This window comes from Bradyrhizobium sp. F1.4.3 (assembly GCF_040548375.1).
Lineage (GTDB): Bacteria > Pseudomonadota > Alphaproteobacteria > Rhizobiales > Xanthobacteraceae > Bradyrhizobium.
Map to the genome: position 1 here is coordinate 897614 of NZ_JBEPRN010000001.1, position 55655 is coordinate 953268.

Annotated in this window: 54 protein-coding genes and 1 pseudogene (2 of these 55 running past the window's edge); 16 read left to right on the forward strand and 39 right to left on the reverse strand. The window is 64.1% G+C overall.

All coding sequences use genetic code 11. The features are described from left to right. Positions 1-91, reverse strand: partial view of a TetR/AcrR family transcriptional regulator gene (locus tag ABIB73_RS04420; protein ID WP_354221786.1) — the start only. The gene continues 512 nt to the left of window position 1, outside the view; 91 of the gene's 603 nt are visible here — the first part of the coding sequence; its start codon is at positions 89-91; the stop codon falls past the left edge of the window. Between the two features lie 201 nt (positions 92-292). On the opposite strand from ABIB73_RS04420, the gene ABIB73_RS04425 reads away from it, so the two are divergent. Beyond that, a complete protein-coding gene (locus ABIB73_RS04425; protein WP_354221788.1) occupies positions 293-1537 on the forward strand; it encodes an efflux RND transporter periplasmic adaptor subunit in 1245 nt (414 codons plus the stop codon). A gap of 146 nt (positions 1538-1683) precedes the next feature. Continuing rightward, entirely contained in the window at positions 1684-4872 is a 3189-nt protein-coding gene (locus ABIB73_RS04430; RefSeq protein WP_354221790.1) for an efflux RND transporter permease subunit, read from the forward strand. Positions 4873-4946: 74 nt separating this feature from the next. Here the strand turns inward: ABIB73_RS04430 and ABIB73_RS04435 are convergent, their stop codons facing one another. Both ABIB73_RS04435 and ABIB73_RS04440 read right to left on the reverse strand, forming a co-directional pair. Continuing rightward, positions 4947-5675, reverse strand: coding sequence for a sulfite exporter TauE/SafE family protein (locus tag ABIB73_RS04435; RefSeq protein WP_354221792.1), 729 nt, complete (start codon positions 5673-5675; stop codon positions 4947-4949). A gap of 14 nt (positions 5676-5689) precedes the next feature. Continuing rightward, entirely contained in the window at positions 5690-5923 is a 234-nt protein-coding gene (locus ABIB73_RS04440; protein ID WP_354221794.1) for a hypothetical protein, read from the reverse strand. A gap of 58 nt (positions 5924-5981) precedes the next feature. Between ABIB73_RS04440 and ABIB73_RS04445 the strand changes: the two genes are divergently transcribed. After that, positions 5982-6107, forward strand: coding sequence for a hypothetical protein (locus ABIB73_RS04445; RefSeq protein WP_354221796.1), 126 nt, complete (start codon positions 5982-5984; stop codon positions 6105-6107). A gap of 230 nt (positions 6108-6337) precedes the next feature. On the opposite strand, the gene ABIB73_RS04450 is transcribed toward ABIB73_RS04445, so the two are convergent. The 8 genes from ABIB73_RS04450 to ABIB73_RS04485 form a co-directional block, all read right to left on the reverse strand. Continuing rightward, complete coding sequence (locus ABIB73_RS04450) at positions 6338-7456, reverse strand: helix-turn-helix transcriptional regulator (protein ID WP_354221798.1); 1119 nt, start codon at positions 7454-7456, stop codon at positions 6338-6340. A 215-nt stretch (positions 7457-7671) separates the two neighbouring features. After that, the gene (locus ABIB73_RS04455) at positions 7672-8169 is read right to left on the reverse strand and encodes a hypothetical protein (protein WP_354221800.1); all 498 of its coding nucleotides are present in this window, start codon (positions 8167-8169) and stop codon (positions 7672-7674) included. 103 nt (positions 8170-8272) lie between these two features. Next, positions 8273-8719 carry a MaoC family dehydratase gene (locus ABIB73_RS04460; protein ID WP_354221802.1) on the reverse strand — a complete coding sequence of 149 codons (447 nt, stop codon included), beginning with the start codon at positions 8717-8719 and terminating at the stop codon, positions 8273-8275. Positions 8720-9114: 395 nt separating this feature from the next. Beyond that, positions 9115-9537, reverse strand: coding sequence for a hypothetical protein (locus tag ABIB73_RS04465; protein WP_354221804.1), 423 nt, complete (start codon positions 9535-9537; stop codon positions 9115-9117). A 12-nt stretch (positions 9538-9549) separates the two neighbouring features. Beyond that, a complete protein-coding gene (locus tag ABIB73_RS04470; protein WP_354221806.1) occupies positions 9550-9771 on the reverse strand; it encodes a hypothetical protein in 222 nt (73 codons plus the stop codon). A gap of 112 nt (positions 9772-9883) precedes the next feature. Further along, on the reverse strand, positions 9884-10717 hold the full coding sequence (locus ABIB73_RS04475) for a lytic murein transglycosylase (protein WP_354221808.1): 834 nt from the start codon (positions 10715-10717) through the stop codon (positions 9884-9886). 121 nt (positions 10718-10838) lie between these two features. Then, on the reverse strand, positions 10839-11642 hold the full coding sequence (locus tag ABIB73_RS04480; protein ID WP_354222559.1) for a shikimate dehydrogenase family protein: 804 nt from the start codon (positions 11640-11642) through the stop codon (positions 10839-10841). A 5-nt stretch (positions 11643-11647) separates the two neighbouring features. After that, entirely contained in the window at positions 11648-13507 is a 1860-nt protein-coding gene (locus tag ABIB73_RS04485) for a flavin-containing monooxygenase (protein ID WP_354221810.1), read from the reverse strand. 173 nt (positions 13508-13680) lie between these two features. On the opposite strand from ABIB73_RS04485, the gene ABIB73_RS04490 reads away from it, so the two are divergent. The 3 genes and pseudogenes from ABIB73_RS04490 to ABIB73_RS04500 form a co-directional block, all read left to right on the forward strand. Then, positions 13681-15306, forward strand: a complete 1626-nt coding sequence (locus ABIB73_RS04490) for a long-chain fatty acid--CoA ligase (RefSeq protein ID WP_354221812.1) — start codon at positions 13681-13683, stop codon at positions 15304-15306. A gap of 107 nt (positions 15307-15413) precedes the next feature. Then, complete coding sequence (locus ABIB73_RS04495; protein ID WP_354221814.1) at positions 15414-16532, forward strand: glycoside hydrolase family 172 protein; 1119 nt, start codon at positions 15414-15416, stop codon at positions 16530-16532. A gap of 220 nt (positions 16533-16752) precedes the next feature. Further along, positions 16753-16890: pseudogene (locus tag ABIB73_RS04500) on the forward strand (acyl-CoA dehydrogenase family protein); the annotation flags it as partial. A 177-nt stretch (positions 16891-17067) separates the two neighbouring features. On the opposite strand, the gene ABIB73_RS04505 reads toward ABIB73_RS04500, so the two are convergent. From ABIB73_RS04505 to ABIB73_RS04520, 4 genes are read right to left on the reverse strand one after another with little or no spacing between them, the layout of a single operon-like run. Then, positions 17068-17934: an efflux RND transporter periplasmic adaptor subunit gene (locus tag ABIB73_RS04505; RefSeq protein WP_354221816.1), complete on the reverse strand. Its 867-nt coding sequence runs from the start codon at positions 17932-17934 to the stop codon at positions 17068-17070. Beyond that, on the reverse strand, positions 17931-18137 hold the full coding sequence (locus ABIB73_RS04510) for a DUF1656 domain-containing protein (protein WP_354221818.1): 207 nt from the start codon (positions 18135-18137) through the stop codon (positions 17931-17933). Before ABIB73_RS04510 ends, ABIB73_RS04505 begins: the two co-directional genes overlap by 4 nt. Continuing rightward, on the reverse strand, positions 18134-20185 hold the full coding sequence (locus ABIB73_RS04515) for an FUSC family protein (RefSeq protein ID WP_354221820.1): 2052 nt from the start codon (positions 20183-20185) through the stop codon (positions 18134-18136). Before ABIB73_RS04515 ends, ABIB73_RS04510 begins: the two co-directional genes overlap by 4 nt. A 2-nt stretch (positions 20186-20187) precedes the next feature. Further along, the gene (locus ABIB73_RS04520) at positions 20188-20673 is read right to left on the reverse strand and encodes a MarR family winged helix-turn-helix transcriptional regulator (RefSeq protein WP_354222560.1); all 486 of its coding nucleotides are present in this window, start codon (positions 20671-20673) and stop codon (positions 20188-20190) included. 92 nt (positions 20674-20765) lie between these two features. Here ABIB73_RS04520 and ABIB73_RS04525 point away from each other — a divergent pair, with 92 nt between their 5' ends. After that, positions 20766-21992, forward strand: a complete 1227-nt coding sequence (locus tag ABIB73_RS04525) for an MFS transporter (protein ID WP_354221822.1) — start codon at positions 20766-20768, stop codon at positions 21990-21992. Between the two features lie 10 nt (positions 21993-22002). Here the strand turns inward: ABIB73_RS04525 and ABIB73_RS04530 are convergent, their stop codons facing one another. The 3 genes from ABIB73_RS04530 to ABIB73_RS04540 all read right to left on the reverse strand — a co-directional run bounded on the left by ABIB73_RS04530 (position 22003) and on the right by ABIB73_RS04540 (position 25011). After that, on the reverse strand, positions 22003-22908 hold the full coding sequence (locus ABIB73_RS04530; protein ID WP_354221824.1) for an amino acid ABC transporter substrate-binding protein: 906 nt from the start codon (positions 22906-22908) through the stop codon (positions 22003-22005). Between the two features lie 146 nt (positions 22909-23054). Continuing rightward, positions 23055-24500: an amidohydrolase family protein gene (locus ABIB73_RS04535; RefSeq protein WP_354221826.1), complete on the reverse strand. Its 1446-nt coding sequence runs from the start codon at positions 24498-24500 to the stop codon at positions 23055-23057. Between the two features lie 91 nt (positions 24501-24591). Further along, complete coding sequence (locus ABIB73_RS04540) at positions 24592-25011, reverse strand: nuclear transport factor 2-like protein (protein WP_354221828.1); 420 nt, start codon at positions 25009-25011, stop codon at positions 24592-24594. Between the two features lie 144 nt (positions 25012-25155). On the opposite strand from ABIB73_RS04540, the gene ABIB73_RS04545 reads away from it, so the two are divergent. The 3 genes from ABIB73_RS04545 to ABIB73_RS04555 all read left to right on the forward strand — a co-directional run bounded on the left by ABIB73_RS04545 (position 25156) and on the right by ABIB73_RS04555 (position 28122). Beyond that, positions 25156-26397, forward strand: a complete 1242-nt coding sequence (locus tag ABIB73_RS04545) for an amidohydrolase family protein (RefSeq protein WP_354221830.1) — start codon at positions 25156-25158, stop codon at positions 26395-26397. A gap of 44 nt (positions 26398-26441) precedes the next feature. Further along, positions 26442-27647, forward strand: coding sequence for an amidohydrolase family protein (locus tag ABIB73_RS04550; RefSeq protein ID WP_354221832.1), 1206 nt, complete (start codon positions 26442-26444; stop codon positions 27645-27647). A 157-nt stretch (positions 27648-27804) separates the two neighbouring features. Continuing rightward, positions 27805-28122, forward strand: a complete 318-nt coding sequence (locus ABIB73_RS04555; protein ID WP_354221834.1) for a hypothetical protein — start codon at positions 27805-27807, stop codon at positions 28120-28122. A gap of 14 nt (positions 28123-28136) precedes the next feature. Here the strand turns inward: ABIB73_RS04555 and ABIB73_RS04560 are convergent, their stop codons facing one another. The 8 genes from ABIB73_RS04560 to ABIB73_RS04595 all read right to left on the reverse strand — a co-directional run bounded on the left by ABIB73_RS04560 (position 28137) and on the right by ABIB73_RS04595 (position 35334). Beyond that, on the reverse strand, positions 28137-29054 hold the full coding sequence (locus ABIB73_RS04560; protein WP_354222561.1) for a DUF1932 domain-containing protein: 918 nt from the start codon (positions 29052-29054) through the stop codon (positions 28137-28139). Next, positions 29051-29920, reverse strand: a complete 870-nt coding sequence (locus ABIB73_RS04565; RefSeq protein ID WP_354221836.1) for a substrate-binding domain-containing protein — start codon at positions 29918-29920, stop codon at positions 29051-29053. Before ABIB73_RS04565 ends, ABIB73_RS04560 begins: the two co-directional genes overlap by 4 nt. Positions 29921-29947: 27 nt before the next feature. Next, complete coding sequence (locus ABIB73_RS04570; protein ID WP_354221838.1) at positions 29948-30631, reverse strand: 4-carboxy-4-hydroxy-2-oxoadipate aldolase/oxaloacetate decarboxylase; 684 nt, start codon at positions 30629-30631, stop codon at positions 29948-29950. Beyond that, positions 30628-31341, reverse strand: a complete 714-nt coding sequence (locus ABIB73_RS04575) for a PIG-L deacetylase family protein (RefSeq protein WP_354221840.1) — start codon at positions 31339-31341, stop codon at positions 30628-30630. The genes ABIB73_RS04570 and ABIB73_RS04575 overlap by 4 nt, the downstream gene beginning before the upstream one ends. Positions 31342-31408: 67 nt before the next feature. Then, a complete protein-coding gene (gene dctA / locus ABIB73_RS04580) occupies positions 31409-32710 on the reverse strand; it encodes a C4-dicarboxylate transporter DctA (protein ID WP_354221842.1) in 1302 nt (433 codons plus the stop codon). Beyond that, positions 32707-33591, reverse strand: coding sequence for an amidohydrolase family protein (locus tag ABIB73_RS04585; protein WP_354221844.1), 885 nt, complete (start codon positions 33589-33591; stop codon positions 32707-32709). Before ABIB73_RS04585 ends, dctA begins: the two co-directional genes overlap by 4 nt. Then, positions 33591-34550 carry an amidohydrolase family protein gene (locus tag ABIB73_RS04590; RefSeq protein WP_354221846.1) on the reverse strand — a complete coding sequence of 320 codons (960 nt, stop codon included), beginning with the start codon at positions 34548-34550 and terminating at the stop codon, positions 33591-33593. Before ABIB73_RS04590 ends, ABIB73_RS04585 begins: the two co-directional genes overlap by 1 nt. A gap of 73 nt (positions 34551-34623) precedes the next feature. Then, on the reverse strand, positions 34624-35334 hold the full coding sequence (locus ABIB73_RS04595) for a TetR/AcrR family transcriptional regulator (RefSeq protein ID WP_354221848.1): 711 nt from the start codon (positions 35332-35334) through the stop codon (positions 34624-34626). 115 nt (positions 35335-35449) lie between these two features. Between ABIB73_RS04595 and ABIB73_RS04600 the strand changes: the two genes are divergently transcribed. The 3 genes from ABIB73_RS04600 to ABIB73_RS04610 all read left to right on the forward strand — a co-directional run bounded on the left by ABIB73_RS04600 (position 35450) and on the right by ABIB73_RS04610 (position 38623). Continuing rightward, complete coding sequence (locus tag ABIB73_RS04600; RefSeq protein ID WP_354221850.1) at positions 35450-36427, forward strand: Bug family tripartite tricarboxylate transporter substrate binding protein; 978 nt, start codon at positions 35450-35452, stop codon at positions 36425-36427. A 13-nt stretch (positions 36428-36440) separates the two neighbouring features. Continuing rightward, the gene (locus tag ABIB73_RS04605) at positions 36441-37247 is read left to right on the forward strand and encodes an ABC transporter substrate-binding protein (RefSeq protein WP_354221852.1); all 807 of its coding nucleotides are present in this window, start codon (positions 36441-36443) and stop codon (positions 37245-37247) included. Positions 37248-37375: 128 nt separating this feature from the next. Beyond that, on the forward strand, positions 37376-38623 hold the full coding sequence (locus ABIB73_RS04610; RefSeq protein ID WP_354221854.1) for a DUF763 domain-containing protein: 1248 nt from the start codon (positions 37376-37378) through the stop codon (positions 38621-38623). Between the two features lie 21 nt (positions 38624-38644). Here the strand turns inward: ABIB73_RS04610 and ABIB73_RS04615 are convergent, their stop codons facing one another. The 4 genes from ABIB73_RS04615 to ABIB73_RS04630 all read right to left on the reverse strand — a co-directional run bounded on the left by ABIB73_RS04615 (position 38645) and on the right by ABIB73_RS04630 (position 41640). Beyond that, the gene (locus tag ABIB73_RS04615) at positions 38645-38875 is read right to left on the reverse strand and encodes a hypothetical protein (protein ID WP_354222562.1); all 231 of its coding nucleotides are present in this window, start codon (positions 38873-38875) and stop codon (positions 38645-38647) included. A 114-nt stretch (positions 38876-38989) separates the two neighbouring features. Then, complete coding sequence (locus ABIB73_RS04620; protein WP_354221856.1) at positions 38990-40255, reverse strand: cytochrome P450; 1266 nt, start codon at positions 40253-40255, stop codon at positions 38990-38992. A 103-nt stretch (positions 40256-40358) separates the two neighbouring features. Next, a complete protein-coding gene (locus ABIB73_RS04625; protein ID WP_354221858.1) occupies positions 40359-40685 on the reverse strand; it encodes a hypothetical protein in 327 nt (108 codons plus the stop codon). A 181-nt stretch (positions 40686-40866) separates the two neighbouring features. Beyond that, positions 40867-41640, reverse strand: coding sequence for a ferredoxin--NADP reductase (locus tag ABIB73_RS04630; RefSeq protein ID WP_354221860.1), 774 nt, complete (start codon positions 41638-41640; stop codon positions 40867-40869). A gap of 156 nt (positions 41641-41796) precedes the next feature. Between ABIB73_RS04630 and ABIB73_RS04635 the strand changes: the two genes are divergently transcribed. After that, positions 41797-42993, forward strand: a complete 1197-nt coding sequence (locus tag ABIB73_RS04635) for an amidohydrolase family protein (RefSeq protein WP_354221862.1) — start codon at positions 41797-41799, stop codon at positions 42991-42993. Between the two features lie 155 nt (positions 42994-43148). Here ABIB73_RS04635 and ABIB73_RS04640 read toward each other — a convergent pair whose 3' ends face one another. The 8 genes from ABIB73_RS04640 to ABIB73_RS04675 all read right to left on the reverse strand — a co-directional run bounded on the left by ABIB73_RS04640 (position 43149) and on the right by ABIB73_RS04675 (position 51315). Continuing rightward, positions 43149-43604: a MarR family winged helix-turn-helix transcriptional regulator gene (locus ABIB73_RS04640; protein WP_354221864.1), complete on the reverse strand. Its 456-nt coding sequence runs from the start codon at positions 43602-43604 to the stop codon at positions 43149-43151. Positions 43605-43618: 14 nt separating this feature from the next. Beyond that, complete coding sequence (locus ABIB73_RS04645; RefSeq protein WP_354221866.1) at positions 43619-44323, reverse strand: ABC transporter ATP-binding protein; 705 nt, start codon at positions 44321-44323, stop codon at positions 43619-43621. Further along, positions 44320-45111, reverse strand: a complete 792-nt coding sequence (locus tag ABIB73_RS04650) for an ABC transporter ATP-binding protein (protein ID WP_354221868.1) — start codon at positions 45109-45111, stop codon at positions 44320-44322. Before ABIB73_RS04650 ends, ABIB73_RS04645 begins: the two co-directional genes overlap by 4 nt. After that, positions 45108-47000 (reverse strand): ABC transporter permease, encoded by a 1893-nt coding sequence (locus ABIB73_RS04655; protein ID WP_354221870.1) that lies wholly within the window; start codon positions 46998-47000, stop codon positions 45108-45110. Before ABIB73_RS04655 ends, ABIB73_RS04650 begins: the two co-directional genes overlap by 4 nt. Before the next feature lie 67 nt (positions 47001-47067). After that, a complete protein-coding gene (locus tag ABIB73_RS04660; protein ID WP_354221872.1) occupies positions 47068-48270 on the reverse strand; it encodes an ABC transporter substrate-binding protein in 1203 nt (400 codons plus the stop codon). Between the two features lie 80 nt (positions 48271-48350). Further along, a complete protein-coding gene (locus ABIB73_RS04665) occupies positions 48351-48935 on the reverse strand; it encodes an amino acid synthesis family protein (RefSeq protein WP_354221874.1) in 585 nt (194 codons plus the stop codon). 26 nt (positions 48936-48961) lie between these two features. After that, complete coding sequence (locus tag ABIB73_RS04670) at positions 48962-49861, reverse strand: UPF0280 family protein (RefSeq protein ID WP_354221876.1); 900 nt, start codon at positions 49859-49861, stop codon at positions 48962-48964. Next, complete coding sequence (locus tag ABIB73_RS04675; protein WP_354221878.1) at positions 49858-51315, reverse strand: 6-hydroxynicotinate reductase; 1458 nt, start codon at positions 51313-51315, stop codon at positions 49858-49860. The genes ABIB73_RS04670 and ABIB73_RS04675 overlap by 4 nt, the downstream gene beginning before the upstream one ends. A gap of 246 nt (positions 51316-51561) precedes the next feature. Here ABIB73_RS04675 and ABIB73_RS04680 point away from each other — a divergent pair, with 246 nt between their 5' ends. Both ABIB73_RS04680 and ABIB73_RS04685 read left to right on the forward strand, forming a co-directional pair. Beyond that, positions 51562-52044, forward strand: a complete 483-nt coding sequence (locus ABIB73_RS04680; RefSeq protein ID WP_354221880.1) for a (2Fe-2S)-binding protein — start codon at positions 51562-51564, stop codon at positions 52042-52044. Then, on the forward strand, positions 52044-55574 hold the full coding sequence (locus tag ABIB73_RS04685; RefSeq protein ID WP_354221882.1) for a molybdopterin cofactor-binding domain-containing protein: 3531 nt from the start codon (positions 52044-52046) through the stop codon (positions 55572-55574). Before ABIB73_RS04680 ends, ABIB73_RS04685 begins: the two co-directional genes overlap by 1 nt. Here the strand turns inward: ABIB73_RS04685 and ABIB73_RS04690 are convergent. Continuing rightward, positions 55571-55655 carry the final stretch of a catechol 2,3-dioxygenase gene (locus tag ABIB73_RS04690; protein WP_354221883.1) on the reverse strand. The gene runs 884 nt beyond the window's last position, so 85 of the gene's 969 nt are visible here — the last part of the coding sequence; the start codon falls outside the window, past its right edge — the gene reads right to left on this strand; the stop codon is at positions 55571-55573. The two genes, ABIB73_RS04685 and ABIB73_RS04690, sit on opposite strands and share 4 nt — an antisense overlap.

Here is a 55655-nt window from a genome sequence, read left to right on the forward strand (position 1 = left end):
TGGCACCCTCATAGCCATGGCGCCAAAACACTTCCATCGCCTGATCCAACGCCACCTCGGCGTCGAATTCGCGGGGGCGTCCCATGCCCATGTGCCTGTTCTCCTCAGTATCGGCGTCGTTCCTCGATCCAACGCCTGATCCTATCTATTTGTTCTATCTTTCTTTTCTCTTCCGCCTTCCAATTCTTGCGGTAAGCAGCTACAATTTTCTTAGTGAATGGTACATAAGTATCTTGCGCTGCGATATCCAGCTCCACATCTGTAGTGAACACTACATTTCTGGAGCGCGCAAATGCCCCCGTCCGAAAATACCTCCCGTCCTGGCCGCTTCCGTCGTCTTCTTGGCGGCGTTGCCGTTGTGGGCGCCCTCGCCGCAGCCGGTTCGATCGCGACCGGCCACTACTTTCATGCAGCCCAGGCGACCGCAACGGCCGCCGCCGCCGAGCAAGCTGTCTCCGTCACCGTCGCGATGATCGAACCACGGCAGACCGTGCTGTGGGACGATTTCTCCGGTCGGCTCGAGGCGATCCAACGCGTCGAGCTTCGCCCGCGCGTTGCCGGTGCCATCCTGTCAACCAACTTCACCGAGGGCGCGCTGGTGAAGGCCGGCGATTTACTGTTCAAGATCGATCCGGCGCCTTACGCGGCCGAGGTCGACAAGGCCAACGCCCAACTCGAGGCGGCCAAGGCGCGCGTAGTCTTCACGCAGAGCGAGCTCGAGCGCGGCGCACAGCTCGTCGGCAATGCCGTGGTCACGCGGCGTGATTACGACCAGCGCGACAACGCCAATCGTGAAGCCATCGCCAACGTAAAGGCCGCCGAGGCGACACTCCAGACCGCAAGACTCAACCTCGACTACACCGAGGTCCGCGCGCCGGTCGACGGCCGCGTCGGCAAGATCGAGGTCACCGTCGGCAATCTCGTCGCCGCCGGCACCGCCTCGCCGGTGCTGACCTCGCTGGTCTCGGTCAATCCGATCTACGCGTCCTTCGATGCGGATGAAGAGGTTGTGCTGCGCGCGCTAAACTCGATCGCGGATGCCTCCGGCAAGCGCGGCAATCTCGACCAGATCCCGGTCGCGATGGCGACGTCTGGCGGCTTGTCGGCGAAGGGCCACATCCAGCTTATCGACAACCAGGTCAACGGCCAGAGCGGCACCATCCGTGTCCGCGCGGTGTTCGAGAACGAGGACGGGCGTCTCATCCCCGGCCAGTTCGCCCGCGTGCGCATGGGCCAGCCGAAGCAGCAGACGCTGGTGATGATCGACGAGCGCGCGATCGGCACCGACCAGGACAAGAAGTTCGTGATGGCGGTCGGCGACGACAGCCGTGCGGTCTACCGGTCGATCACGCTTGGAGGCTCCGTCGATGGCCTGCGCATCGTCACGGCGGGGCTGAAGCCCGGCGACCGCATCATCGTCAACGGCCTCCAGCGCGTGCGTCCGGGCGCCCTCCTCAAGACGGAGGTCGCCGAGATGGGCGCGCGTGGGCCGCAGCAGGCATCCAACCACAGCAACCAGGACGTCGTGCAACGCTAGTTACGTCGTTCCGGGGCGTGCCCAGCACGTCCCCGGAATTTCGAGACTTTTAGACTCCGAGGACATCACTTCCGGATTCCGGTTTCGCGGGCTTGGTCCGCGTTCCAGAGTGATAACGAAGCTGTCTCTCGCGCAGGGGCAAGGCCATGAATCTCTCAAAATTCTTCATCGACCGTCCGATTTTTGCCGGCGTGCTGTCGGTCCTGATCTTCCTCGCGGGCTTGATCTCGCTGTTCGCAATGCCGATCTCGGAATATCCGGACGTGGTGCCGCCATCGGTCGTGGTGCGCGCGACCTATCCCGGCGCCAATCCCAAGGTGATCGCGGAGACGGTGGCTACTCCGATCGAGGAGCAGATCAACGGCGTCGAGAACATGCTCTACATGTCGAGCCAGGCCACGACCGACGGCGCGATGACGCTGACGGTGACGTTCCGTCTCGGCACCGATCCCGACAAGGCGACGCAACTGGTGCAGAACCGCGTGCAGCAGGCCGAGCCGCGCCTGCCGGCGGTGGTGCGACAGCTCGGCATCATCACCAAGAAGTCGTCGCCAGACCTGACCATGGTCGTGCATCTGCTCTCGCCGAACAACCGCTACGACATGACGTATTTGCGCAACTACGCGGTGCTCAACGTCAAGGACCGGCTGGCGCGGATCGACGGCGTCGGTGACGTCCAACTCTACGGCGCCGGCGACTATTCGATGCGGGTCTGGGTCGATCCGCAAAAGGCTGCCGAGCATGGACTGACCGCGAATGACATCGTCAAGGCGATCCAGGCCCAGAACGTCGAGGCCGCAGCCGGAGTCGTCGGCTCCTCCCCGAACGTCAAGGGCATCGACCTGCAAATGTCCGTCAACGCCGAGGGCCGGCTCGCCAACGAGGAGCAGTTCGGCGACATCGTGGTCAAGACCGGCACGCGTGGCGAAGTGGTGCGGCTGCGCGACGTCGCGCGCATCGAGCTTGGCGCTTCCGAATACGGCCTGCGCTCGCTGCTCGACAACAAGCAGGCGGTGGCGATCCCGATCTTCCAGGCGCCGGGCTCCAACGCGCTGGAGATATCCGACCATGTCCGCGCCACCATGGCCGAGATCAAGAAGAACATGCCGGAGGGCGTGTCCTACCAGATCGTCTACGACCCCACCCAGTTCGTGCGCTCTTCGATCGAGGCTGTCATCCACACGCTGCTGGAAGCGATCGCGCTGGTGGTGCTGGTCGTGATCCTGTTCCTCCAGACCTGGCGTGCCTCGATCATTCCACTGCTGGCGGTGCCGGTGTCGATCGTCGGCACCTTTGCGGTGATGCACCTGTTCGGCTTCTCCATCAACGCACTCAGCCTGTTCGGGCTGGTGCTCGCGATCGGCATCGTCGTCGATGATGCCATCGTCGTGGTCGAGAACGTCGAACGCAACATCGAGGGCGGGCTGTCGCCCCGGGACGCCACCTACCAGGCGATGCGGGAAGTCTCCGGACCGATCATCGCGATTGCGATGGTGCTGATCGCGGTGTTCGTTCCGCTCGCCTTCATCTCCGGCCTCACCGGACAGTTCTACAAGCAGTTCGCCCTGACAATCGCGATCTCGACCGTGATCTCCGCCGTCAACTCGCTGACGCTGTCGCCGGCGCTGTCGGCACTGCTGCTCAAGGGGCATAATGACCCGAAGGACCGGCTGACGATCATCATGGAAAAAGGCCTCGGGTGGTTCTTCCGCGGTTTCAACAAAGCGTTCACGCGCTCGTCGGAGAACTATAGCGGCACTGTCACCAAAGTGATCTCCGGCAAGGCCGCGGTAATGGGCCTTTATGTAGTCCTAGTCGGCCTGACCGCCTTCCTGTTCCAGCAGGTGCCGAGCGGCTTCGTGCCGGGCCAGGACAAGCAATATCTGGTCGGCTTCGCTCGCCTGCCCGACGGCGCAAGCCTGGACCGCACCGAGGAGGTGATCCGCAAGATGAGCGACATCGCGCTCACTCAGCCCGGTGTCGAGAGCTCGGTCGCATTTCCGGGCCTGTCCATCGCTGGCTTCACCAACTCGTCCAATGCCGGCATCGTGTTCTCGACGCTGAAGCCGTTCGAGGAGCGCAAGGATCCGTCACTCAGCGGACCTGCGCTCGCAGCCGAGTTGAACAAGAAATATGCCGGGATCCAGGACGCCTTCATCGCCATGTTCCCGCCGCCGCCGGTCAATGGTCTCGGCACCATCGGCGGCTTCAAGCTCCAGATCGAGGACCGCGCCGGTCTTGGCTATGAGGCGCTGAATGAGGCGACGAAGGCGTTCATGGCGGCGATGCAGAAGGCCCCTGAAATCGCGGGCACGTTCTCGAGCTTTCAGGTCAACGTTCCCCAGCTCTTCGCCGACATCGACCGCACCAAGGCGCTCCAGTTGGGCGTGCCCGTGACGGAGGTGTTCAACACGCTCCAGATCTATCTCGGCTCCTACTACGTCAATGACTTCAACAAGTTTGGCCGCACTTATTCGGTCTATGTCCAGGCGGATGCGCCGTTCCGCGCCCATGCCGACGATATCAGGCAATTGAAGGTGCGATCGTCCTCGGGCGACATGGTGCCACTGTCGGCGCTGCTCACGATCCGCCAGAGCGCGGGTCCGGAGCGGGCGATCCGCTACAACGGCTTCCTGTCCTCCGATATCAATGCCGCCGCAGCGCCCGGCTTCTCCTCCGGCCAGGCGCAGGAAGCAGCGACGCGGATTGCCGCCGAGGTGCTGCCGCCCGGCTTTGCCTTCGAATGGACCGACCTGACCTATCAGGAGTTCATCGCCGGAAATTCCGGACTCTGGGTATTCCCGCTGGCGATCCTGCTGGTGTTCCTGGTGCTGGCCGCGCTCTATGAAAGCCTGACGCTGCCGCTCTCGATCATCATGATCGTGCCGATGGGCCTGCTGGCTGCGATGTTCGGCGTCTGGATCTCCAAGGGCGACAACAACGTCTTCACCCAGATCGGCTTGATCGTGCTGGTCGGCCTCTCCGCCAAGAACGCGATCCTGATCGTCGAATTCGCGCGCGAGCTCGAATTCACAGGACGCACGCCGATCCGGGCCGCGATCGAGGCGAGCCGGCTGCGTCTGCGGCCGATCCTGATGACGTCGATGGCCTTTATCATGGGTGTCTTGCCGCTGGTGCTCTCGACCGGCGCCGGCTCGGAGATGCGACGAGCCATGGGCGTCGCGGTGTTCTCCGGCATGATCGGCGTCACCGTGTTCGGCCTGTTCCTGACGCCAGTGTTCTATGTGCTACTGCGCACCGTCACCGGCATGAAGCCGCTGACGCATCACGGCAGCGACACCAGCGCGGCCCCGGTCCAGGGACTCGGCCATTAAAGCTGGAGCATGATCTTGTCGGAAAACCGCTTCACACTTTGCGCTAACGCGACCCTTTGGGTCCGGATCATGCTCTAGATCAGCGAAATGCCCGATAGCAACAGCAGAACGAGCACGGTCTTGCGAAAGACCGTCTCGTTCACCCGATGAAACGCCATCACGCCGAGTGCTGAGCCGGCGAATAGCGCAGGCAGGCTGACCGCCAGATCGACGAAGACTTTCGACGACAGATCCTGATGCCCGACCAGCAGGATGATCGCGAAGAGCTGCATCGCGGCGATGAACGGCTGTACCAGGCCGCGCTGCTCGCTCTTGGGCATGCCGCGCATGTCGCACCAGATCGTCGGAATCGCGCCGGGCATGGCGGTCAACCCGCCGACGAGCCCTCCCCCGAATCCGATCAGCGCAACCCAATGCCGGCCAACGGCCTCACCGGCCGTCACGAGCGTCGGCCGCAGCAACACATAGGCGGCATACAGCGCGACGACGGCGCCAAAGCCCCGCCTCAGCAGGTGCGTATCGGTGCTCTGCAACAGCGAGACCGCGATGGGAACGCCGATCAATCCGCCGACGATCAGGAGCAGGCTTCCACCCCAGCGGATGCTGCGCCGGAGTGCCCACAAATTTGTCGCCTGCACGCCGATGCTGCACGCCATCATCAGCGGCACGGCCTCCAGCGGCTGAAGCACGCGTAGCAGGATCGCGCCAGCCACGGCAGAGAATGCGAAACCCGAAAGCCCCGAGACAAAGGCTCCGGCGAACACGGCCAGGCTGAGCAACAGCAGCGTCGTGATGTCAGGCACAATCCGTCCTCCGCTCAATCATAGGGAATCTGCGATACGGGAGCGACGGCGCTTTCCGCGCAAATTGCCGGCTCGCGCGGAAACGAAATTTGCATCGCATGCACGTGCGACCGTTCCAGCATTGCGAGGCCAACCAGCTGAAGGGTGACGAGCGCGGCGGTGAGCGCGATTGCGACGATATTGACGTTACGCGCGTTCGAACGTGGGGGAACTGGCCGCGCGCTTGCGCGTATCAGATCGATGGGCATGTCCTGAAATATCCTCTTCATGGCAGACAGAAATGACTTCATTCAAAGGCGACGTTTCATGCTGTTCTTCCAGCAGATGGCGGTAGCGCCGCAATGCGCGCCGGGCCTCGATCGCACGCTGCTGATGCAGCGCTGCGACCATGCGATCAACGACGTCGTGGAACTTGTCAGCCAGAGCCCGTGACGTCGTTCGCATGATGACCTCCTCTCAACCCGTGCAAGAGATTCACGAGATTGACTTCCACTCGCTGTGAGTTGCTTCACACAGAGATCGAACGCAACGAACAGGAGATCGTGTGTCGTGTCCTAGGGGAGAACGCAGCAGACCGCGTCATCCGAACGAATGACTGGCGATAATTTTGATGATGAAATTGCGGGCGTGTCTCTGCCGCTTTTCGCCGCGACGACGATGCGTCAGTGAACGAGCGGGCTGGAAAACCCTGCTGCGAGCTTGACGAGGTCGGCCTGGCGGCTCGCGCCGGTCTTGGCGAACACGCGATGCAGATGCGTCTTCACGGTCGTCTCGGCGATGCCCAGAACGGCTGCGGTCTCGGGCACGCCGCCGACGTCGACGATCGACAGAAAGACGCGCAGCTCCGCGGGCGTCAGATCGAACGTCCGTGCGATCAAATCCCCGCTGGATTGACTGCCAAGCGCGACCTTGCGCACAAGCAGCGCGCCGACAACATCGAGCGCCCGCTCGCTGCCGTTTCGCACCACCGAGGCCAGCGGCAGGACATGCGCGACGTAGCGTTCGCCCTTGGACGAGACCAGCGGTATCGCCTGTCCTCGCGCGGCCAGCATCGCGATCTCGCCGCGGGCGGCAAAGGCATCGCGGAGCACCTGATTGGCCTCGGCGCTGCAGGTGACGAATTGACCGGCACCGGCGCGAACGATCTCGTCGGCCGCGAGCATCGCATGACCGGCGGCATTGGCGTGCACCACGTGGCAGGAGGCATCGAGCAGGAAGATGCCGTCGGCGAGATTGTTCAGAACGTCCGCCAGCGCTGTGGCCAACGACAGTTGTGAGGTAATGGCCCGGTTGACCATGAGCGCGCGGCTGGCGTGCGGCACGATCAGGGACAGGCGGTTCCTCATTCCGGCATCCACCATGCGCCGTCCCGTCAGCACCGTCATCATCACCGGGCAGCTCGAGCTCGATTTCTCGAGCACGACGTTGGCCGCGTCGCTGCACCCCTGTGGCAGCATCCATTCCTGATAGAAGCGCCCGCGCCGATATTCGTCGAAATTGACGAGATCGGGAATGCTCATGATCTGGCCGTATGGCGGCAGACTCGTCAGCGGATCGAACTTCGAATGTGTCTCGGAATAGAGCTGGATGTAGTGAGGGTCCGCCCCGCAATAATAGTGGGTGACGCCGAATTTGCTGATCGAGTCCTTGGAAAACAACCCGCAGGCCTGACCGCCTACGAAATCCCGGATGCCGACGACGACGTCGTTCCACAGCGATGGATCGAGCCCGGCATCGTAGATGGACTCGACCAATTCAGGCAGTTTCCGCGATCCGTGCATGGCTCTAAATGGCTTCGATGATCAATGCCCGAGAGCATAACACAACCGGAGCCCGGCGCCTCCTCCGATCGGATGAGGCGCCGGCCGGGCGGATCGGGCCCCGCCGGCAGGCATCGCGTCGGATCAACCGCCGCATCGTTGATCTCGCCGACCAGCGACCAGAACCTGTTCGCCTCGACGACGGTCATCGGCCGGACGATGCAGTCGTCGATACTTTATCTCCGGTTCTCCTCGCAGAACTTCAGCGCGGCGAGCGCTTCGCCGGCGCGCGGAATCTGCATCTCGATGCTGTCGTCGTCATCGTCCTCGAAATCGAGCGTGAGACGCTTGGCCTTCGACAGCCGTTCCATGATGGATTGATCATACTCGAAGATGCCGCGCACGGTGGTCTTGTCCATGACCTCCCACTTGGCCTTCTGCATGATGTCGGAATCATCGGTGCCGACGTTGGCTCGCAGGATCTCGCCGACCTTGTCCCACTCCCAGCCGTCATAGATCAGCACGATCACGATGGCCTTGTCGGAATAGGTGATCACGATGACGTAGTCGCGGTTCTCGTCGTCCTTGTCCTTGTAGCCGCGGCTCGCATTGCAGTGCGTGTCCTGGTTGCGCTTCTCGATGGTCCAGTCGCCGACCTTGGATTGTTGCGCGACCGCTGGCCCGGCGCTCAAGGTGCCTGCGAGCAGCGCAGCAACAAGGAAGCATCGTTTCATGTCAGCCTCCAGCCTTTTCCCCGGGCCAAGCTGACCACCTCTCCCGGCGAGCCGCAAGGGCTTCCGCCGACTCACCCAGCCAGTGGTGAGCGCGCGAACCGCCCTACCCGCGCCGCGGCACGATGGCGATCGGGGTGAAGGTGTAAACCTCCTCGCCGTTCTGGTTGAACATCGTCCATTTTACCAGTGCGATGCCCTGCGGCTTCGATTTCGAGGGCGTCAGGCTCATGACCTCGCCGAGCAGATGCAGGCGATCATTCGGCCGCACCGGGATCGTCCAGCGCAGGCCGTCGACGCCCGCCCCGATCAGCGGATGCGGCCCGAAGGGACGCGTCTGGATCGCGAGGTTCATCGCGATGGCGGCGGTGTGCCATCCCGACGCAGCCAGGCCCTTGAAAAGCGTCTTTTGGGCGGCCTCGTGGTCCATATGCATCGGCTGCGGATCGAACTCGGCCGCAAAACGCTTGATGTCGGCCTCGGTGACCTCGATCTCGGGGGACTTGAAGCGCATTCCGACGGTGAGATCGTCGAACCACTCGACCTGTGTCATTATTTTGCCTCGAAATGTGATGTGCCGCCCGCGCGATGCGTCCGGCCAAAAGGATCGACTGACAGCGGGATCTAGCGAGTCCGCCGGCCGCAAACCAGCCCCGGTTCCCGGCGAAACCCCTTTCTCAAATCCACGAAACACGCCTGAAACAAAGAGGCGACTATGCTGTTGTCAACATTAGACAGGGACGGCCACCATGCAATTGTTCCTCGACCTGAGCCGGGATTATTCCTGCTGCCAGCATCTCGTCGCCCAGCCGTTACAGGAGGACGGGCTATGATCGAACTGATCTCGGCGCTGCTCGCCCTTTGCGCCATCGGCGTCTTTGCGGCGCATGCGGTGGACGCCTATCGCACCACGCATTACTGACCGGCCACGCCGCCCGATACCGACAGCTAAAACGGCCGCCGGTAAAAATGCTCCGAATGCGTTGCCGGTGGAAACCGGTTGGCGAGCGTGAGCGCGCCCTTCTCGTCGGTCTCGAGCGCGATCTTCTGCGCCAGCATGACGTCGCCCGGCACGAGGAAGCCTGACGGGACGAAGCACCATCCCATCGTTGCAATCCCGGCATCGTCGATCTCGTGGACGTTGGCGGCGGTGCCGTAGTGAATGCGGTATCGCTTGCCGGTGTCGCAGCCGATGACGTCGAAATGCCGATGCTGCTCGAATTGTGCGCGCTGCTCCGCCGACAGCCATTCGGACAAAAGCCGACGGCCGCGAGCCTCGGGCGTGTTCTCGCCAAAGAAGCGCCGGTAGAGTTCGCGAAGCGCGTGCAGGCGCGCTCGCGCCGGCGCGCCGAGCCTGAATGCCGCGATCATGAGCAGTTCAGATCAACCGCCGACCAGGCGGGGATAGAACAGCGTTTCCTGCGCGGTCGGGTCGAACGATCTGATCCGGGTGACTTCGCCAGGCCCGGTTCGGAGCGCGGCGGTGAAGCCTATTCCGGTCAGCTCCCGAAAGCGTTGTTCGGCCCGCGCCAACGCTTCGGCATTCTCAGGATCAAACTCGTGGCGGGTATCGCCTGTCTGGTCCATCACGATCTGGGTAGCCATGTTGAGTCTCCTCATGCCCAGCCCTGAACTTCATCAAAGCAAACCTCGTGCCGTCAGTTCCTGATAGCAACAACTTTCTCGCGTGCGGTCCAGTCACGCCTTGCGGAGCGACTCAACGCGCTGCCGCCGCCCCGCCGCCCTGGTCGATTTGCCGTCCCATCAGCGCGATGGCCTTCTGGTAGACGCCCGCGGCATTCCAGGCCTCGATAGCGGCAAAATTCGGCTCGCCCGGCTGGTAACCGGCTCCCGCACGCCAGCCATGGGCTTTCAGGAAATTCGCGGTCGAGCTTAGTGCGTTGGCGGCAACCTCGAGATTGCCGGTGCCGTAAGCCAGGATATTCTCGGGCATGAACTGGGTCTGGCCGACCTCGCCATGCATGGAGCCGCGGGTTGCCCCCGACAACGTGCCGCGGTCGATCAGTTTCAGCGCCGCATAGAGCTGGTCGGTGAAGAATTCGGGACGGCGGCAGTCATAGGCGAGCGTCGCGATTGACGACAGCATGTTCTGATTGCCGCGCTGGCTGCCGAAGCCGGTCTCCATGCCCCAGATCGCAATCAGCGGCCCCGGCGGTACGCCGTAGCGCTGCTCGATCGAGGCGAACATCGCGGCCTGCGACTGCTTCAGCGACCGGCCGCGCGCGACGATGGTGGTAGCGCCGCGCTTGGCCAAGAACTGGTCGAGCGACAGCGAAAAACTGTGCTGGCTGCGATCGGCTCCAATGGTGGCGCTGGCGTAATTGGTCTGCATCAGCGCCGAGATCGCGGTCTGGCCGATGCCCTTGCCCTGCGCCTCCGCGCTGAACTCGCGCTTCCAGCCTTCGAAGCCGCCAGGCCCGTTGCCGCACTGCGCGGCCTCGGCCATGGATATCAGGGATATGGGCATCAGGGAAAACAGCAGCGCGGTCGCGCCGATCATCGCCGTCGCGGCGGTCCTGCCCTTGGTCATTCCACGTTCCTCTCCCTGGATGCGCGACCGGCTCGCGCGAACGCATGATCCTACGTCAGCCACGATCGCTCAAGCCCCGATGAGCGCTATCGATGCGGCTGACGCTCTTGACACGGCCAGATCACGCGCCATCCGTTCCGAGCAGGAAATCCACCATGATGCTCTGGTGCTGCTGGTACATGTCGGTGCCGGTCGCGGTGACGCAGCCGATCTTGCGGGCCTCGGCGATGAAAGGCGAGACTTCGGGCCTGGTGATCACGCAGCCGCAATAGGCCGACGGCGCAAGGCGCATGACATCGACTGGCAGCGAGTCGCCCTCCTCCATCCCGGCGGGCGTCGCATTGGCGACGAAATCGAAGCCCGAGGGGTCGACAGTCCCGGCCCGCGCACGCCCCTTGCCGAGCCGATTGAGCTGGCCGATCAGCACGTCGCGGCGCTCGGCCGCGCTATCGTGAATGGCGATCTCGGCAACGCCAGCCTCGACCAGCGCAAGCGCGATGGCGGATCCGGCCCCGCCGGCGCCCACGAGGAGCGCCCGCATGCCTCGGGGGTCGATTCCCCTCGCCCGCGCGGCGCCGACGAAGCCAAGGCCGTCCACCATGTCGCCGTGCCACGAGCCGTCGGCACGACGGCGCATCAGGTTCACCGTGCCGAGGAAGTGCGCGCGCTCAGTTCCGCTGGCACAGGCCTTGTAGCAGGCAAACTTGTGCGGGATGGTCACGACGATGCCGTCGAGGTTCCTCAGCCGGGTTGCCATCGAGAGGAAATCCGGCAGGTCGGCGGTCGAGACCTGCACGGGAACGAGGATTCCATCGTGGCCGCGCGCAGCAAAGGCCGCCGTCACGCCTGCGGGTGAGCGCACCTGCGCGATGGGATTGCCGACGATGACGTAAAGCCGCGTCGCGCCAGTGGGGGCCGGGACTATGGAGGTCACGCCGGAACCGGGGAGCCGTCCGTCGCCGCGGCCGCCCCATATGTCAACTCCAGCCCATCCAGACTGCCCTCCTTCCGCCATTTGGCGAGCTGCCGCAGGAACGCCACCGGCCCGCGCCAATATTGGCTATTGCGTGCCGCGATCGGATCGAACACGCCTTCATTATTGTAATAGCCGGGCGTGCATTCGGCGAGATAAGTCTGGCGGCCGAGCGCGGCCTTGACGACCTCATCGACCCAGGCGTTCTCGGCGGCGAGCGTTGGCTCTACTGTTCGCGCACCGCGCTTGCGCGCCTGATCGATCACATAGGCGATGTGCTGTGATTGCTCGTCGATGATGTGCGGGAAATTGGCACTCTGGCCGGCCTGCACCGTGACGATCAGGAAGCAGTTGGGGAAGCCGCGGCTGTAGAAGCCGTGCAGCGTCTTGACGCCATCGCACCAGCGCTCGGACAGGCTGATCCCGTCCCGGCCATAGACCTCAAAACCCATGCGGCGGGCATAGTCGGTGCCGACCTCAAAGCCGCTGGCATAGATCAGGCAGTCCAGCTCGTAGGATTTGCCGTCGACAACGACAGCGTTCTCGGTGATCTGCTCGACGCCCTTCCCCTTGGTGTCGACGAGATGCACGTTGGGACGATTGAAGGTGTCGAGATATTCGTCGTGAAAGCATGGCCGCTTGCAGAACGCCTTGTACCAAGGCTTGAGGGCAGCCGCGGCCGCTTCATCCTTCACAAGGGCGTCGACGCGGGCGCGGATCTCCTCCATCTTGCGGTAGTCGGCCTGCTCGATCACCTTCAGCGCCTTTTCCATCGAGGTCACCGGCTGCGGCTGGCGCCGCGGCGCCAGCAGGATCTCGCCGAGCAGGCCGGTCCAGCCGTCCTGCACCAGATCCTGTTCGAACGGTTCACCCGAGATCACGGCGGTGAAATTGTCCATGCGCTCGCGCTGCCAGCCGGGCTTCAGGCTCTCCGCCCAGGTTTGATCCGTCGGCCGGTCGTCGCGCACGCCGATCGCCGATGGCGTGCGCTGGAAGACGTAGAGCTCTTTGGCCGCGCGGCCGAGATGCGGCACGCATTGCACGGCCGTGGCGCCGGTGCCGATGATGCCGACGCGCTTGTCGCCAAGCCCCGTAAGGCCGCCATCGGCGCTGCCGCCAGTGTAAGCGTAGTCCCAGCGGCTGGTGTGAAAGCTGTGGCCTTTGAAACTTTCAATGCCGGCAATGCCGGGCAGTTTCGGCCGGCTGAGCGGACCGCCGGCCAGAATGATGAAGCGTGCGCGGATGTGATCGCCGCGATCGGTCTCGACCAGCCAGCGTCCGTCGCGCTCCTGCCAAATCATCCGCGAGATGACTGTCTGAAACAGCGCGCGCTCGTAGAGACCGAAGTGCCGTCCGATACGGCGAGAGTGCTCATAGATTTCCGGCGCCCGCGCATATTTGCGCACCGGCATGTAGCCGGTCTCCTCCAGCAACGGCAGATAGATGTAGCTCTCGGTATCGCACGCCGCGCCTGGATAGCGATTCCAGTACCAGGTGCCGCCGAAATCCGCGGCCTTTTCCACGATGCGGAAATCGGAGATGCCGGCCTCGCGCAGACGTGCGCCAGACAACAGACCGCCAAAGCCGCCGCCCACGATCAGCACTGCGGTCTCTTCGCTGACGGCCTCGCGCGTAAATCCGGGATCGGCCCAGGGATCGTCGAGATAGCGACCGAAATCGCCGGCTACTTCGACATACTGCGCCTTACCCTCGGCGCGCAGGCGAAGGTCGCGCTCGTCGCGATAGCGCGCACGCAAGGCCTGAATGTCGATCGTAGGGGCGCCGGCTGAACCGGTCTTGTGTCTTTCCGCTGACATCGATCTCCTCCACGGCGGATGGTGCTTCGCCGACAGCTCGCGCCAGTTAGCCCTGAAATAGTGACGCGCGCAATCGCGTCCGCTGCTTTTTGCGTGAACGTCGCGCGACGTTCCGCTACCTTGCGCGCAACCGCAAATGCGCCATGCAACGACACGGCTGTCCGGAGGAGACGATGCAGGGACTGATGATGGACATGCCGCTTCTGATCAGCGGCCTGATCCAGTACGCCGCCGACTATCACGGCGAAGCGGAGATCGTCGCACGCGAGATCGAGGGCGACATCCATCGTTACACCTATGCGGAGGCGCACCCGCGCATCAAGCGTATGGCGCTGGTGTTGCAGCGGCTCGGCATGAATCCCGGCGACCGCGTCGGTACGCTTGCCTGGAATACCCACCGCCATTTCGAGATGTTCTATGCCGCGCCCGGCATGGGCTATGTGCTGCACACCGTCAATCCGCGGCTGTTTCCCGAACAGCTCGTCTACATCATCAACCACGCCGAGGACCGGCTGCTTTTCGTCGACCGCGCCACGCTGCCGATCGTCGAAGCGATCTCGCCGCAATTGAAGACAATCGAGGCGTATGTCGTGATGTCATCGCGCGAGCGGATGCCGGAAACCAGGCTTCCGAACGTGCATTGCTATGAGGAGCTTCTTGAAAAGGAGAGCGAGGCAGGTTTCGCCTGGCCGCTGTTCGACGAAAAATCCGCCTCCACCATCTGCTACACGTCGGGCACAACGGGCAGTCCCAAGGGCGTGATCTATTCGCACCGCGCCGCGATTCTCCAGACCATGACTTGCTGCAATTTCGACTTCATCCCTGGACATCTCGAAGGCGTGCGCGAGGTGATGATGCCGATGGCGCCGCTGTTCCACGGCAATGGCTGGAACATGCCCTTCACCGCGCCCTATACCGGCTCCAAGCTGGTGCTGCCCGGCCGCAACTACGAACCCGACAAGCTCTACGAGCTGCTCGAGGGCGAGAAGGTGACGCTCGCGGCGGGCGTGCCGAGCTTCTGGCTGATCCTGCTCGACTGGCTCGGCCGTACCGGCAATACATTCTCGACGCTGCGCGCAACGCTGTCGTCGGGTTCAGCCCCACCGCGCGCGATGGTCGAGAAACTCAAGCGCGCGTACAACGTCGACTATATCCAGGCCTGGGGCATGACCGAGGCGTTGGGCTGCTCGATGCCGGGATTGAGGCCGGGCTCGGAGCATCTCAGCGACACCGAGAAATTCGATCGGCGCCAGGTCTCGGGCCGCGCCTGCTTCGGCACGTCCTTGCGCATCGTCGACGACGGCGGCAACGAGCTGCCGCACGACGGCACGAGCGTCGGCCATCTGCGTGCCCGTGGTCCCTGGGTCGCATCCGGCTACATGAAGCTCGACGAAGGCCTCGACCGCGACGGCTGGCTGATCACCGGTGACATGGCCGTGATCGATGCCCAGGGCCACGTTACGCTCACCGACCGCTCCAAGGACGTGATCAAGTCCGGAGGCGAATGGATCTCCTCGATCCAGCTCGAGGATATCGCGCTATCCCATCCGGACGTGCTGCAAGCCGCCGTTGTCGCCATCGCGCACGAGAAATGGCAGGAACGCCCCCTCCTCCTCGTCGTCCGCAAGAAGGGGGCGACCGTCGATGGCAAGACCCTGCTCGACCACATGCGCCCGAAGATCGCGAGCTGGTGGATGCCTGACGCCGTCGAGTTCCTCGATGAATTCCCGATGACCGGGACCGGCAAGGTGCTCAAATCAGCGCTGCGCGAGAAATTCAGGGACTATCGCGCCGGGTAAGCCGTCACACCATTGCGTGCGCGCCTTTCGGTGCACGATCATCTTCATCCTTTGGTAGATTCGGGGGCGATATATCGGGTCATCGCTAACCCCTTATCGAGGACATCATGGCGTTTTCCGGATTGGGCCTGCATCTCGGCAATCTGTCGCGCCTGTCGAACGCGCAGACGCGCTCGATCAGCCCCGAGAATTTCACCGGCGAAATGGGCAAGGGCGGCATGTCCGTCGACGGGCCCGCGGCACCTCAGGCCCGCGATCTCGGGCAAGGCTGGAAGGTTTCGCCCTATATCGTCATCGAGCCCGGCGCGACGTTCACCCTTGCCGACATCGCCGGGCAAGGCGCGATCCAGCAGATCTGGATGACGCTGGCGCGCGGGCGACTGCGCCATTCCATCCTGCGCGTCTACTGGGACGACCAGGAGCATCCGAGCGTCGAGTGCCCGGCCGGCGATTTCTTCGCCTGCGGATGGGAAGAGTTTGCGCAGGTATCGTCGCTCGCGGTCTGCGTCAATCCCGGGCGTGCGTTCAACTGCTACTGGGAGATGCCGTTCCGCAAGCGCGCGCGCTTCACGATGGAGAACCGCAGCGAGGAGGCGCTGACCGTCTATTACCAGATCAACTACACACTGACTGACGTGCCCGAGGACTGCGCCTATTTTCATGCACAATTCCGACGCACCAATCCGCTTCCTTACAAGGACGTCTACACCATCCTCGATGGCGTCACCGGGCGCGGCCAGTATGTCGGCACCTACATGGCCTGGGGTGTCAACAACAATGGCTGGTGGGGCGAAGGCGAGATCAAGTTCTTCGTCGACGGCGACGGCGAATTCCCGACGATCTGCGGCACCGGCACCGAGGATTATTTCTGCGGCGCCTACAATTTCGATCCCTACGTCGCGCATTCCGGCCGGGGCGCCGTGCAACAATCGCGCTATCAGGAATTCACCACGCCCTATGCCGGCCTGCCGCAGGTGATCCGTCCCGACGGCGTCTACAAGTCGCAGCAACGGTTCGGCATGTACCGCTGGCACATCCCGGATCCCGTCCGCTTTCAGAGCGACCTTCGCGTGACGATCCAGGCGCTGGGCTGGCGATCGGGCGTCAAGGAAGCAAAATATCTTCCGCTCCAGGACGACATCGCGTCGGTCGCCTTCTGGTACCAGACGCTCCCGGCGGCGCTGTTCCCCACACTTCCGGACGCCGACTATCTCGAAATCGACTGACCGGGAACACGCACGCCGCCGCCGTCCATCGATCGAGGAGACGAAAGATGCTCTACCCGATGTCGCCAAAAGTCGTCGAGCTCAAGCGCAAGCTCGAAAGTTTCATGGACCGGCACATCTATCCGAGGAGCGGTTCTATCGCGAGGCGGAGGACCTCGGGCCGTGGAAAGTCTATCCGTCGTCGAGGAGCTGAAGCCGCTCGCCCGCGCGGAAAGCCCATGGCGGCGGCACGTCGAATGATTTTGGCTTGACGCAGGCCTACTCCACCGCGCGCCTGCTGCGTCTCGCCGACGGACCGGACGAGGTCCACCGCAACCAGATCGCGCGGTTCGAGCTGAAGAAGTATTCGAACGCTTGAGGCAGGCGTTCAGCTCGCCAGACAACGCGGCGCCCTTCTTCCCTTCTCCCTTGTGGAAGAAGGTGCCTTGCCGAAAAGGCGGATGAGGGGTCTCTGTCCACGGAGACAGACCCCTCACCCGTGTGAGCGTATGTCCACCAGGGGAGGGCACAACAATGCGCAGCACAAGTTGCCCAATTAATTCAGAACTTCCACCGTCGCCGAGCGGCCGGCGACCAGCGCCGTACTGTCGGAAACTGGATCCAGCGCGATACGGACCGGCACGCGCTGGGCGAGGCGCACCCAGCTGAATGTCGGATTGACGTTCGCGAGCAGGCTGGCCCCCTCGGCGCGGTCGCGGTCCTCGATGCCGGCGGCGATGCTCTCGACATGACCGGTGAGCGTGCCCTTCTCACCCATCAGGCGGACCTGCACCTTGTCGCCGATGCGGATTCGCGCGAGTTTTGTTTCCTCGAAATAGCCTTCCACATGCAACGTGTCGCTATCGACCAGCGCCATCACACCCTTTCCGGCCGTGACGTAAGCGCCGGGGCGCAGGTCCATGTTGGTGATCACGCCATTCACGGAGGCGCGGATCTCGCTGCGGTCGAGATTGAGCTGAGCAACCGCACGGTCTGCAACCGCCTGGTCGAACGCCGCCTTGGCTTGCAGCTGGGTCGCGAGCACCTGCTCTTGCTTCTGCTGCGACACTGCGTCAGTCGTCAGCGCACTGTAGCGCTTCAAATCGGAATTGGCCTGATCGAGCGTTGCCTGGTGACCGGCGACCGAAGCATCGGCCTGCCGTAACGCCAGCGCAAAGCGCTCGCGATCGATCCTAAACAGAACGTCGCCGCGATGGACCTTCTGGTTGTCCTTGACCAGCACGTCCGTGACAAAGCCGGAGACGTCGGGCGCGACCTGAACCACGTCTGCACGGACGCGACCGTCGCGCGTCCATGGCGACTCCATGTAGTAGACCCAAAGCTCGCGACCGACGGCGAGCGCCGCGACAACGACAATGACGGTCAGCGCGAGGCGGCCAAACCAGGCGAAATTCCCCTTCATGAGAGATACTCCGAGAGATAGACGACGCCGCCCAACAGGCAGACGAAAATCGCGAAATCGAACAGCGCGCGGTGCCAGACCAGTCGATAGAGGTCGAAGCGCTGCATGAAGCGGCGGAGCAGCGCGCTCAACACATAGGCCACGATGATCCAGAGCAAGAGCGCCGGCACGAGCACGCCGTAGATGTCGATGACATATCTCATGCCGCAACACTCTCGCCTGCGCGCGGCCGGTAGGCCGGGGCGTCCGGGAACAGGCCCCGCCTGATACCGACGAGGCCGATCAGGGCGTCTTCACGCGCACTGTCGTTGGGGTCCTTCACAGCCCGGGCCAGCGCCCGATCGACGCTTGTCAGCAGCTCGGCCGGCATGCCACCGCCCGCATGGTTGCGGCAAGCCATAGCCAGCTGATCTAGCATGTCGTCGATGACAGAAATGGTCGATGCCGCGAGCCCATAGCGCGCGCGGCGAAGATCGATAATATTGATCCCGATGCGGAGCTGGACCAGGCTGTCGGCGTCGCGGCGATCGGTCTCCGAGAGGAAGGCGATGCGCTGCACCAGAAGCCCGAGACGATGCAGCATGAGGCCGGCAAACTCCGCGCGGTCGCGCTTGCCACGCCGCTCGGCGGCAACCGCGATCGTCTTCCAGCTCGACAGCACCAGGCGATTGGCGATCCACTCCGCGCCCACCCCGCGCGCGATCCGCGTCACGATCTCGGCGATGACAACGCCGACGAAGAAGGCAACGGCCGAATTGGCGTAGGACGCAAAATCCGCGATGTAGGTCGATTGCAGCGCGAGCAGCGTCGCGGTGTTGGCCGCGAGCGCCATGCCGGTGCCCGCCGTTGCCGGCCGCGCCATCAGGAAGCCATAGAGCAGGAAGGTCGGCGCCAGCGCGACGACCAGAACTTCGATATGGGAGATCGCAGGCACCAGCGCGAACAGATAGATCGCGACGACGACGATGGCGACCAGCGACCACAGGCCGAAGCTGCGGATGAAGCGCGCGGGCTCGTCCTGGGCGGCGAAGAATGAGCAGGCAACTGCGGCCATCATCGGCGCCGAGGCGCCGTCGGGCCAACCGGTCCCGATCCAGAACGCGCAACAGATCAGGATGGCCATGGCCGCGCCGGCCGCCGACCATAATGCGAGGCCGCGGTCCCTGTGGCGCACGGGCGCAGCGCCGGCCTCGGAATGAAAGGCCAGATCGAGGGTTGCGACGTCGCGGCTCTCGGCAATCGCCTCGGTCAGCGCGCGGCAGTCGCGCGAGAGGTCGACGAGCTCCCGCAGCCGCAACAACAGGCTGGTAGTGATGATCCGTTCCCAGGAGGCACTGTCATCGAGGACCGCTTGCCGCTCCGCGATCATGGCGCGAATCCGCTCGGCTGGCCGCCGCGCGCTAACGTCGCTCACGATCCATTGCGCCAGATCTTCCAGAAGGCGCTTCAGCTCGGGTTGTCGCCGCAACGCCTCCTCCCCCAACGCTGCCAGCCGATCCTCGAGTGAGGCGATCACCGGGAGCAGCATCAGCATGCGCAGCCGGATTACGCCGAGGCCGGTCACGGCATTGCGGTCCGTCAGGTGGTCATAGGCGAGATGGGCGGAGAGCGTGTCGATCTCGACAATGTCGGTCGCAAGCTTGAGGCGCTTGCCGCGGCGCGTCTCCTTGGTGGTCTCGCGCAGCAGCACGATCTGGCTGAGCCGGCGAGCGTCCAACAGCCAGCTGCCGACGCGGTTAGCCACCGCCGGCGCGACGCTGCGGGGAAACACGATGGTCGAGACCAGGCTGGCGCAGATGATGCCGAGCGAGATTTCTTCGAGCCTTGCAACCGCGGTGTCGAAGATGGCGCCGGGCTCGGACACAGAGGGAAAGCCGATCAGCGCGACCGTGTATCCAGCCAGCATGAAGACGTAGCTGCGCGGCGTGCCGTCGAGCAGCGAGAGATAGAGGCAGAGCCCGACCCAGAGCGCGATTGCAAGGCACAGGAGTTCCGGCGCATCGATCAGGTTCGGCAGCAGCGCCACCGTCATGGTCGCGCCGACCAGCGTGCCCATCACGCGGAAGAACGCTTTTGAGCTGGTCGCGCCGGCGAGCGGCTGCGAGGTGATGTAGACGGTCGCCATCGCCCAATAGGGCCGCGGCAGGTCCATGGCGAGCGCAATGACGAGCGCCAGCATCGACGCGGCAAACGTCTTCAAAGCAAAAATGAGGTCCGCGTGACGAACCAGGAAAGGCTCTTCCGCGCGCATGACTATTTCGCCTCTAAAATAGTCTTGGGAAATGTCTTGGCTTCAGGCAGGCGGCTGGCCCGCTGCTCGATGCGCTGGAGCGTCTCGAAGGTTATCGCAAGTTCTTCAGCTCCGATATCCTTCAACAGGCTCGCCCTCACCCGCCGCAGCACGCGGTTGGTCTCCTCGACCTTGGCTTCGCCCGCTTTCGTCAAATGTAGCGTTTTGGCACGCCGGTCAGTCGGATCCTCGCGGCGCTCCACCAGACCCTCGGCCTGGAGCAGGTCGATCAGCCGCACGAGCGAAGGACCTTCGATACCGAGCTCGTCGGCGAGCACACCCTGGCGCACGTTCTCGCCCTGGCGCGAGAGCACCAGGAGCGGAATGGCGGTCGCATAGGACAAGCCATGATCGGACAGCGCCTGGTCCGACTCGCGGCGCCAGATGCGGGCGAGGCGGGCGATCAGCCGGCCGATTTCGCCGTGGATATGAGCCTGCGAGGGAGCCATGCAATTTAGATAGGACACAAACTATTAGCCTGCAACTATATAGTCTGGCATATTCCGATCCATCACGAAAAAGCGAACAGGGACAACGCATTATGGGGCCGGGTTCCACGACCGAAGCACGGGAGGCGATGGCGGGCGACGGCGCGCTGACGCTCGTCCCGACCTTCGTCGTCGTGGCCGTGGACGCCACCGGAATGGGCATCATCCTGCCGCTCCTGCCGTTCTATTCGCAGCGGCTCGGCGCCACGCCGTTCCTGATCGGCGCGCTGATCTCGGTCTATGCCGTCTGCCAGCTCATCGCCGGCCCCGTCGTCGGCATCCTCTCGGATCGCTATGGCAGGCGAAAGGTTCTGGTCGTCAGCCAGATCGGAACTCTGATCGGGTTTGTTCTGCTGGCGATGGCAGGCAATCTGACGCTGGTGTTCCTGGCGCGCATCATCGACGGCCTGACATCAGGCAACATCTCGGTCGCTCATGCCTATGCTGCCGAGCACAGCGCACCGGCGACACGCAAGCAGGCGCTCGGCATGACCAGCGGCGCGATCGGAACCGGGCTTTTGCTCGGCCCTGCTCTCTCCAGCTTTCTCGTTCATTACGGCCAGACCGCGCCGGTATGGGCTGCAGCTGCGCTCTCTTTGGTGAGCATTCTCGCGACGATCGCGCTGCTCCCGCCGGATCACCCGGCGTCCGAGCCGCTCTACCAGCATCGTGTGCCCGAGCCGACGCTGACGCGCAGCCTGCTCGACATGCGCTACGCTTGGCGGCTGCTGGGACTGCTGATCGTGTTCTTCTTCGTCAACTCGATGTTCCTGTCGCAGATCGGCCTGTTCCTGTCGGCGCGATTTTCCTGGGACGGGCATCCCTTCGGCGCGCGCGAGCTCGGCTGGATGTTCGCCTACGCCGGCTTCATCAACATGGTGGTCCAGGGCCTCCTGATCACGCGCGCAAACCTGATCGCCTCCGATCGCAGCATCGTGATGGCGGCGTTCGCCTGCATGGGGCTCGGATTTGCCGGACTCGCGGCCGGCGACAATATCAGCCTGCTCGCGATTTATCTGACCTTGATCATCGTCGGCACCATGTTTGCCCGTAGCACGCTGACGGCAGAACTGTCGCGGAGTACCGCGATCAACCGCCAGGGCATGATCATGGGCCTCAACCAGTCGCTGATGTCGGGCGCGAATATCAGCGCCCCGCTCATCAGTGGCGCGCTGATCGGTCATCGGCTGTTCGTGGTCTGGGCTCTCGCCATGGCGGCGATGGCGGCGATCGGCGCGGCCCTGGCGGGCCAGTTGCTCGACACGCCGCGGGCGCGCTAGCGCTCTCGCCTCAATTCACGACATACACGTCCGGATCGAAGCTCGAGCTCGGCTTCTTGAAGGCGTTGCGCAAGGCGGGCGAGATCGGGACATTGTAGTTGAGGCCGTTCGGCGGCGTCGGCGATTCCAGCCACCTCTTGTAGAGCACTTCGATCTCCGGGCTCGCGTAAAGCTCTGCCGTGGCGCGATCGGCCAGCGCCTTGAACGGCGCATCCTCCCGCCGCAACATGATCCCGAAGGGCTCGGCCTTCGAAAACGTCTCCTCGCTGATCATGAACAGGGCCGGCTCCTTCGAGCGCGCGATCGCGACCGCGAGCTGCACATCGTCGAGCGCATAGGCCTGGGCGCGGTCGGTCTCGAGCAGCAGGAAGGCCTCGGCCTGGTCCTTGGCCGGCATCACATTGATGCCGAGATTGCGCTCGGTGTTGACCTTGGCGAGCTGCGTCAGGTTGACCGATCCCGCCACAGCCGTGACCGCCTTGCCCTTGAGATCGTCGATGGTGTTGATCTTTGCGGCCTTCTTGGCCGCAAAGCGCGTCGCGCTGAGGAAGTGTGTGTTGGTGAAGGCGACTTGCTTCTGGCGGTCGGCGTTGTTGGTGGTCGCCGAGCAATGCAGGTCGAGCGTGCCGTTGACCATCAGGGGGATGCGGTTCGACGATGTCACCGCGATATAGTCGACCGCGATGTCGGGCATGCCGAGCTGCTTCTTCACGGCGTCGACGATCTTGAGGCAGATATCCATGGCAAAGCCGACCGGCTTCTGGTTTCCGTCCAGATAGCTGAAGGGAACGGACGCCTCCTGATAGCCGAGCGTGATCTTCTTCGTCTCCTTGACCTTCTGGAGCGTGCCCGACAGGTCTTCGGCCGAGGCTACGCCCGCGAGACAGACGGCCAGGAGAACGGTGGGAAGACGCATCGGCTGCTCCTCAAGGGGGTCATCGACTTCTGTCGAGACGCGGTCGCGAAGGTGATAGCTTACACATCCGGCAGCCGCCAGACGAGGCTGCATCCACCAGCTATCGCGCTTTTATATACATTCCGGCCAAGGAAATGTCGGGCGCCCTACTCGCAGCAGAGCTGCGTCTCGAACCAACTTGCCAGCTGTTCCGACAACGGCTGCCACATCCGCTGGAGGTTTGCGAACTGACCGAGATTGGCCCGGTAACGGTACATGGTCCGCAGCTCGCGCTCGATCGCCGGAAGATCGACGCCGGCGCAGACCCCGTCCCTGACGACCGTCTTGCCGGCCACCACCACATCCTTCACCAGGGACGCATTGCCCCGCGCGAACAGCAACGTCATGAGATCGACCGGCAGGACCTGATCGCGATCGAGCCGGTCGAGATCAAGCACCACGAAATCCGCGGGATTTTTCGGCGCGAGTTCTCCGGTCCCGGGAGCACCGGTGGCGCGCCTGCCGTTGCGGACGGCGAGCGCGAACAGTTCGGCCGGCGTCCAGGTCGGCTTGAACCCCACCCCGCCATGGACCATCTGCACCAGTCGCATCTCGCGCAAAATGTCGTCGTCCTCGTCGAGCGCCAGCCCGTCGACGCCGACGGCGATGGCGCACCCACATTTGTGCGCGGCTGCGATCGGGGCGAGCCCCGAGCGCAGATGCATGTTCGAGCTGAAATTGGTGACGATGCGCGCGCCCGAGGCCGCGATCATGTCCAGCTCGTCCGGACGAGCGTGGGCGCAGTGCGCGAGCGTCAGGCGCTCCGAGAGAAAGCCAATGTCGCGGAGATAGCCGACCATGCCCGGAAAATTCCGGTCGGCCCAGACCCGCTGATACCCGGTTTCCAAGAGATGCATGTGGATGCGGCGGCCGGTCCGCGCCGAGTTTTCCGCAACAGCTTCCAGCAACGGCTTCGAACACCATTGCACGGCGGCAGGACCCAGCTGCACGTCAACCATCGGGCTCGCAATGGCCGCGGCGATTGCATCAACCAGCTCGATATAGGCCCTGGGCGACATCGGGGGGCGGACGAACAGCTCCTCGATGGTCTTGCGATCATCGCTGGCGAGCCCGGAAAGAAGTGGCTCGGCATCACCATACACGATCGGGTTCTGGTCGCGCACCGCGATCGCAAAGGCGATGCGCATGCCCACATCCGATGCCGCCCGCGCGACCGCCTTGGCTTCATCGACCAGCGGCATGGCGCCGCTCGGACGGGTATAGTGCACCATCATGGTGGCGCAGCCTGCCCTCGCCGCGCGCGCAAAGGCCGACGCCGCCGTCAGATAGGGATCGACCGGCGTGCCGAGCGCGGAGCGCAGGATCCAGCTCTCTAGGGGCATGCCAACCGCGCCGAACGACGTGGTCGGCGGCCGCGCATGATCATGGGCATTGGCGAAGGCCGGAACGACGAAGGAGCGCGGCTCGACGATCGGTCCCGCTCCTTCCATGATCTCAGTGATGACACCGTTGTCATGGCGCAGCACGGCATTGTCACGGATGGTGCGGTCAGGACCACAGAACAGGCTGGTTGCACGGATCTCGGTTGCCATGATAACTCGCTGCCATTCCAGAATCAGTTGGCAGAATATAGCAGCTCCCGCTCAGCGCACGGCGGCAGGAATTTGCGCGACAAGATCGCTCTTACGCGTCAATGCCCCGCTGCACAAGGATACGCTCGGCGCTGTCGTTCCAGACGTCCATCTTCACGATCTGGCCGCCGTTCACGACGAAGCGGTCGACATAGCGGTTGCCCTCGAACGGCGTGCCGTCCATCCACTCGCCGTAGAGCGTGCCGACGCTGTAGACGACGGTTTCGTCCGCACCCGGACAGACGTCGAAGCGATCCATCCTCTTCTTGACCCAGCGATAGCGCTTGGCGTTGAAGCCGGTCGGCCCGCGCGGATGGTCGAACTCGCGCCCGCCGGTAAATGTGATCACGGTGCCGGGCTTCATGTAGGCCGCCGCGGCATCGGGATCGGGTACCATCGAGGCCGTGAGATAGGCCTCCACGATCTCGGCGTCGGTCATCGGACGAGCTTCGGCATTCGCGGGGGCGGACATGGCGGTTCTCCGGGGCTGCGAAATCCTACAATCTGCGCCCCAAATTGCATGCACATCTTTTGAATAATTGGTGTCATAACTGAACACAATCCGCAGCTGCCGACGTCCGCAGCTACCGCTAGGCTATCACACCTGAATCGAGCCATGACCGCCCAGACCGCCTTCGACCTGATCTTCCGCAACGCCCTGTTGCGATCATCCGCTACCCCCGTCGATATCGGCGTGAAAGGCGGCCGAATCGTTGCGATTGAGCCCAGGCTTGCCTGCGAGGCGGTCGAGATCGATGTCGGGGGACGGCTGGCCCTGCCCGGCTTCGTCGAAACCCACATCCATCTCGACAAGGCCTGCCTGCTCGACCGCTGCGAGCACAATCACGGCAGTCTCGGCGATGCCATCCGCGCCGTATCGGCGATGAAACGCGACTTCAGCGTCGACGACGTCTATGCGCGCGGCGCCAAGGTGCTCGAGCGCGCCATCGTGCACGGCACCACGCGTATGCGGACCCATGTCGAGATCGATCCGCGCATCGGCTTGCGCAGCTTCGAAGCGGTCAAGGCGCTGAAGCGCGACTACGCCTGGGCGATCGACCTCTCGCTCTGCGTCTTTCCGCAGGAAGGCCTGACCAACGATCCCGGCAGCGACGAGCTGCTCGTCCAGACGCTGCGCGCCGGCGGCGAAGCGATCGGTGGCTGTCCCTATACGGACACCGACCCGAACGCGCATCTCGATCGCATCTTCGATCTCGCGCAAGAATTCGACGTCGACGTAGATCTCCATCTCGACTTCGATCTCGATCCCTCCTGGTGGCATCTCGACGAGGTCTGCCGGCAGACCGAGCAGCGCCACTATCAGGGGCGCGTCGCAATCGGCCACGCCACAAAGCTCTCGGCCTTGCCGCCGGAGCGGCTGAAGGCGGCCGCCGCGCAACTGGCGAAGGCCGGCGTCGCCGTCACCGTGCTGCCCGCGACCGATCTCTATCTGATGGGGCGCGAAGCCACCCACAACACGCCGCGCGGACTGACGCTCGCGCACAAGCTCGCGGGCGACGGCATTGTGTGCTCGGTCGCCACCAACAACGTGCTCAATCCCTTCACGCCGTTCGGCGATGCCTCGCTGCTGCGGATGGCGAACTTCTACGCCAATGTCGCCCACGCCTCGGTCAGCGACTTCGACACCTGCCTCGATCTCGTCACCGAGCTGCCGGCGCGGCTAATGAACCTCAATGACTACGGCATCAAGCTCGGCAACCCCGCAGATCTCGTCGTGCTTGACACCCAGGACAGTCGCTTCGCCATCGCCGAGCTGCCGGATATCGTGATGGGTTTCAAGAGCGGCCGGCAGACCTTTGAGCGGCAGCGGCCGACCTTGTTCAGCCCCCGGAGCTGAACGGCTGTCGCTCGATCTTCGCAATCGACCTACGGAGCAACCGGATGGCCTTCGACAAGATATTCCTCAACACACGCTTCGACGGCGGGGCGCGACATCACATCGCGGTCAAGGACGGCCGTATCGCCGCGATTGCCCCTGTCGACGCGCCGCCGGCCGGCGCCGAGACGATCGATCTCGACAATGCCCTAGTCGTCCCCGGTTTCGTCGAGGGCCATATCCATCTCGATACCAGCTTCTATGGCGACGCCTGGCGCCCTCACAAGCCGTGCACCAACGGCTTCGACGTGCATGAGCGCGTCGCCTTCCAGGCCCAGAACATGGCCGAGGCCGCGCCGATGGATGTGCGTGCCCGCAATCAGCTCGACCTTTGTATCGGGCACGGCACCACGCAGATGCGCAGCCATGTCATGGTTGACGGCTCGGTCGGGTTGAAATCACTCGAGACAATCCTCCGCGTGCGGGAGGGCTACAGCGGCCTGATCGACATCCAGCTCGTCGCCTTTCCCCAGAGCGGCATTCTGGCGAGTCCAGGCACGCCGCGATTGCTCGACGAGGCCATCGGCCTCGGCGCCAATCTCGTCGGCGGGCTCGATCCGGCGAGCTTCGACCGTGACGTGGAGAAGCATCTCGATGTCGTGTTCGGGGTGGCCAGCAAGCACGGCGTCGACGTCGACATTCATCTGCACGACATGGGCACGCTGGGCGCGTTCGAGATCGAGCAGATCGCTGCGCGCACGCGCGCGCTCGGCATGGAGGGCCATGTCGCCATCAGCCATGCCTACGGGCTCGGCGATATCTCCGCAGATCATCTCAACAGGATCGCCGACATTCTCGCCCGTTCCGGCGTCGCGATCATGACAAATGCGCCGGGCGCGCGGCCCTTTCCGCCGATCCTTGCCCTGCGCAATGCTGGGGTGATCGTCTTCAGCGGCAACGACAACATTCGCGACTCCTGGTGGCCCTATGGCGACGGCGACATGCTGCGTCGGGCAACGACACTCGGCTATCGCTCGGGCTTCAATATCGACGAGGAACTGCGTGTCGCGTTCGATGTCGTCACCGAAGCCGGCGCAAAGGCACTTCAGCTCGAGGGCTATGGTCTGCGCGTCGGCGCCAAGGCCGATTTCGTGACGCTGAATGCGGAACATGTTCCCGAGGCTGTTGTCGGGGTGCCGCAAGGGCGCTCCGTGTACAAGGAGGGCAAGCTCGTCGCATCCGACGGTAAGATTGTCGGGAAACGCGGATAATTATCGGACCTTTTCCGTTCGATTATACCGCTGACCATGCCCACCTCCTGAGTCCGGTAGAATCCCGGACCGTAGCTGCGCGCATTGCACGACGGGCCACGCGGATCGCATACTACGAGGCGCACTGACCATCTGCGTTCGATGGGGAAGTATGGATATGTTCAGCGCATTCAGCAGCATCGATTATCATTCCATTCGGGCCAAGACGCCCGCTGAGACGGCCCTCAAGCGGCTGAGCGGCATCGGCGAAGTGCTGTCAGGCCTCGACATCCCGGCAATCCAGACGCAAGACGATATGGCGCGCGCGCTGTGGACGCTCGATACCGCCGACAAGTGCATTCGCACGATCCTCACCGAGTTCCGCGCCGAGCGCACCACGGAAGTCGTCCGCGAAGCCAAAGGCCTGATCGGCTTGATCGAGCTCGCGCGCGACGAAATTTCGGGCTATCGCGACGGCAGCAGGGTCTTGAGCTAAGCGCGCGCTCGAAATCAGCGCTTGATCCTCGCCAGAATCCGGTCAGCCTCGATGCGCCAATCGGCACTGCGGGCAAATTCCTTGGTTCCCTTGGTGCCGAACAGGCCCTCATCAGCGAGATCGGCCACCCAGGCTTGGCGCTCGGCGGTGCCCTGCGCGGACCATGGCGTCAGCCCCGCCTCGCGCACGGTCTCGGCGACCTCGCGCACCTCCTCGGCACGGCGGTGGCCGTGCTCGATCACGCGCTGGAAGAAATAGGCGCCCTGCTTCTCCCAGTTGATCGCAGGAAACGTTTCTGCGAGCGAGGCCAGCACCGCATCCTCGACACCGTAAGCGCGCGCGGTGGTGAAGCTTTCGATGACCATGGCCTCCAGGCCCTTGATCATGATGCTTCGGCACATCTTCACCGCGGAGGACACACCGAGCTTGTCGCTCGCGACCTTGGCCGCGAAGCCAATCGCGTTCAGAAGCGGCTCGAGCTCCCTCGCGCCGGGACCACCGAGCAGCAGCGGCACCTTGATGCGATACGGCGGCACCGACGTCATCACCGCGCCCTCGACATAACGCCCGCCCGCTTCGTCGATCAGCGCGGCGGCGCGTTGCTTGGCGCCGGGCGAGGCCGAATTGAAATCAAGGAACCAGGTGCCCTGGTTGATCGCACCCGCGCAGGCTTTTGCCACCGGCACCGCCTGACTGGCGGTGACAGCGGAGACGATGAAGTCAGACTTCGCCGTCAGCTCGGCATGAGAGGCTGCCAGCGCCACGCCGAACTTCGCCGCATGCTCTTTCAGCGAAGCGCCCTGCTCGCCCCCGAGCTTGATGTCGAAGGCCGCGACCTTGATGTCCTGCTGTCGCAGATCCTCGGCCAAAATCCTGCCGACCTCGCCATAGCCGACCAGCCCAATCTGCCATCGTTTCGGGTCCGACATCAGTTCAGCCCTCGTGTCGTCTCGTCGAAGAGTTCCTCGACCGCATAGCGGCGCGGGATCAGCGCCTGCTGGAATGCGTAGTCGACGATCAGCTCCAACGGTTTCCTGTTCGCTTCGATTCCAAATGGTACAAGATCAGGTGACGCCGCTGGCCCCACCTGCATCTTGTCGCGCTTGAGAAGATCATAGACGCCCGCAACTACGTCCGGACGCGATTTCGCGAGCTTTTCAGTCACGACCACGAGATGATTGACGGGCACGACGCCGCGGCGCGCATACCACTTGGCAGCTTCCGCAGCCGGATCAGGGAATAGCGATTTCAGCTTGGGATCATTCGACGTCTCACCCAGGACCGCGTCGAGCTCGCCGTCGATCAGCATCTGTAGGACCTTCTTGTTCTTCGGCGCGCGCTCGGTGGTGTCGACATATTCGGCGATGTGCGGGTCCTCGAACGTCACCCAGCGGATGTTGTCGAGATAGACGCCGTAGTCGTTGGCGAGGATGCCCCTGATCCAGGCGCCGGTCGTCGTCGTGAACGAACGGATGCCGACGCGCTTGCCTTCAAGATCGGAAGGCCCAAGCGTTCCTCGTTCCGGATTGTAGAGGGCATAGGAATGCTGGAAGCGGCCGAGCATGGTCGCCGGCAGCAGTACCAGCGGCTTGCCATGCGCCTTCGCCATCAGATAGGTGACGATCGCCATCTCGCAGACATCGAACGCCTGTTCGCGCACCATCGGCTTGAATGCCGTGTTGGTCGGCGTGTACTCGATGAACTCGATATCGAAGCGGTCGGAGCGGACCTCGCCGCTCTTCACCGCCTGGACATGGGGGTGACTGCCGATCACGGCCTTAAGCTTGAGACGATCCATCCACCCGCTCCGCTTCTCTTCTTTCGCTCAGACGTCCTCGGGATCGTCGACATAGACGAGCCCGGCTTTCGCCAGCGCCTCGCGCATGCTGTACATGTCGAGCCCGAGCTCGCCCGAGCTGAGCCGCTTGCGCTTGCCGCCCTCGTCGGCATTGCGCTTCTTCGCCTTCTCGGCGACCTCGGCCGCATATCGCTTCGGCACCACCACGACGCCGTCGTCATCGGCCACGATGATGTCACCGGGATCGACATTCACGCCGGCGCAGACCACGGGAATATTGACCGAGCCGAGCGTCGCCTTGACCGTGCCCTTGGCCGAGACCGCGCGCGACCACACCGGAAACTTCATCTCGTGCAGCGCTTTGACGTCGCGGCAGCCGGCATCGATGATCAGCCCCTGTACACCGCGGGCTTGAAGCGAGGTCGCAAGCAGCTCGCCAAACATGCCGTCGGTATTATCGGTGGTGCAGCCGACGACGAGGATGTCGCCCTTTTTGCACTGCTCGACGGCGACATGGATCATCCAGTTGTCGCCGGGCTGCGCCAGCACGGTCACCGCGGGACCCGCGATCGCCGTGCCCGGCCAGACCGGCCGCAGATACGGCTTCATCAGGCCGATCCGGCCGTAGGCCTCGTGTACGGTCGAGACGCCGTACTCCGCCATTCCCGCGGGATCGGCGCGCTTGATGTTGCGAACGACGACCGATTTCATGCCAGCTCCTCCGCAACCGTCGGGAATAGGCGCTGATAAGCCTCGCCATACGTCATGGGCACGCCGGTGTTGCGGCTGCCCTGGATGCCGCGGTTGAGCGCAACGCGCTCGTAATAGCCCCAGAGATGCTTTTGCGCGGCGAGGATCTGGAAGGCCTCGTACTTCTCCTTCCAGACCTCGTCGATCTTGAGGAGCAGGTCCGGCTTGTAATTGCACTGCTCGGGCTGGTGCGGCTCAAACAGGAACACCGGCGGCGCCGAATATTTGTATTGCGCGCCGGGCTTGTGGCCCATCGCCTGCGCAACCACGCGGGTCTCCTGGGCGAAATGCGCCGCGTTCGGATGGTCGAAATTATAGGGGTCTTCCAGCGCGTGCGTCAGCACAAAGCTCGGATTGAGCTCGCGGTAGATGTCGACCATGCGGTCGAAATGCGCTTCGTTAAGCTTCAGCGGATAGTCGCCGCAATCGAAGAACTCGATCTCGGCGCCAAGCAGCTTGGCCGCCCGCTCCGCCTCGTCCTTGCGGCCGGCCTTGACCGATTCCAGCGTCGCGCCCTTTTCCTTCCAGGCAAACTGGCTTTCGCCGCGCTCGCCAAAGGACATGCAGACGATCTTCATGCGATAGCCCTTCTTCGCATGCAGCGCGATGGCGCCACCGGCGCGCCAGACGAAATCGCCGGGATGGGCGGTGATCACGAGACCTGTCCTCATGGGATAAACTCCCCTCTTTCGTTCGTAAGCATCATAGGCAGCCTGCGTCATGCAGGAAGCCAATTCATCAGGCAGCGATAGCCGCGGGTTCCCCGCCGTCGAGCACGCGCTTCAGGCGCTCGCTATCGAGCGCGCCTTCCCATTTGGCAATCGCAATGGTCGCAACCGCGTTCCCGATCAAATTGGTCGGCGTCAACCCCTGCGACATCAAACGGTGAATGCCGAGCACCAACGCGACACTCGTCACCGGAATGGTGCCCGTCGCCGACAGCGTGGCCGCCAGCACGACGAAGGCGGCGCCCGCGATCCCCGCCGCGCCCTTGGAGGTCACGAGCAGGATCAGCAGCAGCTCGATCTGCTCGGCAAGCCCCAACGGTGTGTTGGTGGCCTGCGCCAGGAACACCGAGGCGGCGGCAAGGTAAAGGCAGGTGCCATCGAGATTGAAGGAGTAGCCGGTCGGGATCACCAGCCCGACCACACTGCGCTCGCAGCCAGCCTTCTCCAGCTTGGTCAGCATCCGCGGCAGCACCGTCTCCGACGATGTCGTCGCGATGCAGATCAACAGCTCTTCCCAGATGTAGCGGATCAGCTTGAGCAGACTGAAGCCGCAGAGCCGCGCCACCGGACCGAGCGCCACGATGATGAAGATTATGCAGGTCAGATAGAATCCGCCCAACAACTTGCCAAGCGAGGCCAGCGAGCCGACACCGAACTTTCCGACCGTGAACGCGATGGCGCCGAACGCGCCAATCGGCGCCGCCCACATCACGAAGCCGACGACGGCGAACACCATTTTTGCGGCGATGTCGATCAAATTGACCAGCGGCGCGGCACGCTCGCCGAGCTGCACCAGCGCAAAGCCGCACAGCACGGAGATGAACAGCACCTGGAGGATGTTGCCTTCGGCAAAGGCGCCGATGAAAGTCGCGGGCACGATGTTCATCAGGAACGGTACGAAGCCGATGACGGCGGTCTGCTTGACATAAGGCTCGACCGCGCTGGCGTTGATGGTTGCGGGATCAATGTTCATGCCGGCGCCCGGCCTGAGCAGATTGACCGCGATGAGGCCGATCACCAGCGCGATCGTGGTCATGACCTCGAAATAGACGATCGCCTTGACGGCGACACGCCCGACACGCGCCATGTCGGCCATATGTGCGATGCCGTGAACAACGGTGCAGAAGATGATCGGCGCGATCAGCATCCGGATCGCCTTGATGAAGGCGTCGCCGAGCGGCTGCATCTTCGCGCCTGCCTCGGGATTGACGATCCCAAGTGCTACTCCTGCCGCCATCGCGATGAGCACCTGGATCCAAAGCTCCTTCCACCAGGCGCGGCCGCGCGGCTTGTCGATCGCCAGCGCCGTCATGTGTCGAACCCAAACAGACGCGCCGGATTGCTGACGAGAATCCTCTGCTGGAACTCCGGCTCCGGCGCGAACAGCGGGATCAGATCGACCAGATCGCCGTCATTCGGCATCGCCTTGACGTTGGGATGCGGCCAGTCCGTGCCCCAGATGACGCGATCGATCGCCGTCTCGACGATTTTTCGCGCGAATGGCACTGCATCCGTAAAGGGCGGGCCGGCCGAAGACACGCGCTCGGAGCCGCAGATCTTGACCCAGCACCTCTCATCGCGCTGCATCAGATCAATCAAAATCTTGAACGGCAATTGGTCGAGCCCCTCGGACGCCTTCACCCGTCCCATATGGTCGATCGTGTAGCTCAGCGGCAGCCTTGCCAGCATGTCGGCATACTCGGGCAGGTCGATCGCGTCGAAATGCAGATCGATGTGCCAGCCAAGCGGCGCGACCATCGCAATGACACGGTTGAACACGCTCTTGTCAGGGACGCCGCCAAGGTGCCGGACGAAATTGAAGCGGCAGCCGCGGAACCCGCCCTCATGCAGCACGCGAAGCCCGCGCTCGGTGATGGTGTCGTCGATATTGGCGACGGCACGGTAAGCGCCATCGCTCTGCGCGATGGCGTCGAGCGCGACCGTATTGTCCGTGCCGTGCACGCTGGCATTGACGATGACCGCGCGCTCCACCCCGAGCTTGGCATGAAGCACCCTGAAATCCTCGAGCGGCGCATCGGGCGGTGTATAGGAGCGGTCCGGCGCATACGGATATTTCGCGCCGGGCCCGAAGATGTGGCAATGCGCGTCGCAAGACAGCTTTGGCAGCTTGAATTTGGGTGCGCGCGTGTTCGGATCGGGCGGCGGGATGGTCGGCGTGTACATCATCGTCATCAGGTGAACTTGAACAGGCGCGCGGGATTGTCGACCAGCAGCTTTTGCCGGACCGCGCGATCTGCCGCATAAAGGGGGATCAGGTCTACGATCTCGCCGTCATTCGGCATGATCTTGACGTTGGGGTGCGGCCAATCGGTACCCCAGATGACACGGTCAGGCGCGTTGTCGATCAGCGCCTTTGCAAACGGCACCGCGTCGTGGAACGGCTTGCCCGCCGCCGACGCACGTTCGAGGCCGGTGATCTTCGCCCAGCATTTTTCGTCTCTTTTCTGGAGATCGAGCAGCGCGGTAAATCCGGGATCATCGAGCCCCTTCCCAGCCTGCACCGTGCCCATGTGGTCGATCACATAGGGCGTCGGCAATGCGGTCAGGATCGGCGCGAATTCGGCGATCGTGCCCGGCTCGAAATAAACGTCGACATGCCAGCCGAGCTCGGCGATGCGGTGCACGATACGCTGGAACTTGCCCATGTCCCCGACGCCGCCCAGGCGCTTCAGGAAAGCAAACCGGCAACCGCAGATTCCGCCCTTGTCGAGCACGGCAAGCTCTTTGTCGGACATCTCGTCGTTGACGTTGGCGATGCCCTTATAGGCGCCCTCGCTCTGCGCGATGGCGTCGGTGACAACACGATTATCGGTGCCGTGCACGGTTGCGTTCACGATCACGCAGCGCTCGACGCCGATCCTCTCGTGCACGCTGCGGAATGTCTCCAGCGGCGCATCAGCCGTGTTGTAAGGTCGCTTTTCCGAAAATGGATAGCGGGACACCGGGCCGAAGATGTGGGTATGGCTGTCGCAGGATTTCGGCGGCAGCTTGAAGGACGGCGTATTGGGATTCGGATCCGGCGGCTCGATCGTCGGCATAGCCTTCGGCTCGGCTCCCTGCGCGCGCGCGTCGCTCGCGAGCGCCGCGCCGGCCAATCCGCTCAAGAGATGCAAGCACTCCCGCCTGTTCATTTCCTCAACACCCAGTCACATGGTCCGCTTGCGAGCGGAAACGCGAGACCGCGCCTCCCCTCGACGGTTTCTTTCAAGTCTTGCTGCTTGCAATAACCCGCCGCCGTGCCGGCGCAGCCTGATCGAGCGCCGGCGCCTGGAAGGCCGCGACGGTGGCCTGCACCAATTGCTCGATCGCACTGGCAGCATCGCTGCCATCGGCCTCGCCGCGCGACAGGCGCGAGACGCGGTCCGGCGTCACCAGCGAATAATAGAGCGCGCCGAGCAGGAAGTGGCTGCGCCAGACGATTTCGTTGCGCGGAATATGCGGCAAGCTCTCGTGGATCGAGTCGATGAAGGCGTGGCTGGTATCGTCAAAGGTCTGCGCGATGATCTTTCGCGCGACCTCGTTGCCTTCGGCCGACATCACCGCGCGAAGCCGCGTGAAGCGCGCGCCGCCGCCCGCGAGATCGCTGCCCGAGGTGAAGGCCGGCACCACGTAGGCCCGCACGATCGCCTCCAGCCGGTCCTGGAGATCGCGCACCCGCTTGGCGGCAGCGAGCAACTCGGAACGGCGAAGGTTCATCGGCCCGCAATGGCGCCGGTAGATCTCCAGCAGCAGGCCGTCCTTGGTCTTGAAATGGTAGGTGACGCTGCCGGGATTGGCGCCGGCGGCCTGCGCGATATCGCGCACGGACACGGCGTTGAAACCGTTGGTGGCGAACAGCTCCTCGGCCGCGGCGAGGATCGCCTCGCGCATGTTCGGCTTGCGGGCCGTTTCCTTGCTGGTGGGCTTGCGTACCATCTGATTTGTACTATCGTACAAAAGATCAGGTCTCGTCAACAAAAACCATGGGCAACGTCCGGGGCGGCGCAGAGACCGCCGCAAGGACGCGAATGTCCCCGAGGAGTGCAGAGAAATGCTGGGTTTGAACAAGACAATCGGGCGGATCGCGGTCGGTGCGGGCTTGCTGCTGACGGCGAGCGCCGCGCAGGCTGAGAACTATCCGAGCAAGCCGGTTCACATCCTCGTGCCTTATGCGGCCGGCGGCGCAGTCGACGTGCTCGCGCGCACGCTCGGACAGGCGCTGGCCAAGACCTGGGGCCAGCAGCCCGTGGTCGACAACCGTCCCGGCGCCGGCGGCATCGTCGCCTCGCAGGCCTTGGTACAAGCCGCGCCCGACGGCTACACGCTGATTCTGGTCGCGAGCGGTCATCCGCTGAACCAATTCATCTATCCGAGCGTGCCCTACGACACGTTCGAGGATTTTACCGCGATTTCCGAAGTGGCGTCGTCGCCGCTTGCCATCGTGGTGGCCAAGGACAGTCCTTACAAGACGCTTGGCGATCTCCTGGCTGCCGCCAAGAAAGATCCTGACAAGCTCTCCTACGGCATGTCCGGCAACGGCACCTCGGCGCATCTTGCCGGCGAGCTGTTGAAATACATGTCCGGCACCAAGATCGTCGCGATCCCCTACAAGGGCGGCGCACCGGCGCTGACCGCGGTGATCGCCGGCGAAATCCCGCTCGGCATCAATCCGCTAGCGGAAGCAATCGGACAGCTCGAAGGCGGCTCGGTGCGCGCGCTCGCGGTCACCTCGGCCGAGCGCTCCAAGGCCCTGCCGGACGTTCCGACCGTCGCCGAGTCCGGCGTGCCCGGCTACGACGTGTCGGTCTGGTGGGGCGTGCTGGGCCCGGCAAAGATGCCGCCGGAGATCGTGGCGAAACTCGAAACCGATCTGAAGGCAGCGTTGCGGGACCCGAACGTGCTGTCGACACTCGGCAAGATCGGCGCTGCGCCCGTCGGCTCATCCGGCAAGGATTTCGACGCCTACATGCACGCGGAGGCAACCAAATGGGAGCCGGTGCTGAAGGCTGCCGACATTCGCGCGCAGTGAGGCGGGCTTCCCCATGATGACCGTCTCTTATCTTATGCGCGCAGCGCGCACCGCCCTGCTCGCGGTCGCAGTCATCGGCTCGCTCGGTGCATCCGCGCACGCCGATGGCGAAGCTAAACTCCTGGCGCCCAGTGGCACCTTGCGCATCGGCATCTATCCGGGCAGCCCGACCTCGATGGTGACCGACCCGAGCGGCAAGCCGCACGGCCTGAGCTACGACCTCGGCGGCGAACTGGCAAAGCGGCTCGGCGTCGGCGTCGACTATGTCAGGTTTCAGCGCGTCGCCGACATCGTCACCGCGATTCACGACGGCCAGATCGATTTCACCGTGACCAACGCCACGCCGGCCCGCGCCAACGAGGTCAGCTTCAGCCAGCCGGTGCTGGCGATCGAGCTCGGCTATCTCGTCCCGGCGAATTCGCCGATCGGCAAGATCGAGGATATCGATCGACCGGGCGTGAAGATCGGCGTCACCAAGGGCTCGACCTCCGAGCGCACCTTGCCCGCCAGGTTCAAGAATGCGACCATCGTTCCCGCCGAGAGCGTCAAGGTCGCCATCGCGATGTTCGGCCACGGCGAGATCGACCTCTACGCCACCAACAAGCCGACCTTGTTCGAGATGTCAGACCAGATGCCGGGCGCGCGGATCCTCGACGGCAATTGGGGCGCGGAGCATATGGCCATCGCGATCCCGAAGGGACGCGAAGACGCGCTTCCTATGCTCAACCGCTTCGTCACGGACGAGCAGTCGTCCGGCGCACTCGACACGATCCAGCAGCAGGCGGGCTTGCGCGGCGCGACGAAGGCCGCACGCGACTAAGCCTTAGTTCGCCACCTGCTCCGCGGGATGCTAAACGATCGCGGAAGGCGAAGCATCCGCCAATTTGCGCGCGCTCGCCCGCATCCTCGCGTGCAACCGTCGCCGAATTACGCTATTTCTTGGCAATCATGACTCGACGAACCGGCAGCGCCGACCTTCCCCTGCACACCGGCCGGGTTCCGCCCTGGCTAGCGACCCGTATGTCGACGCTCGGCGCGATCGTCACGCAGGCGATCGTGCATCATTATGGGCGCGACGCGTTCCTCCAGCGGCTGTCACATCCGTTCTGGTTCCAGTCGTTCGGCGCCGTGATGGGGATGGACTGGCACTCCTCCGGCATCACGACCTCCGTGATCGGCGCGCTGAAGCGCGGCCTCGGTCCACTCCAGGATGAGCTTGGCATCTATGTCTGCGGCGGCCGCGGCCAGCATTCGCGCAAGACGCCGGACGAGTTGTTGCAGCTCGGCGACCGCGTCGGCTTCGACGGCGCAAAACTGACGCGCGCAAGCCGTCTGGTGGCGAAGGTCGACAGCGCCGCTGTGCAGGATGGCTTTGATCTTTACTTGCACGGCTTCTTCGTCACCGCCGACGGCAAGTGGACGGTGGTGCAGCAGGGCATGAACGGCGACAAGCGCCAGGCCCGCCGCTATCACTGGCATTCCGAAGCGCTGAAGAGTTTTGTCGATGCGCCGCACAGCGCGATCGACGGCCCGCAGCAAGGCGAGATCGTCAATCTCACCGATCATCGCGCCGACGTCTCGCGCACCGCGCAGCTCGAACTACTGTCCGACCTCGGTCCCGACCGCATCATCACCGAATTCGAACGGCTCAGCCGCACCACGCCCGCACAGGCCATGCTGCCGCATTTGATCATGCCCGCCCATCACGACGTCCGGCCGAAGGACGTGTTCGCGCGGCGCCTGCACGGCACGCTGACTGCTGCAGCCGAGCGAGGCCCCGTCGATTTCCCGGATCTATTGCTGACGCCCGGCGTCGGCGCCCGCACCGTACGCTCGCTGGCAATGGTCGCCGAGATCGTGCACGGCGCGCCCTATCGCTTCAACGATCCCGCGCGCTTCTCGCTCGCCCATGGCGGCAAGGACCGGCATCCCTACCCCGTCCCGATCAAGGTCTATGACGAGACCATTCGCGTGCTGAAGGGCGCGATCCAGAACGCAAAGCTCGGACGCGAGGAAGAGTTGCAGGCGATCAAGCGCCTCGACGATCAGGCACGGCGGCTGGAGCGCACCGCGCGCGGGCCATCGGTCGAGGCCTACATCGCCGGCGAGCGCGCGGCCTCGCCCGATCTCGACGGCCGATCCGTGTTCGGCTGGGAGCGCGATCTCGTGGCATCCAAGACGTCGACTCGCGCCTGAAGGCGCGGCTCGGATTATCGCCTAATCTTCAGCCTCCTCATCGGTCAGCCGGTTCGCCGAATGATCCTGATACTGCTCCGTCTGGATGAACTTTCCGTCCATGCCGCGAATGTCCGAATGCTGCGCCTTGTCGCGGTTCGACAGAATCATGTTGTCGCCGATCTTGTCCTTTGAGATGTCCGTAAAAGCGCCGTTCCCCGCGCCCTTGCCGTGCGCGCCTGAACCGATATGCGTCTTGCCTCCACTGGGCATGGATTGCTCCATCTCTTGTTGTCCGCATTCGGCCAACGCCTGCACCGCGGAATTTGTTTCGCGGTTGCATGAGGGAACGGGGATCACGGTTCCGAGGTGAACGGCAACATCACGTCAACTGGCGAGCAATTGCGCGACATTGGCCGTAGCCGGGCTCGGTTGGCGCGTTTCGCCGGCATCGGCAATGACCGGCAATGTCGCGATTGCGCGGATCCCCGGCCGCTTGCGCCAATGGATTTGCGAGGCCTCCACCGCGAGACCAAGGCGCGGCCAGCGCGTGAACAAGGCTTGAAGCGCGCAAGCCGCCTCGATGCGCGCGAGCTGGTGGCCGAGGCAGAAATGGATTCCCGTGCCGAACGAGATGTGACGGTTGGGCTTGCGCTCGAGATCGAGCTGGTCCGGCCGGTCGTGCACCGCCGGGTCCATGTTCGCCGCGGCCAGCATCACCATGACGCGGTCGCCCTGCTTCAGCCGCACGCCCTCCAGCTCGACGTCCCGCCGCACATAGCGCGGCTTGGAGAATTGCACCGGCGACACGAAACGCAGGAATTCCTCGACGGCGAGCCCGGTGCGGCTCCAGTCCTCTTCCAGCCAATCGCGCAGGCCGGGATTCCTGAGCAGCTCGTAGACCGAACCGCTGATGAGATGAGTGGTGGTCTCCGAGCCCGCCGCGAGCAGCAGAAACACCATCGACACCATTTCGTCCGGCGTAATCTGGCCGCCCTCGCGCTCGACCTGGACCAGCTCGGCGATCAGGCCCTCGCCGCCGTGCACGCGCGCGAGCTCCAACTGCTGCTTGAGGTAGGTACGCATCTTGCGAAACGCGAACAGCAGGCGGAAGAGGCTGACAACGTTCGTCAGCAACGAGATCGCATTGGCCCAGGCGATGAATTTCGGACGATCGGCCGGAGGCAGGCCCAGAAGCTCCGAGATGACCGCCAGCGGCAGAATGCGCGCGTAGCGCTGGACGAGATCGGCCGGGCTTCCGCTTGCGAACAGCTCGGCCGCGAGATCATCGGCAATGGCACGGACGCGCGGCTCCATCGCGACGATCGCGCGGCGCCGAAAGGCCTCGTCCACAATGCTGCGCAGCCTTGTATGGTCCGGCTCGTCCATGGTCAGCATGTTGTTGGCAATGGTCGTGACGAGCCTTGGCATCCACCAGCGCAGGCCCGCGACCTCGCCATCCTCCTTGCGCAACGTGAATGTCGCGCCGTCCTTCAACACCTGCGCGGTGGCGTCATGGGTCGTGGTGATCCAGACGTCGCCAACCAGCGGAAAGCGCGTCGCGACCACGGGACCGGACGAGCGCAGCGTCGCGATCGCCTTGGGCGGATCGCGGAAGAAGGCCTCGCTGGTGAAATCGAGGCGCGGTGTCATGGGATCACCGGAGCAGTTGGTGGCGCCTCAACCAGATGGGATGCGGGGAACGCCGTACAAGGGCCGGAACCGGGCCCGCCCGAGCGGGGCGCTTGAGACGCGCCTAGCCGCCTCCCGGCGTGCGCTGGCCGGTCTTGCGCTGCTGCTGGTTGGTATAGGCGTCCCAATGGCTCCAGCTGCCGTTGCTGAGGCTTTGAAAGTCGGTGCCGAGCGGCCGGCGCGTACGCTTGTCGTAATCGGCGATTGCGCGCTCGGATTGCGCAATCTTGCGCTTGAGTTCCGCAGTCGCCTTTTGGGTCTGGCCGTTCCGCTTCGAGGTGGCGATCTCGCCGATCGTGAAGCGCGCGGTCTCGAGCGCCTTCAACTCGGTACGGTTCTTCTTCAACTGGACCCGGTGCCAGGCGATGTTGCTGTCGCTGTCCGCAACCATGTGGGAACTCCGCTGATTCGCAGCCACATAGTAACGCGCGCCGAATCGGGGCCGCAACGCCCGCGCGACGGCGAAAATGCGGTCTTATTGCGCAGCGGGCATGATCCGGACCCGGAGGGCCGCGTTAGCGCAAAGTGTGAAGCGGTTTTCCGAAGAGATCATGCCCCAATGAAGCCCGCGATCAGCGCTCGGCGAACGCCTTTTCGACCACGAACTGGGCCGGCTCGCCGTGATTGCCCTCGACGAAGCCGCGCTCGCCCAGGAGCACGCGGGTGTCCGCGACCAGCGCCGGGCTGCCGCAGATCATGACGCGGTCGTGGGCCGCTTCCAGGTCCGGCAGGCCGATATCGGCAAACAGCTTGCCCGAGGTGATGAGGTCGGTGATGCGGCCGCGGTTGCGGAAGGGATCGCGGGTCACGGTCGGATAGTAGATGAGCTGAGCGCGGATATAGTCGCCGAGCAGCTCGTCGTTCGGCAGATGCTCGGTGATCATCTCGCCATAGGCGAGTTCCTTGACGTGCCGGCAGCCGTGCAGGAGCACGACCTTCTCGAACCGCTCATAAGTCTCGGGGTCCTTGATCACGCTCAGGAACGGCGCAAGACCGGTGCCGGTGCCGATGAGATAGAGATTGCGACCCTCTTCCAGATTGTCGATCACCAGTGTGCCGGTGGCCTTGCGGCTGACGATGATCTCGTCGCCTTGCTTCAGGTGCTGGAGCCGCGAGGTCAGCGGGCCGTCAGGCACCTTGATCGAGAAGAACTCCAGCGTCTCCTCGTAATTGGCGCTGGCGACGCTGTAGGCCCGCAGCAGCGGCTTCTCGCCGACCTTGAGCCCGATCATGGTGAATTCGCCGTTGCGGAAGCGGAAGGTCGGGCTGCGGGTGGTCTTGAAAGAGAACAGCGTGTCGGTCCAGTGGTGGACGCTCAAAACGCTTTCCTGATTGAAATTGCTCATCTCACCCTTCCGTGTCGCTTCTGTGCGGTTCCGAGGCGGTCAGCTATGCGTCGTTAGTACACAATCATTCGTATACAAATGAATAATCCGGCTTGATCCCGCGGTCAAGGCTGCCCAAGATCGAAAGCGTTGCAGTTAAGGACAAGGACCCATTCCATGGCGCATGACGCACCCCAGGCCACCGGACCCTCGAAACTCGTGATCCGCAATATCGGCCTGATCCTGTCGGGCGCGCTGGAAAAGCCGATCCTGGACGGCGACACCATCGTCGCCGAGAACGGCAAGATCACCGCGATCGGCCGCTTCAAGGATCTCGACATCGAAGGCGCGACCACCATGGTCGATGCCAACGGCACGACCGTCGCACCTGGCCTGATCGACAGCCACGTCCACCCCGTCGCCGGCGACTGGACGCCGCGGCAGAACCAGATCGGCTGGATCGACAGCAACCTGCATGGCGGCGTCACCACGATGATTTCCGCCGGCGAAGTTCACATGCCCGGTCGCCCGCGTGACGTCGTCGGGCTGAAAGCCATGGCAATCTTCGCACAGCGCGCATTCTGGAATCTGCGGCCTGGCGGCGTGAAGGTTCACGCCGGCGCGCCCGTGATCGAATGCGAGATGGTCGAGGAGGATTTCAAGGAGTTGGCCGCGGCCGGTGTCAAGCTGCTCGGCGAAGTTGGCTTGGGCGGCGTCAAGGACGGCCCAACCGCGCGAAAAATGGTCGGCTGGGCCCGCAAATACGGCATCCAGAGCACGATCCACACCGGCGGCCCCTCGATCCCCGGCTCCGGCCTGATCGACAAGGACGTGGTGCTGGAGGCCGACACGGACGTGGTCGGCCACATCAATGGCGGCCACACGGCGCTACCCGACGACCAGATTCGCTGCATCTGTGAAGGCTGCAAGCGCGGCCTCGAGCTCGTGCACAACGGCAATGAGCGCTCGGCGCTATTCACACTGCGCACCGCGCGCGAGATGGGCGATCTGCACCGCGTCATCCTCGGCACCGACGCGCCCGCCGGCTCCGGCGTGCAGCCGCTCGGCATTTTACGCATGGTCTCGATGCTGTCCTCGCTCGGCGACCTGCCGGCCGAGATTGCCTTCTGTCTGGCCACCGGCAACACCGCGCGGATGCGCGAGCTCGATTGCGGCCTGATCGAGGTCGGCCGCTCCGCCGATTTCGTCATCATGGACAAGGCACAGCATTCGCCAGGCAAGAACATTTTGGAGAGCGTGCAGCTCGGCGACCTCCCCGGCATCGGCATGACCATCATCGACGGCATCGTGCGCACCCAGCGCAGCCGCAACACGCCGCCGGCGGGGAAAGTGCCGGAGGTGGTGGCGAAGTAAGCGGCCACTATGTAGCCCCGTCATCCTGAGGCGCTCGCCTTGCGCAGCGAGGCGAGCCTCGAAGGGTGGACGGCCGAGAAGGTGCAGCCAGGCTGTCGCCCTTCGAGGTCCGCTGAAGAAGCGGCCACCTCAGGGTGACGGTCAGAAACTTGAGTTCACCGCAGTTTATTCAACAATCCCATCAACGTCTCGCGCTCCTTGGCATCGAGCGGCGCCAGGGTCTCGCGGGTGATCGCCAGCGCATTCGGCGCCAGCTTCTCCGCAAGCTGCTGACCGCCGCGCGTCAGGCTGACCAGTAGCCGCCGCCCGTCCTCGGGATCCTGGCTCGTCTCCGTCAGGCCGCGCGCCGAGAGCCTGTCGATCACGCCCTTGATGGTCGCAACGTCCATCGACGTCAGCCGCCCGAGCTGGTTCTGTGAGCACGGCCCGGTCTCGGCGAGTTTTGACAGCGCCGCCCATTGCGTCGGCGTCAGATTGGTGCCGATGTCGCGGGAGAAGATCGAGCTGTGGCGCTGCCAGACCTGGCGCAGGATGAAGCCGACCTGCTCGTCGAGCACATAAGGCGGTTTTGCCGGTTTGACGCTCTTCTTCGCCGCGACGCTTCTCGCCATCCGCTCCCCGCCCTTCACAACGACAGATGCGCGTCGCGGATATCCGGACGCCCATCGAGCTCGGCCATGGTGCCGCCGAAGCAGATGCGGCCGCGCTCGATGATGTAAGCACGATCGGAGATCAGTCGCGCAAAGTGCAAATTCTGCTCGGAGACGACGATGCTGACGCCCTCCTTCTTCATGGTCAGGATGGCATCGACCATCTGCTCCACGATCTTCGGCGACAGCCCCTCCGACGGCTCATCGAGCAGCACCAGCGACGGATTCCCCATCAGCGTGCGCGCGATGGTGAGCATCTGCTGCTCGCCACCGCTCATGCGGCCGCCCGGACGGCTTTTCATCTCACCCAGATTTGGAAACAGCGCGAACAGCTTGTCGCGCGTCCAATATGGCGCGTTCGGACGCTTCGGCTGGCGGCCGACTTCGAGATTCTCTTCGACCGTCAGATCGGTGAAGATGCGCCGCTCCTCCGGCACATAGCCGAGCCCATCGCGCACGATCTCGTGCGTTGGCCGCGCCGAGACATCCTTGCCCTCGAACATGATGCGGCCGGAACGCTGCGCCACCAGGCCGACGATTGAGCGAAACGTCGTCGACTTGCCGGCACCGTTGCGGCCCAGAAGCGCCACCACCTCGCCCTCGCCGACCTCGAAGCCGATGTCGAACAGAATATGCGCTGGGCCATAATGGCTGTTGAGGTCTTGCACGGTGAGCTTCATGCTGAGGCCCCCTCGCGATGCTGGGCATCGTAGAGCAGGCCCTCGCCGAGATAGACCGCCTGCACCTGCGGATTGCCGCGTACCTCGGCCGGCGAGCCCTCGGCGATCAGCGTACCCCGATTCAGCACGATGATGCGGTCGGCATGCTCGAACACCACGTCCATGTCGTGCTCGGTGAAGAGCACACCGATCGACTTCTCCCGCGCGATCTGCGCGGTCAGCCGCATCAGGTCGACGCGCTCGCGCGGTGCCATGCCGGCGGTCGGCTCGTCCATCAACAGCAGTCTAGGTTGGTTGGCGAGCGCGACCGCGAGTTCGAGCCGCTTGAGGTCGCCATAGGCGAGCTCGCCGCAAGGGCGATCCGCATAGCCACCCATACCGACCAGCTCGAGCAAGCGCCCGGCCTCGCCGCGGTCGACATTCGGCGCCGAGCCCCAGAGATTGAACAGCTGCTTTCCGTGCGAGATCAGCGCGACCTGCACGTTCTCGCGCACCGTCATGGTGGCGAACGTCGCCGTGATCTGGAAGGTACGCCCAACGCCAAGTCGCCAGATCTCGCGCGGCTTCCTGCCTGTGGTCTCCTCGCCAAGCAGGCGGACATGACCCGTGTCAGGCTTGTTCTGGCCGTTGAGCATGTCGAAGCAGGTGCTCTTGCCCGCACCGTTCGGCCCGATCAGCGCCAGAATTTCGCCGGCGCGCAGCGAGAACGAGACGCCGCGCACGGCATGGATGCCGCCATAGGATTTGGTCAGGCCTTCGACCGCGAGAAGTGGGGGTGCGACACTCATTCGGCAAACCCGATCGGCTTGGCAAGCAGGGTTGCTGACCCCGGCGGCGTCGCCTTCCTGCGCCGCTGCGCGAGCATTTCCAGCATGCCGACGATACCCTTGGGGAACACGACGACGATCAGCACGATGAAGCCGCCGAGCACGAGTTTCGACAAGTCGGTCTGGCTGACCAGCCAGATGTTGAGCGCCTTGTAGACGATCGCACCGATCACCGCGCCCGACACCGTCTCGACGCCGCCGAGCAGCACCATGACCAGCGCGTCGACCGAGAGCGAGATGCCGAGATTGTCGGGGAAAACGCTGCCCTTGAGGTAGGCGAACAGCGCGCCGCCGATGCCCGCGGCCGTCCCCGCGATCACAAAGGCCGTCCATTGCATCCGCTTGGCGTTGATGCCGATCGCCTCGCTGCGCAGCACCGAGTCGCGTGTTGCCCGGAGCGCGTAGCCGAACGGCGAGAACACCATGACCCGCAGCGTGATCGTCACAAGAGCAGCGACGCCCAGCGCCAGCCAGTAGAAATGCGACGGGCTCGCCGCCCAGCTCGAAGGCCAGACGCCCAGAATGCCGTTGTCGCCGCCGGTCACGCTGACCCACTGAAACGCGATCGACCACACGATCTGGGCGAAGGCGAGCGTCAGCATGGCAAAGTAGACGCCCGAGAGCTGCACCGCGAAGAAACCGAACACGGCGGCGCCCATGCAGCCGAGCAGTGGCCCGAGCAACAGGCACACGATCATCGGCAACCCGGCCATCTTGGCAAGGAAAGCCACGCCATAGGCGCCGAGACCGAAATAGGCCGCGTGGCCGAAGGACGCGAGCCCGCCGACCGACATCAGGAAATGCAGGCTGACGGCGAAAATTACGAAGATCGCGATCTCCGACCCGACCGTGAGCGCATAATTGCCGGCAAACAGCGGCAGCGTCGCCGCGAGGACCAGCGCCGCAAGCGCGGCCAGCCGCTCGTTCGACGTCAGCGGCCGCCAGGGATTGACGGTGAGGCCTGGCGTCTTGCGCGCGGGTGCCTCGGGCCTGCCGAACAGGCCCCAGGGCCGCACGATCAGCACGGCCGCCATCACCAGGAAGACCAGGATGATCGAAATCTTCGGGAAGATCAGGATGCCGAAGGCATTGAGCTCGGAGACCAGCACCGCCGCGACAAAGGCGCCGATGATGCTGCCGAGACCGCCGATCACGACCACGACGAAGACCTCGACGATGATGCGCAGGTCCATGGCGTGATGAACGGCATCGCGCGGGATCTGGAGCGCGCCGCCGAGCGCGGCGAGGAACACGCCGACCGCAAACACCGAGGTGAACAGCCATTTCTGATTGACGCCGAGGGCTGCGACCATGTCGCGGTCCTGGGTCGCTGCGCGCACCAGCACGCCCCAGCGCGTGCGCTGGAACAGCAGCCAGAGAATGCCGAGCACGACCGGCCCGAGCACGATCAGGAACAAATCGTAGCTCGGGATGTTCTGACCGAAGAAATCGATCGCGCCCCTGAAGCCCGGCGCACGGCGGCCGACGAGATCGTCAGGCCCCCAGATCAGCACGACGAGATCTTCGACCATCAGGGTCAGGCCGAACGTCGCGAGCAACTGGAACAGCTCTGGTGCGTGATAGATGCGGCGGAGCAGCACCATCTCGACGATGACACCGATCAGCGCCACCGCCAGCGCCGCGACAACGATTCCGCCCCAGAAGCCGAAGGCGCCGGAAAGCCGTTCCGTCAGCGTGAATGCGATGTAAGCGCCGATCATGTAGAAGGCGCCATGCGCGAAATTCACGATCCGCGTCACGCCGAAAATAATCGACAGGCCCGACGCCACCAGGAACAGCGACGCTGCGCTGGCGAGACCGGTCAGAAACTGTACGACGTAAAAGGCCATCGGCGGTCCGGGTTGGGTTTGAAGTCACCTCTCCCCGCACTTGCGGGGAGAGGAAGAGGAACAAGCATCAATCCTTCGGACGCAGCTTCTCGACTTCGGCGTCGCTCGGCAGATAGTCCGAACCCTTCTTGTAGGACGAGTCCACCATGACGCCCTTGCCATCCTTCAGTGCGGTCTTGCCGACATAGGCACCGAGCGTCGACTGGTGGTCGATCTTGCGGAAGGTGATCTCGCCGAGCGGCGACGGCACCGACAGCCCTTCGGCGGCGGCAATCAGCTTCTCCGGATCGGTCGAGCCGGCCTTCGCAAGGATCGCGGCGGCCGATTTGATGGTCTGGTAGCCGACGATGGAGCCGAGGCGCGGATAGTCGTTGTACTTGGCCTGATAGGCCTTCAGGAACGCATCGTGCTCGGGCGTCTTGATCGAGTACCAGGGATAGCCGGTGACGATCCAGCCCTCGGGGGTCTCCTCCTTGAGCGGATCGAGGTATTCCGGCTCGCCGGTCAGGAACGAGACGACCTCGCGTCCCTTGAACAGGCCGCGGGTGTTGCCTTCGCGCACGAGCTTCACGAGATCGGCGCCGAACGTGACGTTGAGGATCGCTTCGGGATTGGCGGCGGCAACCGCCTGCACCACCGGGCCCGCATCGATCTTGCCCTGCGGCGGCCACTGCTCGTCGACCCACTGGATGTCGGGACGCTTCTCCGACATCAGCTTCTTGAACACCGCAACCGCGGATTGTCCGTATTCATAATTCGGCGCGATCGTCGCCCAGCGCTTGGCCGGCAGCTTTGCTGCGGCCTCGACCAACATCGCGGCCTGCATGTAGTTGGAGGGCCGCAGGCGGAAGGTGTACTTGTTGCCCTTCGACCAGGTGACGGCGTCCGTCAGCGGCTCGGCCGCGAGGAAGAACACCTTTTTCTGATTGGCGAAATCGCTGACCGCGAGGCCGATATTCGACAGAAACGTGCCCGTGAGCATCGCGACGCCCTCGCTTGAGACCAGCTCGTTGGCCGCCGTCTGCGCGTCGGCCGGCTTGCCGCCGTCGTCCTTGGAGATGACGACGAGCTTCTTGCCGTTGATGCCGCCGGCCGCGTTGATCTCTTCGACTGCGAGCTGCCATCCCTTGCGATAGGGCTCGGTGAAGGCGGGCAGCAGCGAGTAGCTGTTGATCTCACCGATCTTGATCTCCTGCGCCATCGCCGAATGAGCCATGCCGCCCGCCAGAAGCGCGAAGGCCGCGCCGACGAAATAGTTTCTTGCTCGCATCCCAACCTCCAGTTTTGAACTCTCTACGTCTTCAGCATGATCTGATCGGAGAACCGGTGCCCACTCCTCCGGATCATGCGCTATCTCAAACCGTCCTCGCCCTTGACCTCGCCAACCGTCAGCCCACCAACGCGCGGCAGCGGACGGCCGCTGTCGGTGACGGCCACTGCGACCATGATCTCGTTGGCGCGCGGCGCATCGTTGATCTGCACTTCCATCCCGTCGAAATGGCTGCGTACGAAGGCGGCATCCTTGTGCCCGAGCGGAATATCGAGCGTCGTGCCCGGACCGCTGCGCTTCTTGGACGACGGGATCAGCGCCGCGCCCTTGCTCAGGACTTTGCGCACAGGCGCGCCCATCTTGGGGTGAAGGATCGCGGCCGCATGTTCCAGCTCGCCGTTCTCGCCGACGGCGGCCGCCTTGCCATAGCTCTGCACCTTGGAACCCTCGATGCCGAGCGCCGCAACCGCGCGCTTCGACAGGAGATCGCCAAGCTCCTCGCCGATCGCGATCAGCGGCGAGAGATCCTCGACATATTTTCCGGCAAAGGGATTTTCGATCACGGCGATCGCTGCGGCGCGTCGCGTCGGCGGCGACACCTGGCGGCCCATCTCCATCTGCGTCTCTTCGACGACGGTGACGATCTTGCGAATGATCGCGCTCATAATTGTTTCCTTAGGCTCTTCCCTGCTCAGGCATGAACCGCATGCTCCGGCACAGCCGGGTGCGATCGTTGCCGCTCAATATCTTTAGTTCCGATGACAATCATATCACCACAAAGCTGCAGCACCGCACCCTCGATCAATCCGCGATCGAATAATCGCCGTGCACATTCCGCGCCAGATTCCAGCGCCATCGCGATTTCGACCCGCGACAATTCACCGACGCCGCGGGTGACGAGACACGCACCGAGGTCGCTGTCAGGCTGCAACTCGTTTGCGGGTTGCCGGATGATGGCGGGATGCCCGGGCAGGTCGACCGCGTTGGCGATCACTGTCGCGGCCGCATCGGCCTGTGACGACGTAGCCGCGAGCACCGTCACGGCATCCGCAATGCCGAGCGAAAAACTCCGGCCGTGGCGCCCGCTGGTCGCGATGCCCCGTACAGGATCGTTCGCATCGACCTTCATCGTCCGCATCACTCCGTCGCGATCGGGCCGATCCACAAGTCCGACCGAAAAATGCTCGCCCTTGCCGAGATGCAGCGCAATGTCGCCGCCATTGTTGACATAGGCCTGATCGAGCGATGCGGCCGTCAGCATCGCGCCAAGAATCTCCTCCGCCACGCTGCCGGCCACCGCGGCCATCGGCGTGATGAAGCAATCGGCGGCGTAGGGTGCGACGGCGGCATGCATACGACGCGCCACAACGCCCTTCAGTGAACACTTGCCGTGTTCCGCCTCTTTTCGCAGTCCCGGCAATTCCAAGCAGAGCTCGTCCAGCAGCCCGGTGAAACGGCGCGACGCCGCCTCGTAGGCCGCACGCACCTCGCCCGCATCTCCGCTCGCCTCGACGATCAGATCAATCGGACCATCCTGCAAATGCAGCCGCCGGCCATCAGACAGCAATGCGATTTGCGGGAGCCTTGTCATACCCGGCGCCCTGGAATCGGGTTCTGCCAGAGCAATTGGCGGACATCGTCACCGCCCCTCACCTCGGACAGCGGCTTCACGTAATCCATGTGCCCGCCGAGCGCGGCATAGTCGGTCAGCTTCATCGTGAATTCGATCGGCGCGACCAGCGCCGGGGTCGGTACATAGCCGAACGCGCCTGAAGGCATCTGCGTCACATCGACCATGTAGGTGATGCCGCCGCCCGGCCAGACATAGACCGCGGCTCCGCCGCTGGTGACGCGCGTCAGCGCGTCCTTCACCGAACGCGTCAACCGCACCGGGTTGTCGGTGACGCCGGCACGTAGTGAGCCCCCCGCTCCCGCCATGAACAGCACCGTGCACAGCGCCGGCTCGCAATTCTCCTGGATACGCTCGACCGAGAATTTCAGATCCGGCGGCATTTCAGTCTCGACCGGCTTCAAGGCCTCATCGAGCACGTAGTAGGACGAATGCTCGCCGGTCGTGGAGACCATCAGCATGGTCAGCCCCGCCTTCGCTTCCTTGGCGTCGAACGGTCCGAGAATCGCGAGCGGATCGGAGATGTTGGTGCCGCCCCATCCCGTTCCGGGATCGGCGACCTGGAAATAGCGGCCGGGCGTCGAGCGGCGGCCCTTCATCTTGATGCCGGTGTCGGCGATGTCGAGCAGCTTGCCGGCCTGGTGCTCGCTGAGCACGCCGGTGATGTGGTCATCGACCACGACGACCTCGTCGACCTTGCCATGCCATTGCTTGGCGAACATGCCGATCGTCGCCGAGCCGCAGCCGACGCGCATGCGCTCTTCCTTGGCGCCATTGACGATCGGTGGTTGGCCGGCCTGCACCACCACGCTCGCGCCGCCGTCGATGGTGAGCTCGACCGCCCTGCAATTGGCGAGGTCCATCAGCGTGTCGCAGGTGACGCGTCCCTCCTTCTTGGAGCCGCCGGTGAGATGATGCACGCCGCCGAGCGACAGCATCTGCGAGCCGTATTCGCTGGTGGTGACGTGGCCGACCGCTTCGCCCTGGGCGCGCACGGTCGCGGTTTCCGGCCCGAGATAGCGGTCGGTGTCGATCTTCACCTTGATGCCGCAATAGGAGAAGATGCCCTCGGTGACGACGGTGACCATGTCGACGCCGTCAACCTCGGACGAGACGATGAACGGCGCCGGCTTGTAATCGGGATAGGTCGTGCCCGCTCCGATTGCAGTCACGAAGGTCGAGGGCTCGTGAACGATCGTGCCGTCCCAATCCTCGGTGCGGCTGAACGGCACCAGCTTGCCGCCGTGCGACACCGTGCGCTCGAGGATGATGTGCGGATCGACGCGAACGAGCTTGCCATCATCATTGGCATAGCGGTCGCAGGCACCGGCCGCGCCAGGCTTGATGTAGCACATCACCGGACAGGCATCGCAGCGGATCTTGTCGGTGGCGGCGCTCGTCGTTTCAGTCACCATGTGCAAGCCAGCGGATCACGGGGGCTTATCATTCGTATACGAACGATGTTGCGCGCGCTCCCGATAGCTGTCAAGCGGCGGTGCAGGTGAAAAGATGCCGCTGCCGAATAAAACCTCATTTGCCTCCCTGCTCTGTCCACAAAGCGGGCAGTTGCGTTGCACTGCGGCATGCCGGCTTGCACGTTTGTGTACAAACGGTATCGTCGCGACGTACAATTTTCACGGTCGCAGGGCTTGAGAACGAGGATGATGCAGACACCGATCCGCCTCACCGTGAACGGCAGGATCCACGACGTCACGGCTGCGCCGCAGACGCCGCTGCTCTATGTGCTGCGCAACGATCTCGCGCTCAACGGCCCGAAATACGGTTGCGGCCTCGGCGAATGCGGCACTTGCACTGTCCTGATTGACGGAGCTGCGGCGCGCTCCTGCGTGATTCCAGTGAGCGGCTGCGCGGGGCGCGACATCGTCACGCTCGAAGGCCTCGGCACACGCGACAAGCCCGATGTCGTCCAGCAGGCCTTCATCGACGAGCAGGCCGCACAGTGCGGCTATTGCCTCAACGGCATGATCATGACCACCAAGGCACTGCTGGCGATCAATCCCCAGCCGACCGAGCAGGAGGCGCTGGCTGCGCTGCGCTACAATCTCTGCCGCTGCGGCACGCATGTCGAAATCCTCCGCGCCGTGATGCGCGCCTCTAGCCAACCCGCCGGGGCCGGTGATTGATGGCCTCCCCTCTCTCGAACGCAGCCGAGCGGCCATCGGGCTCGCTCGCCGTCGTCCGCGCGCTGGATACGGACGCATCTGAAACGTTCGTCCGGATCACCGCGGACGGTTCGGTCAACGCCTATAACGGCCATGTCGATCTCGGCACCGGCATCCGCACCGCGCTCGGCCAGATCGTCGCCGAAGAGCTCGACGTCTCCTTTGCCCGCGTCGTCGTCGTGCTCGGCGACACCGCCGTTGTGCCGAACCAGGGCGCGACGATCGCCAGCGAAACCATCCAGATCACCGCCGTTCCCCTGCGCAAGGCTGCTGCACAGGCGCGGCACTTCCTGATTGCCCGCGCAGCTGAGCGTCTTGAGTTGCCGGCCGCGGAGCTGACGATCGAGGATGGCCTCGTGCGCGGACACGACAATCGCAGCGTCAGCTATGGCGAGTTGATCGGCGGCGAGACCATCCGGCTCGAGCTTGCCGACGACGTCGCGGTCAAGCCTGTCGGCGACTATGCCATCGTCGGCCAATCGATGCCTCGCGTCGATCTGCCGGCCAAGGCCACGGGCGAGCTGACCTTCGTGCACGACATCCGCGTGCCCGACATGCTGCACGGACGCGTGGTGCGTCCGCCCTATGCCGGCGTGGATGCCGGGCCGTTTGTCGGCACCAGCCTGATCGCGGTCGACGAATCCTCGGTGCGCGATATCCCCGGGATCGTTGCCGTCGTGCGCATCGGCGATTTCGTCGGCGTGGTCGCGGAGCGCGAGGAGAATGCAATTCAGGCGGCGGCGCAGCTCAAGGTGAGTTGGAAGCCCACGCCCACACTGCCCGATCTCGCGGATGTCGAGACTGCGCTGCGCGCCAATCCGTCGACACCGCGCACGCTGATCGACAAGGGCGACGTCAACGCGGCGATCGCCGGCGCGGCCAAGCCGATTCAGCGCACCTATGTCTGGCCGTATCAGATGCACGCGTCGATCGGTCCATCCTGCGCGGTCGCTGATTTCAGGGACGGCAATATCCGCGTCTGGTCGGGCACGCAGAACCCGCACATCTTGCGCGGCGACCTCGCGCAGCTGATCGAGCGACCGGAGAGCGAGATCGAGGTCATCCGGCTCGAAGCAGCCGGCTGCTACGGCCGCAACTGCGCCGACGATGTCAGCGCCGACGCGCTGCTGTTGTCGCGCGCCGTCGGTCAGCCGGTGCGGGTGCAGCTGACGCGCGAGCAGGAGCACGCCTGGGAGCCGAAGGGCACCGCGCAACTCATCGACGTCAATGGTGGGTTGAACGCGGACGGCGGCGTCGCCGGCTACGATCTCGCCACGCGCTATCCGTCGAATGCCGCGCCGACGCTGGCCCTGCTGCTGACCGGGCGGATTCCGCCGGAGGCCGCGGTGCTCCAGATGGGCGACCGTACTGCGATCCCGCCATACGACTACGACCACATGCGCGTCGTCGCGCATGACATGGCGCCGATCGTGCGCGCCTCCTGGCTTCGCGGCGTCTCGGCGCTGCCGAACACGTTTGCGCATGAATCCTATATCGACGAGCTCGCGACCGAGGCCGCTGTCGATCCGATCGAATATCGCCTGCGCTATCTCAAAGACCAGCGTGCGGTCGATCTCGTCAACGCGGTGGCCGAGCGTGCGGGTTGGACACAGCGACCGGTTCGCGAAGAGAAAGATGGCGAGGTCGTGCGCGGGCGCGGATTTGCCTATGCGCTCTATGTCCACAGCAAGTTTCCCGGCTTTGGCGCGGCGTGGTCGGCCTGGGTTGCCGACGTCGCGGTGAACACGGCGACGGGCGACGTCAGCGTGACCCGCGTCGTTGCGGGACAGGACTCCGGCTTGATGATCAATCCGGACGGCGTGCGCCACCAGATCCACGGCAACGTCATCCAGTCGACCAGCCGCGCGCTGATGGAGGAGGTTTCGTTCGAGCGCGGCGCTGTGGCGGCGCGCGAATGGGGCGCCTATCCGATCATCCCCTTCCCTGACGTTCCCAAGATCGATGTGCTGATGCTGCCGCGGCCGGACCAGCCGCCGCTCGGCGTCGGCGAGTCCGCCTCGGTGCCCAGTGCTGCGGCGATTGCGAACGCGATCTTCGATGCCACCGGCGTTCGCTTTCGCGAGCCGCCGTTCACGCCGGAGCGTATCCTCAAGGGGCTTCGCGGCGATGCCCCGGCTACGCCGCAGGCACTGCCCGCTCCCGCTGCGCCGCAAGCATCTCGCATCTGGCAGAATCCGTTCGCCAAACGCGCCGGCATTTTTACAACGATCGCGGCTGTATGTACCGCTGCGATCGGCGTTGGCGCAGCGCTCTTGCCCGGACGCGCCATCGCGCCGATCGCACGGCCCGACGCGTCGGTCTATTCCGCGGCGACGATCGCACGCGGCGAGCTGCTCGCCGCGCTCGGCAATTGCGCGGAGTGCCACAGCACGATCGGCGGCGCGATCAACGCCGGAGGGCGCGCGCTGGAGACCCCGTTTGGCACGGTCTACGCGACCAACATCACGCCGGACGTCGAGACCGGCATCGGCGCCTGGTCCTATCCCGCCTTTGAGCGGGCGATGCAAGACGGGCTGCATCGCGACGGGCGCCAGCTCTATCCCGCTTTCCCTTACACGCATTTTTCGAAGACGAGCGAGGCCGACCTTCAGGCGCTCTACGCCTATCTGATGGCGCAGCCTGCGGTGCGCGCGACGATCCCAGCGAACACACTGTCCTTCCCGTTCAATCTCCGCCCGCTGCTCGCGGGATGGAATGCGCTGTTTCATCAGACACACGAATTCAAACCTGATCCCGCAAAGTCCGAGCAGTGGAATCGCGGCGCTTATCTCGTCGAAAGTCTCGGCCATTGCAGCGCCTGCCATTCGCCGCGCAATGCGCTCGGCGCCGAACAGCGCGATGCCTATCTCGCCGGAGGCTTCGCCGAGGGCTGGGAGGCACCGCCGCTGACCTCGCTCTCGCACGCGCCGATCCCGTGGAGTGAAGACGAGCTTTACAATTATTTGCGCACCGGCCAGTCGCGCTATCACGGCGTCGCGGCCGGTCCGATGGCGCCGATCGTCAGGGATCTCACGGCGCTACCCGACCACGACATTCGCGCGATGGCCGTTTATGTCAATTCGTTCAACGACTCCGCGACCGCCAGCCAGACGCAGGATGCGCTCGCCGCCAAGCTCGAGAGCGCCACACAAGTCACCGTCGCCGCTTCCACCGGCGCACGGCTCTATCAGGGTGCTTGCGCCGTCTGCCATGAGGTCGGCGGCCTGCCGCTGTTCGGCAGCCGGCCCTCGCTTGCGCTCAACAGCAATCTGCACAGCGTGACATCTGACAATCTCGTGCAGGTCATCCTGCACGGTATCGCCGAGCCTGCCTCAAGCGACCTCGGCTACATGCCCGCGTTCAAGAACAGCATGAGCGATGCGCAAGTCGAGGAGCTCGTGACGTTCCTGCGCAATCAGTTCGCGCCGGACAAACCGGCATGGACCGGCGTGCGCGACACGATCGCGCGCGTGCGCGCTTCTGCACATTAGGAATGCTTCTTCACCTCCACCGGCGGCGTGCCGTGGGTGTGGAAGGACTCGATCGTCTTTAGTCCCCACGCCTGACCTTTC

Excerpts from the sequence above, each read along its gene's own strand:
- ABIB73_RS04425 (WP_354221788.1), top strand. The coding sequence starts at position 293 with ATGCCCCCGTCCGAAAATACCTCCCGTCCTGGCCGCTTCCGTCGTCTT.
- ABIB73_RS04430 (WP_354221790.1), top strand. The coding sequence starts at position 1,684 with ATGAATCTCTCAAAATTCTTCATCGACCGTCCGATTTTTGCCGGCGTG.
- ABIB73_RS04440 (WP_354221794.1), bottom strand. The coding sequence starts at position 5,923 with ATGCCCATCGATCTGATACGCGCAAGCGCGCGGCCAGTTCCCCCACGT.
- ABIB73_RS04445 (WP_354221796.1), top strand. The coding sequence starts at position 5,982 with ATGCTGTTCTTCCAGCAGATGGCGGTAGCGCCGCAATGCGCGCCGGGC.
- ABIB73_RS04450 (WP_354221798.1), bottom strand. The coding sequence starts at position 7,456 with ATGCACGGATCGCGGAAACTGCCTGAATTGGTCGAGTCCATCTACGAT.
- ABIB73_RS04455 (WP_354221800.1), bottom strand. The coding sequence starts at position 8,169 with ATGAAACGATGCTTCCTTGTTGCTGCGCTGCTCGCAGGCACCTTGAGC.
- ABIB73_RS04460 (WP_354221802.1), bottom strand. The coding sequence starts at position 8,719 with ATGACACAGGTCGAGTGGTTCGACGATCTCACCGTCGGAATGCGCTTC.
- ABIB73_RS04465 (WP_354221804.1), bottom strand. The coding sequence starts at position 9,537 with ATGATCGCGGCATTCAGGCTCGGCGCGCCGGCGCGAGCGCGCCTGCAC.
- ABIB73_RS04470 (WP_354221806.1), bottom strand. The coding sequence starts at position 9,771 with ATGGCTACCCAGATCGTGATGGACCAGACAGGCGATACCCGCCACGAG.
- ABIB73_RS04475 (WP_354221808.1), bottom strand. The coding sequence starts at position 10,717 with ATGACCAAGGGCAGGACCGCCGCGACGGCGATGATCGGCGCGACCGCG.
- ABIB73_RS04485 (WP_354221810.1), bottom strand. The coding sequence starts at position 13,507 with ATGTCAGCGGAAAGACACAAGACCGGTTCAGCCGGCGCCCCTACGATC.
- ABIB73_RS04490 (WP_354221812.1), top strand. The coding sequence starts at position 13,681 with ATGCAGGGACTGATGATGGACATGCCGCTTCTGATCAGCGGCCTGATC.
- ABIB73_RS04495 (WP_354221814.1), top strand. The coding sequence starts at position 15,414 with ATGGCGTTTTCCGGATTGGGCCTGCATCTCGGCAATCTGTCGCGCCTG.
- ABIB73_RS04505 (WP_354221816.1), bottom strand. The coding sequence starts at position 17,934 with ATGAAGGGGAATTTCGCCTGGTTTGGCCGCCTCGCGCTGACCGTCATT.
- ABIB73_RS04510 (WP_354221818.1), bottom strand. The coding sequence starts at position 18,137 with ATGAGATATGTCATCGACATCTACGGCGTGCTCGTGCCGGCGCTCTTG.
- ABIB73_RS04515 (WP_354221820.1), bottom strand. The coding sequence starts at position 20,185 with ATGCGCGCGGAAGAGCCTTTCCTGGTTCGTCACGCGGACCTCATTTTT.
- ABIB73_RS04520 (WP_354222560.1), bottom strand. The coding sequence starts at position 20,673 with ATGGCTCCCTCGCAGGCTCATATCCACGGCGAAATCGGCCGGCTGATC.
- ABIB73_RS04525 (WP_354221822.1), top strand. The coding sequence starts at position 20,766 with ATGGGGCCGGGTTCCACGACCGAAGCACGGGAGGCGATGGCGGGCGAC.
- ABIB73_RS04530 (WP_354221824.1), bottom strand. The coding sequence starts at position 22,908 with ATGCGTCTTCCCACCGTTCTCCTGGCCGTCTGTCTCGCGGGCGTAGCC.
- ABIB73_RS04535 (WP_354221826.1), bottom strand. The coding sequence starts at position 24,500 with ATGGCAACCGAGATCCGTGCAACCAGCCTGTTCTGTGGTCCTGACCGC.
- ABIB73_RS04540 (WP_354221828.1), bottom strand. The coding sequence starts at position 25,011 with ATGTCCGCCCCCGCGAATGCCGAAGCTCGTCCGATGACCGACGCCGAG.
- ABIB73_RS04545 (WP_354221830.1), top strand. The coding sequence starts at position 25,156 with ATGACCGCCCAGACCGCCTTCGACCTGATCTTCCGCAACGCCCTGTTG.
- ABIB73_RS04550 (WP_354221832.1), top strand. The coding sequence starts at position 26,442 with ATGGCCTTCGACAAGATATTCCTCAACACACGCTTCGACGGCGGGGCG.
- ABIB73_RS04555 (WP_354221834.1), top strand. The coding sequence starts at position 27,805 with ATGTTCAGCGCATTCAGCAGCATCGATTATCATTCCATTCGGGCCAAG.
- ABIB73_RS04565 (WP_354221836.1), bottom strand. The coding sequence starts at position 29,920 with ATGGATCGTCTCAAGCTTAAGGCCGTGATCGGCAGTCACCCCCATGTC.
- ABIB73_RS04570 (WP_354221838.1), bottom strand. The coding sequence starts at position 30,631 with ATGAAATCGGTCGTCGTTCGCAACATCAAGCGCGCCGATCCCGCGGGA.
- ABIB73_RS04575 (WP_354221840.1), bottom strand. The coding sequence starts at position 31,341 with ATGAGGACAGGTCTCGTGATCACCGCCCATCCCGGCGATTTCGTCTGG.
- dctA (WP_354221842.1), bottom strand. The coding sequence starts at position 32,710 with ATGACGGCGCTGGCGATCGACAAGCCGCGCGGCCGCGCCTGGTGGAAG.
- ABIB73_RS04585 (WP_354221844.1), bottom strand. The coding sequence starts at position 33,591 with ATGACGATGATGTACACGCCGACCATCCCGCCGCCCGATCCGAACACG.
- ABIB73_RS04590 (WP_354221846.1), bottom strand. The coding sequence starts at position 34,550 with ATGAACAGGCGGGAGTGCTTGCATCTCTTGAGCGGATTGGCCGGCGCG.
- ABIB73_RS04595 (WP_354221848.1), bottom strand. The coding sequence starts at position 35,334 with ATGGTACGCAAGCCCACCAGCAAGGAAACGGCCCGCAAGCCGAACATG.
- ABIB73_RS04600 (WP_354221850.1), top strand. The coding sequence starts at position 35,450 with ATGCTGGGTTTGAACAAGACAATCGGGCGGATCGCGGTCGGTGCGGGC.
- ABIB73_RS04605 (WP_354221852.1), top strand. The coding sequence starts at position 36,441 with ATGATGACCGTCTCTTATCTTATGCGCGCAGCGCGCACCGCCCTGCTC.
- ABIB73_RS04610 (WP_354221854.1), top strand. The coding sequence starts at position 37,376 with ATGACTCGACGAACCGGCAGCGCCGACCTTCCCCTGCACACCGGCCGG.
- ABIB73_RS04615 (WP_354222562.1), bottom strand. The coding sequence starts at position 38,875 with ATGCCCAGTGGAGGCAAGACGCATATCGGTTCAGGCGCGCACGGCAAG.
- ABIB73_RS04620 (WP_354221856.1), bottom strand. The coding sequence starts at position 40,255 with ATGACACCGCGCCTCGATTTCACCAGCGAGGCCTTCTTCCGCGATCCG.
- ABIB73_RS04625 (WP_354221858.1), bottom strand. The coding sequence starts at position 40,685 with ATGGTTGCGGACAGCGACAGCAACATCGCCTGGCACCGGGTCCAGTTG.
- ABIB73_RS04630 (WP_354221860.1), bottom strand. The coding sequence starts at position 41,640 with ATGAGCAATTTCAATCAGGAAAGCGTTTTGAGCGTCCACCACTGGACC.
- ABIB73_RS04635 (WP_354221862.1), top strand. The coding sequence starts at position 41,797 with ATGGCGCATGACGCACCCCAGGCCACCGGACCCTCGAAACTCGTGATC.
- ABIB73_RS04640 (WP_354221864.1), bottom strand. The coding sequence starts at position 43,604 with ATGGCGAGAAGCGTCGCGGCGAAGAAGAGCGTCAAACCGGCAAAACCG.
- ABIB73_RS04645 (WP_354221866.1), bottom strand. The coding sequence starts at position 44,323 with ATGAAGCTCACCGTGCAAGACCTCAACAGCCATTATGGCCCAGCGCAT.
- ABIB73_RS04650 (WP_354221868.1), bottom strand. The coding sequence starts at position 45,111 with ATGAGTGTCGCACCCCCACTTCTCGCGGTCGAAGGCCTGACCAAATCC.
- ABIB73_RS04655 (WP_354221870.1), bottom strand. The coding sequence starts at position 47,000 with ATGGCCTTTTACGTCGTACAGTTTCTGACCGGTCTCGCCAGCGCAGCG.
- ABIB73_RS04660 (WP_354221872.1), bottom strand. The coding sequence starts at position 48,270 with ATGCGAGCAAGAAACTATTTCGTCGGCGCGGCCTTCGCGCTTCTGGCG.
- ABIB73_RS04665 (WP_354221874.1), bottom strand. The coding sequence starts at position 48,935 with ATGAGCGCGATCATTCGCAAGATCGTCACCGTCGTCGAAGAGACGCAG.
- ABIB73_RS04670 (WP_354221876.1), bottom strand. The coding sequence starts at position 49,861 with ATGACAAGGCTCCCGCAAATCGCATTGCTGTCTGATGGCCGGCGGCTG.
- ABIB73_RS04675 (WP_354221878.1), bottom strand. The coding sequence starts at position 51,315 with ATGGTGACTGAAACGACGAGCGCCGCCACCGACAAGATCCGCTGCGAT.
- ABIB73_RS04680 (WP_354221880.1), top strand. The coding sequence starts at position 51,562 with ATGATGCAGACACCGATCCGCCTCACCGTGAACGGCAGGATCCACGAC.
- ABIB73_RS04685 (WP_354221882.1), top strand. The coding sequence starts at position 52,044 with ATGGCCTCCCCTCTCTCGAACGCAGCCGAGCGGCCATCGGGCTCGCTC.